52 protein-coding genes are annotated in these 56,459 nt (G+C 53.7%); 32 read left to right on the top strand and 20 right to left on the bottom strand.

The features are described 5' to 3' along the window. Window positions 1-91 (bottom strand): peptidase S24 (locus HOJ95_15365; GenBank protein ID MBT6396077.1); only part of this gene is annotated, 91 nt, incomplete at its 3' end. A 544-nt stretch (window positions 92-635) separates the two neighbouring features. Further along, window positions 636-998 (bottom strand): cupin domain-containing protein, encoded by a 363-nt coding sequence (locus HOJ95_15360; protein MBT6396076.1) that lies wholly within the window; start codon window positions 996-998, stop codon window positions 636-638. Between the two features lie 116 nt (window positions 999-1,114). On the opposite strand from HOJ95_15360, the gene HOJ95_15355 reads away from it, so the two are divergent. Beyond that, window positions 1,115-1,789: a hypothetical protein gene (locus tag HOJ95_15355; protein MBT6396075.1), complete on the top strand. Its 675-nt coding sequence runs from the start codon at window positions 1,115-1,117 to the stop codon at window positions 1,787-1,789. A 7-nt stretch (window positions 1,790-1,796) separates the two neighbouring features. On the opposite strand, the gene HOJ95_15350 is transcribed toward HOJ95_15355, so the two are convergent. Both HOJ95_15350 and HOJ95_15345 read right to left on the bottom strand, forming a co-directional pair. After that, window positions 1,797-3,599 carry a thiamine pyrophosphate-binding protein gene (locus tag HOJ95_15350; protein ID MBT6396074.1) on the bottom strand — a complete coding sequence of 601 codons (1,803 nt, stop codon included), beginning with the start codon at window positions 3,597-3,599 and terminating at the stop codon, window positions 1,797-1,799. Between the two features lie 35 nt (window positions 3,600-3,634). Beyond that, window positions 3,635-4,642 carry an LLM class flavin-dependent oxidoreductase gene (locus tag HOJ95_15345; protein ID MBT6396073.1) on the bottom strand — a complete coding sequence of 336 codons (1,008 nt, stop codon included), beginning with the start codon at window positions 4,640-4,642 and terminating at the stop codon, window positions 3,635-3,637. 310 nt (window positions 4,643-4,952) lie between these two features. Here HOJ95_15345 and HOJ95_15340 point away from each other — a divergent pair, with 310 nt between their 5' ends. From HOJ95_15340 to HOJ95_15290, 11 genes are all read left to right on the top strand, one after another. Then, entirely contained in the window at window positions 4,953-5,933 is a 981-nt protein-coding gene (locus tag HOJ95_15340; GenBank protein MBT6396072.1) for an LLM class flavin-dependent oxidoreductase, read from the top strand. An 11-nt stretch (window positions 5,934-5,944) separates the two neighbouring features. After that, on the top strand, window positions 5,945-7,108 hold the full coding sequence (locus HOJ95_15335) for an alpha/beta hydrolase (GenBank protein ID MBT6396071.1): 1,164 nt from the start codon (window positions 5,945-5,947) through the stop codon (window positions 7,106-7,108). A 60-nt stretch (window positions 7,109-7,168) separates the two neighbouring features. Then, window positions 7,169-8,164 carry a TAXI family TRAP transporter solute-binding subunit gene (locus tag HOJ95_15330; GenBank protein MBT6396070.1) on the top strand — a complete coding sequence of 332 codons (996 nt, stop codon included), beginning with the start codon at window positions 7,169-7,171 and terminating at the stop codon, window positions 8,162-8,164. A 78-nt stretch (window positions 8,165-8,242) separates the two neighbouring features. Beyond that, window positions 8,243-10,393: a TRAP transporter fused permease subunit gene (locus HOJ95_15325; protein ID MBT6396069.1), complete on the top strand. Its 2,151-nt coding sequence runs from the start codon at window positions 8,243-8,245 to the stop codon at window positions 10,391-10,393. A gap of 61 nt (window positions 10,394-10,454) precedes the next feature. Beyond that, a complete protein-coding gene (locus HOJ95_15320; GenBank protein MBT6396068.1) occupies window positions 10,455-11,177 on the top strand; it encodes a cysteine hydrolase in 723 nt (240 codons plus the stop codon). 10 nt (window positions 11,178-11,187) lie between these two features. Beyond that, window positions 11,188-11,913, top strand: coding sequence for a class II aldolase/adducin family protein (locus tag HOJ95_15315; protein ID MBT6396067.1), 726 nt, complete (start codon window positions 11,188-11,190; stop codon window positions 11,911-11,913). A gap of 106 nt (window positions 11,914-12,019) precedes the next feature. Continuing rightward, on the top strand, window positions 12,020-12,904 hold the full coding sequence (locus tag HOJ95_15310; GenBank protein ID MBT6396066.1) for an amidohydrolase family protein: 885 nt from the start codon (window positions 12,020-12,022) through the stop codon (window positions 12,902-12,904). 33 nt (window positions 12,905-12,937) lie between these two features. Continuing rightward, on the top strand, window positions 12,938-13,933 hold the full coding sequence (locus tag HOJ95_15305; protein ID MBT6396065.1) for a Gfo/Idh/MocA family oxidoreductase: 996 nt from the start codon (window positions 12,938-12,940) through the stop codon (window positions 13,931-13,933). A 26-nt stretch (window positions 13,934-13,959) separates the two neighbouring features. Beyond that, a complete protein-coding gene (locus tag HOJ95_15300; protein ID MBT6396064.1) occupies window positions 13,960-14,130 on the top strand; it encodes a fdrA domain protein in 171 nt (56 codons plus the stop codon). 26 nt (window positions 14,131-14,156) lie between these two features. After that, complete coding sequence (gene fdrA / locus HOJ95_15295) at window positions 14,157-15,671, top strand: acyl-CoA synthetase FdrA (GenBank protein MBT6396063.1); 1,515 nt, start codon at window positions 14,157-14,159, stop codon at window positions 15,669-15,671. 131 nt (window positions 15,672-15,802) lie between these two features. After that, window positions 15,803-16,675, top strand: coding sequence for a haloalkane dehalogenase (locus HOJ95_15290; protein MBT6396062.1), 873 nt, complete (start codon window positions 15,803-15,805; stop codon window positions 16,673-16,675). Window positions 16,676-16,684: 9 nt separating this feature from the next. Here HOJ95_15290 and HOJ95_15285 read toward each other — a convergent pair whose 3' ends face one another. The 6 genes from HOJ95_15285 to HOJ95_15260 form a co-directional block, all read right to left on the bottom strand. Further along, window positions 16,685-17,449 (bottom strand): SDR family oxidoreductase, encoded by a 765-nt coding sequence (locus HOJ95_15285; protein ID MBT6396061.1) that lies wholly within the window; start codon window positions 17,447-17,449, stop codon window positions 16,685-16,687. 44 nt (window positions 17,450-17,493) lie between these two features. Next, entirely contained in the window at window positions 17,494-18,519 is a 1,026-nt protein-coding gene (locus tag HOJ95_15280; GenBank protein ID MBT6396060.1) for a phosphoglycerate dehydrogenase, read from the bottom strand. A 217-nt stretch (window positions 18,520-18,736) separates the two neighbouring features. Next, window positions 18,737-19,036 (bottom strand): hypothetical protein, encoded by a 300-nt coding sequence (locus tag HOJ95_15275; GenBank protein MBT6396059.1) that lies wholly within the window; start codon window positions 19,034-19,036, stop codon window positions 18,737-18,739. A gap of 322 nt (window positions 19,037-19,358) precedes the next feature. Beyond that, window positions 19,359-20,936, bottom strand: coding sequence for a long-chain-fatty-acid--CoA ligase (locus HOJ95_15270; protein ID MBT6396058.1), 1,578 nt, complete (start codon window positions 20,934-20,936; stop codon window positions 19,359-19,361). Between the two features lie 25 nt (window positions 20,937-20,961). Then, window positions 20,962-22,602: an acetolactate synthase large subunit gene (locus HOJ95_15265; protein ID MBT6396057.1), complete on the bottom strand. Its 1,641-nt coding sequence runs from the start codon at window positions 22,600-22,602 to the stop codon at window positions 20,962-20,964. 47 nt (window positions 22,603-22,649) lie between these two features. After that, window positions 22,650-24,011, bottom strand: a complete 1,362-nt coding sequence (locus HOJ95_15260; GenBank protein ID MBT6396056.1) for a M20/M25/M40 family metallo-hydrolase — start codon at window positions 24,009-24,011, stop codon at window positions 22,650-22,652. 174 nt (window positions 24,012-24,185) lie between these two features. On the opposite strand from HOJ95_15260, the gene HOJ95_15255 reads away from it, so the two are divergent. Beyond that, window positions 24,186-25,361 (top strand): alpha/beta hydrolase, encoded by a 1,176-nt coding sequence (locus HOJ95_15255; protein ID MBT6396055.1) that lies wholly within the window; start codon window positions 24,186-24,188, stop codon window positions 25,359-25,361. A gap of 73 nt (window positions 25,362-25,434) precedes the next feature. After that, window positions 25,435-26,619, top strand: coding sequence for an alpha/beta hydrolase (locus HOJ95_15250; GenBank protein ID MBT6396054.1), 1,185 nt, complete (start codon window positions 25,435-25,437; stop codon window positions 26,617-26,619). 13 nt (window positions 26,620-26,632) lie between these two features. Here HOJ95_15250 and HOJ95_15245 read toward each other — a convergent pair whose 3' ends face one another. Together HOJ95_15245 and HOJ95_15240 are read right to left on the bottom strand one after the other, a co-directional pair. Further along, window positions 26,633-27,559 carry an ABC transporter permease gene (locus HOJ95_15245; GenBank protein MBT6396053.1) on the bottom strand — a complete coding sequence of 309 codons (927 nt, stop codon included), beginning with the start codon at window positions 27,557-27,559 and terminating at the stop codon, window positions 26,633-26,635. A gap of 21 nt (window positions 27,560-27,580) precedes the next feature. Continuing rightward, window positions 27,581-28,594: an ABC transporter permease gene (locus HOJ95_15240; protein ID MBT6396052.1), complete on the bottom strand. Its 1,014-nt coding sequence runs from the start codon at window positions 28,592-28,594 to the stop codon at window positions 27,581-27,583. Between the two features lie 268 nt (window positions 28,595-28,862). Between HOJ95_15240 and HOJ95_15235 the strand changes: the two genes are divergently transcribed. Both HOJ95_15235 and HOJ95_15230 read left to right on the top strand, forming a co-directional pair. Then, complete coding sequence (locus HOJ95_15235) at window positions 28,863-29,825, top strand: VOC family protein (protein MBT6396051.1); 963 nt, start codon at window positions 28,863-28,865, stop codon at window positions 29,823-29,825. 41 nt (window positions 29,826-29,866) lie between these two features. Further along, window positions 29,867-30,847 carry a fumarylacetoacetate hydrolase family protein gene (locus HOJ95_15230; protein MBT6396050.1) on the top strand — a complete coding sequence of 327 codons (981 nt, stop codon included), beginning with the start codon at window positions 29,867-29,869 and terminating at the stop codon, window positions 30,845-30,847. A gap of 76 nt (window positions 30,848-30,923) precedes the next feature. Here HOJ95_15230 and HOJ95_15225 read toward each other — a convergent pair whose 3' ends face one another. Genes HOJ95_15225 through HOJ95_15210 form a run of 4 tightly spaced genes read right to left on the bottom strand, consistent with a single transcriptional unit; the run spans window position 30,924 to window position 35,417 of the window. Then, window positions 30,924-31,901 (bottom strand): alpha-ketoacid dehydrogenase subunit beta, encoded by a 978-nt coding sequence (locus HOJ95_15225; protein ID MBT6396049.1) that lies wholly within the window; start codon window positions 31,899-31,901, stop codon window positions 30,924-30,926. 30 nt (window positions 31,902-31,931) lie between these two features. Next, complete coding sequence (locus tag HOJ95_15220) at window positions 31,932-32,855, bottom strand: thiamine pyrophosphate-dependent dehydrogenase E1 component subunit alpha (protein ID MBT6396048.1); 924 nt, start codon at window positions 32,853-32,855, stop codon at window positions 31,932-31,934. 60 nt (window positions 32,856-32,915) lie between these two features. Continuing rightward, window positions 32,916-34,211, bottom strand: coding sequence for a tetratricopeptide repeat protein (locus HOJ95_15215; protein MBT6396047.1), 1,296 nt, complete (start codon window positions 34,209-34,211; stop codon window positions 32,916-32,918). A gap of 24 nt (window positions 34,212-34,235) precedes the next feature. Continuing rightward, window positions 34,236-35,417, bottom strand: a complete 1,182-nt coding sequence (locus tag HOJ95_15210; protein ID MBT6396046.1) for a prolyl oligopeptidase family serine peptidase — start codon at window positions 35,415-35,417, stop codon at window positions 34,236-34,238. A 281-nt stretch (window positions 35,418-35,698) separates the two neighbouring features. Between HOJ95_15210 and HOJ95_15205 the strand changes: the two genes are divergently transcribed. Both HOJ95_15205 and HOJ95_15200 read left to right on the top strand, forming a co-directional pair. Continuing rightward, window positions 35,699-37,234 carry a hypothetical protein gene (locus tag HOJ95_15205; GenBank protein ID MBT6396045.1) on the top strand — a complete coding sequence of 512 codons (1,536 nt, stop codon included), beginning with the start codon at window positions 35,699-35,701 and terminating at the stop codon, window positions 37,232-37,234. An 88-nt stretch (window positions 37,235-37,322) separates the two neighbouring features. Further along, the gene (locus HOJ95_15200) at window positions 37,323-38,513 is read left to right on the top strand and encodes an aminopeptidase P family protein (GenBank protein MBT6396044.1); all 1,191 of its coding nucleotides are present in this window, start codon (window positions 37,323-37,325) and stop codon (window positions 38,511-38,513) included. Between the two features lie 17 nt (window positions 38,514-38,530). On the opposite strand, the gene HOJ95_15195 is transcribed toward HOJ95_15200, so the two are convergent. Further along, entirely contained in the window at window positions 38,531-39,925 is a 1,395-nt protein-coding gene (locus HOJ95_15195) for a hypothetical protein (protein MBT6396043.1), read from the bottom strand. A 221-nt stretch (window positions 39,926-40,146) separates the two neighbouring features. On the opposite strand from HOJ95_15195, the gene HOJ95_15190 reads away from it, so the two are divergent. From HOJ95_15190 to HOJ95_15150, 9 genes are read left to right on the top strand one after another with little or no spacing between them, the layout of a single operon-like run. Then, window positions 40,147-41,136 carry a hypothetical protein gene (locus tag HOJ95_15190; protein MBT6396042.1) on the top strand — a complete coding sequence of 330 codons (990 nt, stop codon included), beginning with the start codon at window positions 40,147-40,149 and terminating at the stop codon, window positions 41,134-41,136. Window positions 41,137-41,176: 40 nt separating this feature from the next. Then, entirely contained in the window at window positions 41,177-41,458 is a 282-nt protein-coding gene (locus HOJ95_15185; GenBank protein MBT6396041.1) for a hypothetical protein, read from the top strand. A 54-nt stretch (window positions 41,459-41,512) separates the two neighbouring features. Continuing rightward, on the top strand, window positions 41,513-41,707 hold the full coding sequence (locus HOJ95_15180) for a hypothetical protein (GenBank protein ID MBT6396040.1): 195 nt from the start codon (window positions 41,513-41,515) through the stop codon (window positions 41,705-41,707). Further along, window positions 41,661-43,466 carry an FAD-binding protein gene (locus HOJ95_15175; GenBank protein ID MBT6396039.1) on the top strand — a complete coding sequence of 602 codons (1,806 nt, stop codon included), beginning with the start codon at window positions 41,661-41,663 and terminating at the stop codon, window positions 43,464-43,466. Before HOJ95_15180 ends, HOJ95_15175 begins: the two co-directional genes overlap by 47 nt. 35 nt (window positions 43,467-43,501) lie before the next feature. Further along, window positions 43,502-43,846, top strand: coding sequence for a hypothetical protein (locus HOJ95_15170; GenBank protein ID MBT6396038.1), 345 nt, complete (start codon window positions 43,502-43,504; stop codon window positions 43,844-43,846). Continuing rightward, on the top strand, window positions 43,846-44,619 hold the full coding sequence (locus HOJ95_15165; protein MBT6396037.1) for a succinate dehydrogenase/fumarate reductase iron-sulfur subunit: 774 nt from the start codon (window positions 43,846-43,848) through the stop codon (window positions 44,617-44,619). Before HOJ95_15170 ends, HOJ95_15165 begins: the two co-directional genes overlap by 1 nt. A 43-nt stretch (window positions 44,620-44,662) precedes the next feature. Beyond that, on the top strand, window positions 44,663-45,607 hold the full coding sequence (locus HOJ95_15160; GenBank protein ID MBT6396036.1) for a fumarate hydratase: 945 nt from the start codon (window positions 44,663-44,665) through the stop codon (window positions 45,605-45,607). 22 nt (window positions 45,608-45,629) lie between these two features. Further along, window positions 45,630-46,310, top strand: a complete 681-nt coding sequence (locus HOJ95_15155; protein MBT6396035.1) for a fumarate hydratase — start codon at window positions 45,630-45,632, stop codon at window positions 46,308-46,310. Between the two features lie 41 nt (window positions 46,311-46,351). Continuing rightward, window positions 46,352-47,623: a Zn-dependent hydrolase gene (locus HOJ95_15150; GenBank protein MBT6396034.1), complete on the top strand. Its 1,272-nt coding sequence runs from the start codon at window positions 46,352-46,354 to the stop codon at window positions 47,621-47,623. A 15-nt stretch (window positions 47,624-47,638) separates the two neighbouring features. On the opposite strand, the gene HOJ95_15145 is transcribed toward HOJ95_15150, so the two are convergent. Continuing rightward, entirely contained in the window at window positions 47,639-48,250 is a 612-nt protein-coding gene (locus HOJ95_15145; GenBank protein ID MBT6396033.1) for an HD domain-containing protein, read from the bottom strand. Window positions 48,251-48,466: 216 nt separating this feature from the next. Between HOJ95_15145 and HOJ95_15140 the strand changes: the two genes are divergently transcribed. Further along, window positions 48,467-48,922: a tRNA (cytidine(34)-2'-O)-methyltransferase gene (locus HOJ95_15140; GenBank protein MBT6396032.1), complete on the top strand. Its 456-nt coding sequence runs from the start codon at window positions 48,467-48,469 to the stop codon at window positions 48,920-48,922. A 12-nt stretch (window positions 48,923-48,934) separates the two neighbouring features. Here the strand turns inward: HOJ95_15140 and HOJ95_15135 are convergent, their stop codons facing one another. Beyond that, window positions 48,935-49,909 carry a pyridoxal-phosphate dependent enzyme gene (locus HOJ95_15135; protein ID MBT6396031.1) on the bottom strand — a complete coding sequence of 325 codons (975 nt, stop codon included), beginning with the start codon at window positions 49,907-49,909 and terminating at the stop codon, window positions 48,935-48,937. Window positions 49,910-50,007: 98 nt separating this feature from the next. On the opposite strand from HOJ95_15135, the gene HOJ95_15130 reads away from it, so the two are divergent. Then, on the top strand, window positions 50,008-51,519 hold the full coding sequence (locus tag HOJ95_15130) for a family 20 glycosylhydrolase (GenBank protein ID MBT6396030.1): 1,512 nt from the start codon (window positions 50,008-50,010) through the stop codon (window positions 51,517-51,519). A gap of 51 nt (window positions 51,520-51,570) precedes the next feature. Here the strand turns inward: HOJ95_15130 and HOJ95_15125 are convergent, their stop codons facing one another. Then, window positions 51,571-53,238: a thiamine pyrophosphate-binding protein gene (locus HOJ95_15125; GenBank protein MBT6396029.1), complete on the bottom strand. Its 1,668-nt coding sequence runs from the start codon at window positions 53,236-53,238 to the stop codon at window positions 51,571-51,573. 415 nt (window positions 53,239-53,653) lie between these two features. On the opposite strand from HOJ95_15125, the gene HOJ95_15120 reads away from it, so the two are divergent. The 3 genes from HOJ95_15120 to HOJ95_15110 form a co-directional block, all read left to right on the top strand. After that, window positions 53,654-54,514, top strand: coding sequence for an HDOD domain-containing protein (locus tag HOJ95_15120; protein ID MBT6396028.1), 861 nt, complete (start codon window positions 53,654-53,656; stop codon window positions 54,512-54,514). A 299-nt stretch (window positions 54,515-54,813) separates the two neighbouring features. Continuing rightward, window positions 54,814-55,788, top strand: a complete 975-nt coding sequence (locus HOJ95_15115) for an NAD-dependent epimerase/dehydratase family protein (protein ID MBT6396027.1) — start codon at window positions 54,814-54,816, stop codon at window positions 55,786-55,788. 48 nt (window positions 55,789-55,836) lie between these two features. Then, window positions 55,837-56,459: NAD-dependent epimerase/dehydratase family protein (locus tag HOJ95_15110; GenBank protein ID MBT6396026.1), on the top strand; the 623-nt coding region annotated here is incomplete at its 3' end.

Here is a 56,459-nt window from a genome sequence, read left to right as displayed (position 1 = left end):
TGCCTTCGATGTAGTCGTCCGCCGGGCTGGGAAAGCCTGCGGCAACCCTCACGCCATAGAGTATGAGCCGGAGGCTGGAGGCCACTTTCATTTGGAGGATACGGGAAATCGTCATCATCTCTCCTGCATGGAGTAGCGTAAGTGGCTAAAAAAAATGAGAAATTGGTATCACCCCCGAACACCCAGGAGAGGTAGGGGGGGGCTTATCCCGCGAGGCTCCCGAAAAAATGGTGTCACCCCCGAACACCCGGGAAGAGGTCGGGTGCCTTATCTCGCGAAGCTCCCGAGAAATTGGTGTCACCCCCAAACACCTGGGAGGTAGGGGGGGGGCCTTATCCCGCGAAGCTCCCGAGGAAATGGTGTCAACCCCCTCCTGCAAGGGGAGATTGTAATTTGTATACGAAAATAAAACGAAAGTCAAATCTCGGGGTGCTCTTTGTTTGGTGTGGTATTTTATTATTTAAATATTTAATTTAGTAATTGTAACGAGGACAGATCGAGATATCCCCCCCTGGCGAACCCGCTCCGGGCGAACCCGCTCCGGGCGAACCCGTTTCCGGGCGAACCCGTTCCGGGCGAATCCGTTCCGGGCGGGGCTTTTCCGTTATGAGCGGCATGTGGCAAGTGATAGGAGCCTAGGGCCGCGCCATGTCGTCTGGAGGGGAGGCGACAACAACGAACTCGAGATCCGAGGTGCCAGGATTGTCGATGCCATGCATCACGCCCGGGGGGATGAAAATAACGGCGCCGGGCTCGCATATATGCGGCTTCCCGTCGAGCGTGACTCTCGCAGTTCCCTTGAGGATGTAGTAAATATTCTCCGCTTGTTCGTGTTTGTGGGCCTCGGCCCAGCCGCCAGGCTGGTAGATCGATATGCGGAAATCGAAATGCTGGGAGCCAGAGTTCTCGGGCGCGACGAGCATCTTGGATAGTGCGTTATAATGCGCAGGAGGGGAGAGCCATGGTTTTTCCTCTTGCCGGAATACGAGAGCGTCCATTTGAGAACTCCTGTTTTAGGTAAGGAGAGATTGGATTTTTTCCGCGTAGATACTTCTATTATGAACCTGCAGTCTTTGAGATTAAAGGGCGGCTGGTAGCTTGGGGGAGGTTGATTATGGAAGTCGTTCGAAGTGGCGATCTGGGGCTTTTCGCCCCCAATTACGATGTCGAGGAAAGCGAGGTGGCAGAATATCTCGAATGGCTTCATGGGGAGCATCTGCCCCGAACGCTTGCTGAGGGCTCGTTTTCTGCGATTTCTCATTATGAGGCGATAAAAGCACCGAAGCGATTTCAGCTTCTTGAGATAATGCCCGCCTACACGAAATTTCACAGTAAAGGGCGCCTTGAGGCAGCGAGACATCTTCCTGCCAACGTCGCCGATATGATGGCACTTAGGCTCGGGCAGGTACGTAACCATTATGCCGAGGTGTCGAGGGTGAACGGATCTTCGGATTCCTCAAGGGACCCGAGTCTTGCAATAGGGCCGGCGGTATGTCTTTTAAGGTTTGATGTCGCGCTGGATGTCCGGCCTGGTTTTAACGCATGGCTGGGCCGGGAGCATTATGGCGAGGTTGCGAAGATAGAGGGGTTGCTCTCGTTTCGGCGATACCTGGCTGTTGAAGGGGAGCCAACAAACCTTTTTCTGTATGAGTTCGAGTCACCAGAGGTCATGAGCGCTGGCGATATCGAGCAAGCATGGTCCACCTCCTGGGCCGAAGAAATCTCCCAGGAGGTGAAGCACATTAAAAACTCAAAGGTGCTCTATCGTAGGATTTGGAGTCAAGGCTAGCTTAATTTTAGCCATCAATGATGGTTCTTGTCCCGATGGCTGGTTCGCCGTGGCCTAGGCCGGGCAATTCCCATACCCCTGCACCGACTGGGTTGCCATCCCCCTGAATGTTTGCATCGATAACGCAGGGAGCATTTGCCTTAATCGCTTCCTCTACGGCTTCTCCTAGGTCCTTAGCCTTATCAACTCGAATACCGTTGATGCCAGCCGTTCGTGCCATGGCGGCGAAGTCGGGGTTGTAAGGTTCTTTTGAGTTCGGTTCCTTGAAGTCAGTGACGAGTTCTCGCCCATCGAGGTAACCGCGCTGGAGGCCACGTATTGAAGCGTAGGCATAATTGTTCCACACAACCCAAATGGCGGGGATGTTGTATTCAACCGCCGTGGCCATGACGCTAGCGTGCATTAGAAAAGCACCGTCTCCGCAGACAGAAAGGCAGGGTCTTCCAGGCGCTGCGATGGCGGCACCTAAAACACCCGCCACTCCGAAGCCCATAGCTCCAAATCCCATTGAGCCTATGAGCGAATGTGGGCCTTTGGGACGGCAATACTGAATGAGCCAATTGTGGTGGATGCCTACATCACTGACGACAATGGCATCATCAGGTAGTACTTTGTCGATCTCGTGAGCAGCGCGTTGTGGGTGAATCGGTGTCGTGTCCACCTGATAGCCGGGGGCGGTCCATTCTTCCCATTCATTACTCCAGCCGTCGATATCGCGTAGCCATGTTTCACGTGCGGCCGGAATTTCGTTGGCGGCTTTCCGCGCATCCATTTCAGCAAGCACCTGACCTAGAAAAATTTTCACGTCAGCCATGAGACCTAGAGCTACAGGGTAGTTTCGCGCTATTTCCTCAGGGTCGATGTCCACATGAATCAATTTGGTGGGCGGGATGTTGAACGAATATCCCGGCAGCCAACTGCTCGATGTACGGTCATCGAAACGGACCCCCAGGGCGAGAAGGACATCAGCCTGCCGGGCGGCATGATTCGCGGGATAGGTGCCGTTCCGGGCGATGAGCCCGAGCGATAACGGATGGGAGGTGTCGATGGCTCCTATGCCGCTTGAGGAGCAGACAACAGGAATTTTGAGCCGCTCAGCCAGCCGGAGCATCAATTCCGCCGCCCCGCCGTATTTGACGCCCTGGCCGACCATGATGACCGGCCGTTCCGCTGTCAGAAGCATATCGACCGCTTTCTTCACACCCTCAGGGTCGGCGCCGCAGCGGCACGAAATGTTGGTGTTCCAGTCTTTCGCCTGGGGCATGTCGACATCAGCCTCTTCCTTGAAAATGTCGAATGGGACGTCAAGCACGACGGGGCCCGGTCGACCGGTGACCATAGTTTTCCAAGCCTGACGAGTGAATAAGGGGACTTGTTCGGCACGTGTGGGTTGGTAAACGCGTTTGCAAAAGGGCTTGACTGCTGAGGGAAAATCCGCCTGATAGTGGCGATATGCTTCCTGAAAAGCGCCCCGGTTGAATTGATCGGTGGGGACGTTTCCGGTAATGGCGAGAAACGGGACCGAATCGAAAAAGGCGTTTGCCAGGCTGATGGGCATGTTGGCCGAGCCCGGGCCGCAAGACGTGAAGGTGGCAGCGGGTTTTCCGGCTACTCGATAGTAAACATCTGCCATGAATCCCGAGACGGACTCATGCCTAACCGAGTAGGTATTGATCTCATCGGAGCGCTCATAGAGTGCATCGATAAAACTAATATTTCCGTGTCCGCAAAGGCCGAATAGATCCGTTGTGCCTTCCTGGATGAGATAGTCAGTGATTATTTGACCGCCATTCATACGTGTCATGGCAATACTCCTTTATGTATAGAGATAAGAATTGTGATCCATTATAACACGCGCGGGAGTACTTCTCGCCCGAGCATTTCGATTATCGCAATGCGCTCGTCTAAACTAAAAGGCATTGCCACGAGAAAAGTTTCAACATTTATTTCCTTCAGCGCCTCAAAACGTTCAATGATATCGGAAACTGTACCCACAATACCAAATCGGTCGATCATGTAATCGGTTACGTATTTGGCGTTTTTTGTGGTGGGCCCCAAATCAGTTTCATCGTAATTTTCTCTGAATGTCTTAACTTCGGAAAGGTGATTTTCTGGCACGGCGTGGTAGGAAACACGGAAATTTTGATTCGCGAATGAGGTTATGCGCGGCTTGATAGCGTTACGGATTTTTTCGCGGTCATCACCGAAGCTAAGAAGCCCGTCTATCCAAACAGGAACGCAGCCTGCCGATTTTCCTGCAATGGTTTCTCCCTTGGTAACACAACTACGCACCCACTCTATAGTCTCGGGAGCTAGTCCGGCTAGTGTAATGAGGCCGTCGGCAAGTTCTCCACCCAATGCAAGAGTTTTCGGGCCGCCGGCGGCGAGATAGATGGGAAGATCAGACTTGTTCCAATTTGAGGTAAGAACCTGACTTTCGAAATCTATAGGGGTGCCCGAAAGTAGATTTTTTAACACAATTAATGACTCCCGCATCGTATTCAACCTGACCGCTTTTTTCCCGATGAGATGAACTGCGGTGTCCCCTGTGCCGATGCCGAGTAGCATTCGACCACCAGAAATGTCATCTATAGAGCCTGCTGCATTAGCCGTTACCGAGAGATGACGTGTGAGTGGGTTAGTCACACAAGTGCCAATAATTGCGGTGCTGGTCGCCTGTGCGGCGAGAGCAAGGGTAGTGTATGGGTCATGCACATGAAATCGGGAGAGGGATACGCTGTCGGCGAATAATATGGGGTCAAAGCCTAAATTTTCGGCTTTTTGTACCATTTCGAGGATTTTTCCGATTGGTGGAAAATCCTGCAAGGGACCAAAGTGCAACCCAACACGCATTGAAGTCCTCCTACGGTCAACTTAAAAGTCTCTATCTATCTGTATTTCACAAGCCTAGAACATAGCCATAGATATTGGAGGTGCGCCTGGAATTCATTTATGAAAATTAGATTAGCATATTGAATAATTGCCAGCTATTGCCAGGTCTTTTGATACTCGGAGGTTTGCAAGTTAGGATATGGAAAAGAAATTTTTAAATTTTTGTTCCGAGACATGAAGCGATACATAAGGCTCTAGATTTCCTGAATTTCTTTGTCTTGCGAAATGTATCGATAGTGTCGGTAATTTTTTGTGTATAGGAGATCTTGAAATGGGAGTTGCTTTTAGTCTTCATCTTGTTCCGGACGATATCGGTGCCCTTGCAAAACGGGCCAAACTTGCGGAGGAGAGTGGTTTTGAGCAGGTGTGGGTGGCAGAAAGTCATCTGACTTGCAGGGATCATAATGTTGCTCTAGCTGTTGCCATCCAGAATACATCGACGGTCAAAATTGGTCCCGGTGTTACTAACCCTGTGCTCCACGATGATTCCGTTGCCGCCAGCACCATTGCTACCTTAGACGAATTGTCAGGAGGGCGAGTTCTTTTCGGCATCGGTTCCGGCGACACTCCCGTATACACGTTGGGTAGAAAGATGGCTCGCCTTGCGACCATGCGCACATCGATACACAGGATTAGAAGTTTGGTCAGAGGTGAGGTGGTTGAATACGAGGAGGGTGTTAACGTCAATATCTGGAGCAAGCGCGATATTCCCATCTACACCTCAGCGGAGGGACCAAAGACACTGAAGATGTCCGGCGAAATCGCTGACGGTGTAATTGTCGGCTCCGGTGTTTATAAAGAAACTGTCGAATGGGTGTTGAGGCACCTGAATGATGGAATTGCGGAAAGACAGGATAATCTAGGTGCGATGGATATTATCTTTGGAGCTGTTGTCTCTGTGGATCGGGACGGCCATGCCGCAAGAGAAAAAGTCAGATCTCGTGTCGCTAACCGGGCACATCATAATTTCAGGATGACACTTGATTCGGTGCCCGAAGAGTATCAGCCTGAAATTCAAAATCTTCTCGATAATTTTGATGTGAGCAACTGGCGCCACCCCAAACATGTGCCGCTCATTACGGATTACATTCTAGACCGGTTCACAATTACAGGAACTCCCGAGGATTGCGTAAAGCGAATCAAGGAAATTGAAAGCTTTGGGGTAAAAAGCATCATGATTGATCCGCCGTCGCAAGATTTTGACGAGTCACTCGAACTGTTTGCCAAAGAAGTTATGCCTCATTGCATGTGATGGAGGAACTCATGTCGGATCGTAGCCGGTTAAGTCATAAATGGATCTCCGAGGAATTCTATAAGGTTCATGACGTTTATGCTTTTCGCTCAACGATGTTTGTGGAGTGGGGTTTCCGTCCCGCCGATGTGAAACGCACTACCGAGCGAATTAAGGTGCCGGGTGCTGTGGTTAAGGAGTGGGCAAGAACGGCGGCCCAAGAAGAGGGATTTGCCCGTGAAGCTGAGGAGGCTGGACACCGTGAGAGCGCGGCAGAGTTGTACTATCGTGCCGCTCTATACTATGGACCCGCATGCGGTACGATTCATACGAACAGCCCTCGCAAGCAAGAACTCTACGCCAAGATGATCGCGTGTTATGAAAAATTCATCGAGTTGTTTGAAGAGGCGCCTGTCGAGCGGGTGGAAATACCGTTTGAAAGCGGTAAAAGTATCCCTGGGATACTACAGACAGTTCCGGGGGTTGAAAATGCTCCCTGTGTTTTGGTGGTCCCTGGTATGGATACCATCAAGGAGTATATGCCTAGTCCTTATCACAATCATTTCCGCCGCCGAGGTATAGCGACTCTAAGCATCGATGGTCCTGGCCAGGGCGAGAGTAATGTGAGGGAAAATTGGGTGACGCTAGATAATTTTGAACGGGCAGGTTCTGCGGCGATCGATTATCTTGAAGGTCGCCCCGAGGTGGATGCATCTAGGGTTGGTCTCTACGGTTGGAGCATGGGAAGCTATTGGGGCCCCCGTGTTGCTGCGCATGATGATCGCCTCAAGGCATGCGTCGGTGCTATGGGTGTTTACCTTCAAAAAGATACGATTTTTAATCTCGGCAAACCAGCTTACCGGACAAACTATATGTATATGTCCGACATTCACGACGAGGATGAGTTTGACGTGATGTTGGAGCAGATGACACTAGAGCCAATCGCAGAAAAAATAGACTGTCCGATGCTCCTCGCGATGGGGGAGTTTGATGAGTTATGTCCTCTTGAAGATGCTGAGCAGCTTTTTGATTTACTCAAGTGTCCTAAAGAGCTCTGGGTGTATGAAAATGAGACGCATACACTGGGTTCCCGACTACCAGATTTTTATCTTGCTGTGGCAGATTGGCTTCTCGATGCGCTTAATGGAAAATTCGACAACGACCATACTCAAAAGCGATTTTTCAATGCTCGATGATAAAAAGCTTTTTTTGTTTCACATCTGACAGTTAAGAATTTTTCACGGGAGGAGAAGGCGATGAAAAAGAGAAGCAGGTTAACATGTCTAGTAGCTACTGCATTGTTCGTCGTGTCGGGTTTCGTTGGTTTTTCTGTGGAAACGGCTACCGCCCAGAAGCGAATTACGATGAAAGGTGGGCAAATTCGTGGTGCCTATAACAGGTGGACCAGTGCCTACGCGGTCTATTTGACGAAGGAATTGAGTGGAATTCAGGTCTCCTCGGAGTCCTCGACGGGCGCCTCCGAGAACGTTCGTTCTGTGAATTCGGGCGCGGTAGAGCTTGCGCTCACCTTTTCGAGCGAAACGTTTCTCGGCTCCCGGGGGAAGGCCCATTATAAAAAGGCCCAGAAAAACCTCCGGACCATGACCTATCTTTTCGGCTCCGTGGGCCATCTGCTCGTGCCGGCGAAAAGTTCGGTAAAGACGATTTATGATCTGAAGGGGAAAACCCTTTCGATGGGTGGGCCCGGCTCGGGTTCGGCGAAAAATCTGACCAACCTCGTCAAGCATCTGGGATTATGGGGCAAGTTCAAGGCAGTCTATCTTGGTCGTAAAAGCCCCGAAGCGATGCGGAACGGAAAAATTATCGGCTACAACTGGCACCCCGGTCTGGGCAACGCGATGATCCGCGATACGGCCACCATGATGAAGATCCGCTTTATCAACATGGACGCCCCCGCGCGGAAATCGGGATTTTATAAAAAATTCCCGTATTACGGCCCGACAGTTATTCCCGCCGGCGTTTATCCCAACGTCAAAGTCGATACCCCGACGTTTGGCACCGGCACGGTCATGATCGCCAACAAGAACGTTTCGGCGGGGCTCATCTACAAGATTATGAAAGCCATGTATTCCGACAAGGGGAGAAAATACATCCTCTCGGCCGCCGGCAAGGTCGCCAGCGAATTGTCGGTCGCCAATGGCATGAAGCTGATCAACGCGCCGCTTCACCCCGGAGCCGTCCGGTTCTGGAAAGAGAACGGAAAGAAGATTCCGGCAAACGTCATGCCGTAGCCGTTTCGGCGATGCGGCAATGGATTATCGGCCCCCGTGCGGCCTGGATTCGCGCGGGGGCCTTCTTCCGGGGGAATAATGGCGACCACCGATGAATCTTCTCAAGAGGTTTCGGCCGGCATCGGGGGGAGCCGCGCATCGCAGCTTGCCGGGGTGTGGGGCTGGCTATACCAGGGCATGGGGGTGTTCCTCGGCCTGTTCGCCATCTGGTCGGCGGGGCCGGGCATTCCCGAGCAAAACCTTCACCTCGGCCTCTACACCTTCCTGACCTGGACGCTGACTTTCCTTCTTTTTCCGGGCAGGAAAGGCACGCCCTGGCGCCCGCCCGGCGCGGAGGATCTGATCCTCGCGGCGGGGCTCACCTTCCTCATCGCCCACGCCATTTTGCGCGCGGACACCGTTGCTGAAAACGGGGCGGTCCTCATCGACTGGATCGGGTGGGGCGCGGCCGTAATGGTGGCAGGATATTCGATTCGCAGACCCTCGGCGTTAAATTTTGCCCTCAAGGGTCTTGCTTTCGTCTGTATGTATTACTACGTATCCCACTATCTCGAACTTCAGGACCGGACCGGCGCCTGGACATCCACGGATTTTTGGATGGCTCTGACGGCCATCGCTCTCTCGCTCGAGGCCGCGCGGCGCGGGCTGGGCCTCTGGATTCCGGGCATCGCCCTGTTCGCCCTCCTGTATGCCCACTTCGGCTGGATATTCCCGGGCCAGCTTTCTCACCGCGGCTCCACGGTTCATCAGATTGTGAACTACACCTTTTATTCTCAGGAAGGCATTTTCGGCGTCATGACGAGCGTCATGGCGACCTACGTTCTTATCTTTATCTATCTTGGCGCGTTCATGAACCGCTCGGGCATGGGGAAATTTTTCATCGATATGCCTCTCGCCCTCGCAGGCGGGACAGCGGGCGGACCCGCGAAGGTGGCGGTTCTGGCCTCGGCGATATTCGGCTCCATCTCGGGGAGCAGCATCGCCAATATCGTATCGACCGGTACCTTCACCATCCCGCTTATGAAAAAGGTGGGGTTCCGCCCCCAGGTGGCCGGGGCGATCGAAAACAGCGCCTCGCTCGGTGGGCAACTCTTACCGCCCGTCATGGGCTCGGGCGCGTTCGTAATGGCCGAGATTACGGGCGTCCCCTATGTCCGGATCATGGCAATCGCCGCCGTGCCCGCTCTTCTTTACCTCTTCTCCATCGGGGCCATCGTTCACTTCGAGGCGAAGAAAAATGGCATCAGAGGGATGGCGGATGATGAGCTCCAGAAGCCGGGTGAGGTGTTCCGGAACGGATGGTTCCATCTGCTTCCCATGGTTGTCCTGCTATTGTTCCTGATCGTGGGCTATTCGCCCGACTGGTGCGCGGCGGTGGCGATTCTCTCCATCGTTTTGATCAACTGGGCCCGTATAGCTCTCCATCGCTACTTTCCCGAAGCTTTTCCGAAACCCGCTGAGATCATGGACCTCCGCGGAATCATTCGCTCCCTGGTTGAGGGAACGGAAAATTCCCTGCTCGTCGGCTCCGCCGCCGCCGCAGTCGGAATCATCGTGGGCATGGTTGCCCTGACGGGCCTTGGCCTGAAGATGAGCTATTTGCTGGTCGCATTTTCGGGGGGCAGCCTTTTATTCGCCATCTTCCTGGTCGGGGTCGCCTCCCTGGTCCTGGGGATGGCGCTTCCGATTACGGCTTCTTATCTCGTTCTCGTGGTGCTAGCCGGTCCGGCGCTTGAAAATCTGGGCGTGCCGCTCATTGCCGCCCACATGATTGTCTTCTGGCTCAGCCAGGATTCGAACATCACGCCCCCCGTCTGCCTGGGCGCCTATGTCGCGGCCTCGATAGCCGGGGCCGACCCCATGAAGACGGGCTGGATGAGTTTCCGGTTCGCGAAAATGCTCTACGTCATCCCGCTACTTTTCGCGTACACGCCGATTCTGCTCACCGGCTCGGCAAGACTCGCCGTCTGGGTCATGGTATTTGCCGTGGCGGGAACATTGGGATTTTCCGCCTGGACGATGGGCTATCTCCGCAGAAAGACAAATATCATCGAATGGGCCGCCCTGGGGGTCTCGGCGGCCTTATGTTTCATCCCCGGCCAGTTGGTATTTCAGGGATGGATTTCGGGATACGCCCTGAACATCTTTGGAGCCTCCTTGCTGGGCGCCATTTATTTCTGGCAGCGGCGAACGCCCGCCGCGCCGCCCGCCGTGCCGGCCGCCGCCTGATCCGGTAGCGGACAGTATAAAAAAAGACCGGCCTTTTGCCGGATGCCCGGAGGAAAACAAAATGGGAAACGATTCCGTCGCTTTGATCGACCGATCGGCCCTGGCCAAAAAAATGAACACCGCTCTCCGCTTCGAGGCGGGAAAGACCGCCGCCGTCACCATCGACTGCCAGCGGGGGAACCTTGAGCCTACAATCGCCTCGCTTCCGGTCCCGGAAGCCGAGTGCGAACGCGTTATCGCGGGGACGAACCGTATGCTCGCCGCCGCCCGGAAGGCCGAATTGCCCATCATTCACGTCTACACGGTTTATGAAGATCCTCTCTTGGGTAAGCATCCCTTTGAGCAGGCCATGCTCGGAGCAAAGGAATCTTTCACGCCTCACCAGCAGAGTGATTTTGCCCGCCATAAATCCCCCGGCTCGCCGGAAGGAGAATTGATTTCCACCTTGGATGTTCAACAAGAAGACTATCTTATCGACAGCAAACGAACTTTCGATATGTTTTACGGGACCCAGCTTGAAGTCCTGTTGCGTGGTCTGGGCGTTGATACGCTTCTCATCGCTGGTTGCAATACGAATACTTGCGTTTTGGCCTCCGTTTTTGGGGCATACTGCCGCAATTACACTGTGGTGGTGCCCTCCGATTGTGTCGCATCGGCCTACGGAGAGGATCTTCATCAATTTGCTCTCTCGAACATTCAACGGCGTCTCGGATGGGTAATCACGTTAGATGAACTCGAGGAAAAGCTAAATTTCCGCGCTGGCGCCCAGAGCGCGGTGCATTAGGAGGATAAGGATGCCCAGCACCACAGAACCAGAATTACGATACCAAGTGGCCCTTGCAGGTAGAATTTTAGGTTTTCTTGGGCAGACGGACGCTATCTTAGGTTTTGTCGGCGCGCGGGCGGCTGACAACGCCTCATTTTGGATGAAGCAAATGCCTATGGGTCTAGACGAAGTGTATCCAGGCGATTTGCTACGTATCGACTACGATGGAAACGTGATTGAAGGGGAAGGGCGAAAACACAACGAGTGGGTGCTTTTCGCCGCCATGTTCAGAGACCATCCTGAGATGGTGGCTGCAGTCCATACACATGCCCCCTACTGCTTGGCTGTAGCCGCCCAGGGTAAGAGCATAGAGCCATTTGATCAGTTTGGCACTTATTTTTACGCGAACGGTGTTCCTCTATATGAAGACACGCCCGATCGTGTCTATACCTTCGAGCTGGCAGAAGCAATTTTGAAGAAAATGGGAAAATGTCCTGCCTCCATCATTACCTATCATGGCATCTTGACTCATGGTGTTAATGTGAGGGAGGCGTGTATGCGGGCCGTATATCTCGAAAAAGCGGCTCAGACGCAACTTCTTGCCTATCAAGGGGGAAATGCTCAGCCGCTCAACGATGAACTTGCGATAAAGCTCGGCCTGAATGCACCCTACGATCTTCTTTATGAATTTACATGGGACTACTACGAGCGCCAAATTCGAGCGCAGGTTCCAGATTTCAAGTTTAACGATTGACCCGAGGGCGGCATGTCGTAGAATGCACTTCCTCGTTTCCGAAAGACTTGTGCAATCCCTATCTGAATACGGCCATGCCCCGGTAGCCGAATTTTAAGGAGAAGTGATGACGGACGAAAAATATCCTCTTTGTCCGGGCCCAGATCCCGATACGAGAACACCGAAACTAAAGCTCCCTCCCGGTTCATGTGATACGCATGCCCACATTTTTGGTGCCGAGGAGAAATATCCACTTTCACCTCGGCGTGGCTACACACCGCCACCTTGTTCTATCGAGGATTATTTCAGGCTTCACGAAATATTGGGGGTCGAGCGTGGTGTATTGATTCAGGCTAGTGCTTACGGCACGGATAACACAATGATTATGGACACGCTTGCCGAAACCGGCGGTCGGCTTCGTGCCGTGGTGGCTGTGGATGGAACAGTAACTGACCAAGAACTTGAGAGAATGAACGAAGCGGGAGTTAGAGGTATTCGGATAAATCTAGCCGATCCCGGCGGCAATCCATTTTCGAATTTTAGCGAAATTGAAGAAATAGCCGAACGAATCAAAGGATTAGGCTGGCACCTTGAATTTCTCCTTCACGCGAATGATTTTCCCGATCTCAGAAAAACTTTCTCGGGCCTGCCAGTGGATTCGGTGTTTGGTCATCTGGGGTATGTGCCCACGTTGAAGGGAGTTGAAGACCCCGGATTTCAGGAATTTCTCGATTTAGTACGAGATGGACAGGCCTGGGTGAAGCTTACAGCACCAAATAGGATTACTGGGCTCGAGCGCCCGCCATATACAGATGTCGATCCTTTTGGTCGAGCGCTTGTTGAAGCCAATAAAGACCGAATGTTGTGGGGGTCTGATTGGCCACACGTTTTTTTCTATAAATTCACGCCTAACGATGCGGATCTTCTCGACCAACTTGCCGACTGGGCACCGGATGAGGCAGTTCGTAATAAAATTCTCGTAGACAATCCCGCTAAGCTTTATGGATTTTAGTTAGGGGGAGATGTTCGGAAAGGGAGACAAATTATGACTTCAGATAAAGTGCGTCTTGGTGTTATCGGAGTTGGGCGATGGGCTGGCATGCTTGCGGACGCTCTTGGACGTGGTGGTGAGGGTGAAATCATTTCTGGATTTTCGAGGACGGAGGAAACACGAAAAGCGTTTGAAAAGGAAGTGGGTTGCCGGTCGGCGTCTAGTCTCGATGAACTGCTTAATGACGATGAAGTGGAGGGCGTGATTATCGCAACGCCTCATACTACGCATGGCGACATGATCATCGAGGCGGCCTCGGCGGGTAAGCATGTTTTTGTTGAAAAGCCGTTTACTCTCAAAGTGGCTGACGGCAAACGGGCAATCAAGGCGGCGGAAGATGCCGATGTTATTTTGCAGGTTGGGCACCACCGCCGAAAGATGGGTGCCACACGCCGCCTTCGCGAGATGATTGACAATGGCGAATTGGGGATGCTTCATCAGCTTGAGGCAAACATCACGAACACTAATGGCCAAGTGCCGCGCCAAGGTTGGAGGAACGATAGGGAGGAGTGCCCAATCGGTGGCATGGGGGCGCTTGGTGTCCATAAATTGGACAACTTCCACTACCTTGCCGGGCCCGTGAAGCGGGTATTTGCTTTCAGTAAGAAACTTTTCGCGGGGGGGAATCTCGACGACGTTTCTGTCATCGGAATGGAGTTTGAGAGTGGTCCGCTCGGCTATCTTCAGACGTGTATCGTTACACCGACACTAATTTCAACGGCTGCATATGGCACTGAGGGTTGCGGCTGGAGCGAGGAAGACGGCTCGAAACTGTATTATCAGAAAAAAGATGAGACTTCCCGTTGCGAACTTCCTGTGGAAAAAGGCGATGCCCTGGCGGCTGAACTGGTGGAATTTAGCCGTTGTATTAGAACGGGAGACAAACCTGAAGTTGGTGGTGCCGAGGGTCTGGAGGTTGTAGCGGTATTCGAGGCTATCGTAGAGAGCGTGAATACCAGCAAGGCGGTTGATGTATCGGATTTTAGGTAGGGAAATTGGATGTAGGGGGGGGGAGTATGATTAAAAAACTGCTCGGGGAGCAACCGAAAATCATCAATATTGGTCTGGATGGTTTTTTTCGAGACTTGAAAAATAGAAGCGTACCAGTTGTGCATTTAGACTGGTCTCCTCCAGCCAGCGGTGATTCAAGGCTGGCCAATCTATTGAGTAAGCTAAAATCGATTTAACAAGTCTTGAGGTATTCTAAACACAAATGAGAGAGTCAAAAGTCATCAATTATATTCGGAGAGGATTCTATCTCGACTCGGTAGCACTCATGCGCCTGTCTCAGCAAATTTCTGCGCTTCCCGGTGTTGGTGCCGCAGCGATGATGATCGGAACGGATTCAAACAAGGGGGTCTTGGACGAAGCCGATCTGCTTGCGGATGAAGGGCGTGAGGTGGGTGCAAATGATTTGATAATTGCTTTAAAGGTAGCCGATGGAGAATCAGGAAAAAATGCACTCGAGGAGGCAGAAAATCTTCTTGATTCACCCTCTCTCCGCAGTGGAGGTGTAGGTGATTGGTTTCCCAGGACGATGGACACGGCATTAGCTGCGCTGCCTGGTGCGAATTTATCTCTTATCTCGGTTCCTGGTGAATTTGCTGCGGTTGAATCGCGTAAAGCTCTTCAAAATGGACTTCACGTGATGCTTTTCAGTGACAATGTATCGATTGTAGATGAGTTATCGCTAAAGCTAGAGGCTAAGGAGCGTGGGTTGTTGTTCATGGGACCTGATTGCGGTACTGCCATTTTGGGAGGTGTTCCCCTTGCCTTTGCCAACGAAGTGCCGCGAGGAGATGTGGGTATCATTTCCGCTGCGGGTACAGGACTTCAGGAAGTTTCGAGTCTCATCGCCAGGAATGGCGGCGGTGTGTCGCATGGAATTGGTGTTGGAGGGCGGGATTTAAGTGAAACCATCGGGGGTATTATGACTTTGATGGCAATAGATGCGCTTGACGAAGATTCTGCGACGCACCGAATAATCCTGATTTCGAAGCCGCCGTCGGAAAAAGCGGCCAGCCTGATTTTTGAACGTATTGAAAAATCGTCTAAAAAATTCACAGTTTGTTTCTTGGGGCTCGATGCCAAAGATCTTCCAGTGAACGCGCATTCCGTATCTACACTGACGGCTGCTGTGGAAGACGTTCTTGGCGATAAAATTACGCGGCCCCGGGTTGTTGAAAATACGGCCAGCGTTACTGCCCAAAGCCTTGAAAAAGGACGTACGCTAATACGTGGAATTTATTCAGGGGGTACTTTGTGTGCAGAGGCACAGGTAATTTTTCTTTCTGAAGGCGAAACGTTATTTTCAAACACCCCGGTGCCGGGTGCTAGAGGTTTGGATGAGGCAGACGATAAAACCCATTCAATTCTTGATCTTGGAGCAGACGAATATACCGTTGGGCGACCTCATCCAATGATCGATCCTACGCTAAGGAATGATCTCATGTCTCGATCTCTTGTGGAGCCCGGAGTCGCGGTGATTTTGATGGATGTGGTAATTGGCCATGGAGCCCATGCCGACCCAGCCGCTCAGATTGCCGAGACGATATGTGGGGTTTCAGAGGGAAAAGCCAGTGTGGTCGCTTCTGTTTGCGGGACAGAGGAAGACTCGCAGGTGTATTCGGAGCAGGTGAGAAAACTCGAATCTGTGGGAGTTGTTGTAGCACCCTCAAATGCGCTTGCAACTGAAGTTGCGTTGAGTATCTCTAGGCGAAAGTTTTGAAATGTCCGTGATTGAACTTATTTCAATGACATCACTGTGAGTGTTTTATTTTTTATCTCGATTAAAAATGATCGTTAGATTTCTGTTGAAGAAATAAATTTTATAATTGCCTAAAACTGCTCTGGTGAAAAATGATCAATCCGAGAATGCAATACAAAAAAAGAAAAATTGAAATCCACGGAAAGCAGATGGCCTATGTTGATGTGGGCGAGGGAGAGCCCATAGTATTTCTTCACGGCAATATCACCTCGTCGTTCATGTATCGGAATATTATTCCGTACGTCGAGCCATTTGCCCGTTGTATTGCCGTCGATAATATTGGTCAGGGGGATTCGGACAAACTTGAAGGTTCGATGTACAGACTTAAAGATCATCAGAAATTCACGGACGGGTTTATGGATGCTATGGGCCTTGGGGGAAACGTTACCATCATGGTGCATGATTGGGGGGCGCAGCTCGGCTTCACATGGGCAAACAAGAATCGGGGTGCCATGAAAGCCATTGCCCAGATGCAAGGCGTCCTCGGAGATTTCAAATGGAGTCACTGGCCCGAGCAGGTGCAGGTTCTATTTAAAAGATTTCGCTCTCCCGAGGGTGAAGAGATGGTTCTGGGTGAAAATCGATTCGTCGAGAACGTGTTGCCTGCGATGACTCTCCGGAAACTCACAGAAGATGAGATGAATGAGTACCGGCGGCCTTATCAGAATCCCGGAGAGGATAGGAGGCCAACCCTAACCTGGCCGCGAGAAATCCCCATCGAAGGATATCCGTCCGATGTGCTCCGGGTGATTGAGGAGAACAACAGGTGGCTGGCCGAATGCCCGTTGCCAAAGCTATTTATCAATTCTGAACCCGGCGCGGTCTTGATTGGTGAGCACCGCGATATGGTTCGGCGCTGGCCGAATCTAACTGAAGTGACAGTCAGTGGGCTTCATTACATTCATGAAGACTCACCCGACGATATTGGTCGTGCCTTGGCCGATTGGTATAAATCCATCAGTTGAATAATGGCGCTATAGCGCTGTCGTTCCGCCGTCGCTCGTAACAATCGCACCGTTCATGAAGTCGTTTTCCTCCGATACCATAAATACGGCAACGTTTGCCATCTCGTCGGAGGAGGCGAATCGTTTTACGGAAATATTTTCTAACTTGGACTCGGCGTATTCGGGTCTGTCTTCATGGATTTTCTGTACCCGTTCGGTCTCCGTCGTACCGGGGGCGAGGCAGTTTACCCGGATGCCATGTGGGCCCAACTCGGTGGCCAGAGCGCGAGTCATATTGTGTGTTGACGCTTTTGTCGTGCAGTAGAGAGCGTTGTTTTCTATTCCAATCATGGCATGGATCGAACCGATGACTAGTATTCTTCCGCTCTTTTGCGCTTTCATTATTTTGGCGGCTTCAATCGAGGCGCGGAATGGCGATTTTGAATTGACCTCGAAAAGGAAATCTACTTCCGCCCCCGTGAATTCAGTGAGAGGTTTGTGGTTTCTCCCTCCGGCGCAACTGACAAAAATATCCAGACCGCCGAGAAAGTCAGCTCCGTCGGTAATAACGGTGGCCGCGTTATTCGAGTTTGAAAGATCGTAGCATTTGCCACCGGCTTTTATGCCTTCGGCTGTGCAGGCATCGATAGTTTTTTTCAGCCCCTCTTCATTGGTGCCTCCGGCAGCCCAGATGGAAGCGCCTTCGGCGGCGAATCGTTTGGCAATCGCGGCGCCGATACCCGACGAAGCGCCCGTGATAATTGTTTTTTGACCTTCAACTCTTTTGCTGGACATGATTTTCCTCATCCTCTGGTAGATTCAAAAAAACTAATTAGACATTAATTGGTATCTGCAACCATTGCCTGGATATCGTATTCCGCATCCGGGACCAATCGAGGAACAGGTTCACCTTTGAGAAAGCATATGAGGTTTTCTGCAGCTTGTATCTCCATCCTCAAACGCGAGGATTTGGAACTCGCCCCCATATGGCAGGTGAGTATGCAATTTTCGATTCCAATAAGCTCACCATCGTAGGGCTCGCGCTCGAAGACATCGAGAGCGGCTCCGCCCAGTTTGCCTGATCTTAGGGTCTCGGCCAGCGCAGCCTCATCGACCAGACCGCCCCGGGCGGTGTTGATGAGGATAGCGTCAGATTTCATCGTCGCCAAAGATTCACGGCTGACCACGTATCTCGAAATCGGGGTGACGGGTACGTGTAGACAAACAACATCCGCTTCCTTGAATAGTTGCTCTTTTTCCACCCAATCTATGCCTAATTCTTCGCCGAAGGCGGTATCTGGTTCTAAATCGTTGGCGATAATCTTCGCACCGAAGGCGGAAAGATGACGCGCCACCCGCTTTCCAATTCGACCAATGCCAATGATCCCAACGGTGAGTTCCTCAAGGGAACGTCCCATTACCCGTTTCCATTTTCCATTTCGTAGAGATGAGTCCGCCTCTTTCACCCCACGTAGAAGTGTTAGCACATGGCTTACGGTCAATTCAGTTACTGCCTGGGCGTTGGCGCCGGGAACATAAGATACCGGAATATTCCTTTTGCGGGCTTCGAGCAGATCGACGCTATCAAGACCTACCGAGCAGCGCGAAATGAATCTTAATTCGGATGAGGAATCCATCACGCCTGCCGTTATCGGTTCGGCGCCTCCGATAATGGTGTCACACCCTGAGATAAGGTCCTTCATCTCTGATTCAATTAAAATACGCCCGTGGGGATTAAACACGCATTCAACGCCGGCCTCCTCGAGCATTGTCACAGGGAGCGGATCAATCTGGCCAAATCGCTCGGGAGAAATCAGTGTTCTTGCAATGGGCTGATCGGCTCCTGTTGGGGTGTTGGTGCTCATGCATACATCTCCGTTTTGGGCCTTTTCATTTTCGCAAGGCGCAATAGGTGTCAAATGTGGTGGACAGGCGACTTAAGCTAACGAAAGGAGGGGAATTTTGTCAAGAAGCGGGGGGTGGAACTGGAATTTTTTTGCGGGTCAATTCTCTCCTACCCTTGTAAAAAGAAGGAGGGGGGGCGCTGGATACGCCATTCTTCATTGCCTAAAGATCGGTTATCTAGGCAGCGATTTTGAGTCCTCTTTCTGCCTCCCTCCAGCGCTCATCAAAGTTCTTCGATTCTTGGCGATTTACTTCTTCTTCCTTGAAGTGCATGTAGGCGAAACAGAAAAATACCAGACACCAAAATGGCAGGAACCAAAGAGGTTTACTGGACTGCAGGCCACATATGAAATCCACAGCACAGGCGGCAGCCCAGCCCATCAGGCCCGAGGGGAGTGCGAGGAGTATTGTCCAAACGCCAGCATCTATAAAAACTCTAAATCGGGGTGAGATGTCTAGTTTCTCAATGATTTTCATCTTGCTTCCCATCCTTTCTTGTAAAGCCGCACCGGCTTTCTTGTTGACCTATATTTAATATCGTCCCCTCGGGAATTGTCTGTATTCAAAGCTTTCCGTTTGGTGTCTTCGGTCACCCACATGTAAACGAAATAATTGCAAAAAGAGCGAGTAATCGAATACAAAACAATGGATTAGAAATAGAAATGATTTGAATTTGGAATTTGGAAGGGGGGGAGATGGTCTTGAATCTTCTATTGGACATACATACGGTTTTAGGGAAATTTAGGGGTTAATCTATCAGTATGGGGAGATTGGCTCCTCCCCGTTAGGTGTCGGTTGCTTAATGTTTGTCCCGTAGGACGCGCCTGAGAATTTTGCCGCTCCTGGATTTCGGAATTCGATCTATGAATTCGATCTCACGGATTTGTTTGAAGCCCGCTACCTTTCCGCGTACAAATTCGATTATCGCCTCAGGTTCTGCCTTTTCTCCATCTTTTAATACGATGAAGGCTTTTGGGATTTCTCCGGCCTCATCGTCAGCCTTCGGTATCACGGCGGCGTCCGCCACTTGGGGATGTTGGTGCAGCAATGATTCTAACTCGGCTGGTGCCACTGAAAATCCCTTGTATTTAATCATCTCTTTGAGTCGATCAACGATGTAGACGTAACCGTCTTCATCGATTCGAACGATGTCGCCGGTAAGAAACCAGCCGTCTCTAAGCACTCGGGCTGTTTCCTCGGGCGCATTCCAGTACCCTTTCATGACTTGAGGGCCCTTAAGAGCGAGTTCTCCGATCTCGCCGAGAGGCATATCTCGCTCTCCAGTTTCGAGGTCAACCACTTTTTGTTCGAGATCAGAAACGGGAGGCCCGATAGAGTTCTCCTTAACCATTTCTTCATCAATCGGATTCATGTGGGTGAGAGGGGAGGTCTCGGTCAGGCCATATCCCATGAATGTGAGACAACCGGTTTTCTCTTGGGTGAGACGCCTAATTTCGGACGGCAGTGGTGCTGCGCCGCTCATAATATAGCGGAGCGAGGAAAGATCGTAGCTCTCCGTATTTGGATGGTGGACGATGTCGAGAAGTGCGGGAGGAACGGTATAGAAAAGTGTGAGCTGATGTCTCTCGACCAGTTCCAGTGATTCTTCGACATCGAAGCGACGCATAAGCACCTGTTTGCCGCCGGCGAGTATTAAGCCGCCCATGATCAGCGTTCCGTAAATATGATAAAGGGGAAGAAAGTTCAGCGCCCCGTCACGCTCGCTGATTTTGTGGTTGTCCACGAATTGATGGTAATTCCGCACCAAATTTCGGTGGGTGAGCATTACGCCCTTGGGCCGGCCCGTTGTACCGCTAGAGTAGGGTAGTGCGATTAGGTCATTGGCCTGATCAATTGTCGGCTCATCGGGCTGTGTGTCCACCTCTCCTGCAATCCATTCGTCAAACCCGATGCAATCAGGTGGTGCCTTGCCTTCGGTGACTATAATGTTCTTAAGGTTAGGCAATTTGTCGCGAACGCTTAGGATAGTGGGAAGAAGTGATTCATGGACGATCACGATTTTAGCTCCGGAGTCTTCTAGTTGGTAGCGGACCTCTTCTTCTTTATAGGCGGGATTGAGAGAGGTGAGGATCGCACCCGTCTTCGAGCCCGCGAAGAAGGCAACTTCGAACTCTATCGAGTTGGGGACGAGGAGCGCGACACGGTCTCCTTTTTGAATGCCAAGGTGTGTGAGACCCCGGGCGCAGGCATTTGAGCGGCTTTCGAGTTCTCCAAAGGTAAGTTCACGCTCACCATCCACGATCGCAATTTTATTCGAAAGATGATCGAGCGCCTGGCGCAATAGCCCATGATAAGGGTAGCCGGGATATTTTAAAGGGGCTCGAAAGTTGCGCGGTGGTTTTTCGGATTGAGGCAAGGCCGGAGAACCTCCGAGAAATGAACTAAAGACGCGCCGTCAAGGCTCTAAGTTCTTCGATTAACACTCGTTCATTCTCGGAATAATCTACTGGAACCTCAAGGATATGAACTCCCGATGAGTTGATACACTTGTTTAAAAGGCCAGGGAGCTGATTGGTCACCTCAACGCGGTGCCCGTGGGCCCCATAGCTTTCAGCGTATTTTACGAAATCAGGGTTGTCGTAGTCGAGGCCGTATTCGGGAAACCCGGCGCCCGCCTGCTTCCATTTAATCATGCCGTAGGCGTTGTCGAGGAGGATGAGCACAACGAGGTCGAGCCCGAGCCGGACGGCGGTCTCAATCTCCTGGGAGTTCATCATAAATCCGCCGTCGCCGGCGATGGCCATGACTTTTCTGCCGGGATGGACGATTTTCGCAGCCATCGCCGAGGGGAGACCCGCGCCCATCGTCGCCAGGGCGTTGTCGAGAAGGACGGTGTTGGGTCCGTGGGCCTTGTAGTTTCGGGCGAACCAAATCTTGTATACCCCATTGTCGAGCGCGATTATGCCGTCAGAGGGCATGGCCTCACGGACGGTAGCGACAAGGTACTGGGGTATCACAGGAAACGTCTCGCTCTCGCTTTTGTCCTGGACGTGAATTTCAACCTGTTCTTTCACCCGGTCAAAGTAGCTGAAGTCCCAACCCGGGTTTTTGCTGAGAAGGGCTGTCAGGCTTTCAATCGTGCTGGCAATATCACCCACGACGTCGAGCTGGGGAAAATACACTTCATCCACGTTCGAGGTGAAGTTGTTGATGTGGATGACCTGCGCTCCTCCGGGTTCCATGAAAAACGGTGGTTTTTCGATTACATCGTGACCCACATTGATAATTAGATCAGCCTGATGAATCGCCCAGTGAAGATAATCGTTATCCGACAGAGCAGCGGTGCCGAGGAATTTGTAGTGTCGCTCGTCGATCACGCCTTTGCCCATCTGGGTGTTGAAAAAGGGAATTTCCGTTTTGTCGACGAATCCGGTGAGCGCTCTCCCTGTTCTGTTGCGGTTGGCGGCGGCACCGATGAGCAGGAGCGGCATCTTGGCAGCGTTGGTCATCTCGGCCGCCTGGGCGATGATTTTGGCATCTGCACTTGGGCGGCGACCCCTGAAAACTTCGAAAGTTGTGGCGGCACTTTCCTCGGAGGCGATGTCCTCGGGCAGTTCGATGTGAACGGCACCTGGGCGCTCCTCTTGGGCGATGCGTATTGCCTCGCGGACGAGGACGGGTACGTTGTCGCCGTTTACAACTTGCTTGGTGAATTTGGTGAGCGGGCGCATCATTTCGACAATATCAATAATTTGGAAACGGCCTTGTTTGCTTTTCTTGATCGGTTTCTGGCCCGTAATCATCAAGATTGGCATAGCGCCGAGTTGGGCATAGGCCGCAGGGGTGACGAGGTTGGTGGCGCCAGGGCCGAGGGTGGCCATGCAGACGCCGACCTTGCCGGTCAGGCGACCATAGGTGGCTGCCATGAAGCCCGCTCCTTGCTCATGGCGGGTGAGAATTAGCTTGATTGAGGAGGTTCTTAGAGATTCGAGAATGTCGAGATTCTCCTCTCCCGGAATTCCAAAGATATACTCAACCCCTTCTTGCTCAAGGGCGCGCACAAAAAGATCGGATGCTTTCACTGAATGCTCTCCTCAAAATTCCATTCGTTTGTGCTGTTTTCCAATGTTTATGAGCTACCGAATGACTCGCAGATTGAGGCCATGTATTTGGCCCCGTCAATCAAGTGTTCAATCTTTAAATTTTCATTGGCGCTGTGTGTTCTGGCAGAAATGTATCCAACTCCTGTGCCTACGAGGGGAATCCCGAGCGTTCGTATGACCATCCAGGTAGGTGTACTACCGCTTCCAAATGGGTTGATCGTAGGAGCGGTATTGTAAACCCATTGCGATGCCGATTCGCATGCCTCCACGACCAGGCTTTCGGGGTCACTTTTCGCAGGAAGGGATTTGAAAAGAAGTTCGACTTCGATGTCCTCGAAGTCGTGGCGATCCAGGTGGCGACGGACGCAATCGCGGATCTTTTCGGGGTCTTGATCCACCACTAGTCGACAATCGAGTTTCGCGCGTGCTCGACCCGAAACGATGGTCTTGACCCCCTCGCCGGTGTAGCCAGCGTCCATTCCCGCAATGTTGAATGAGGGATTCGTTAGATGACGTCGGGGGAGATCTTCATCGGGCAGGTTGAGGGCGAACTGCCGGAGTTCGAATTTCTTCTTCCGCTCTTTTCCGTCGTAGGGCTTCATGCGGCGGACAAGCTCTTCTTCTTTTTCGGTGAGCGGGACGACATCGTCGTAAAATCCCTCGACGAGTACTTTTTCATCCTCTCCCTTCATGGTGGAGAGCGCCCAGTTGAGCCGCCAGGCGGCGTTCTCATAAATCTGGGCGTGGCTACTGTGGAAATCGACATTCGCCGTTCGACAGGATAGCTCAAGGTAGCAAAGTCCCTTGTTTCCCAGCGAGAGGACGGGTTCATTCTCCCGGAAGGTGTCCTCCCAGATGCACCCGTCCGCGGCGAGGGTGTTCTTGTTCTCGTTAATGAAGGGCAGGAGTGAAGTACTGCCTATCTCTTCTTCTCCTTCGATGATGTATTTAACTGAGCAGGGTAGCTCCCCCCGTATTGCTAAAAAGGCTTCGAAGGCGGCAAGTCGGCTGATGATGTTGCCTTTGTTGTCAGTTGCACCGCGCGCGATGACATGACCGTCGACCACGTTTGCATCAAAGGGGGGGCTTGCCCATTCGCTTACCGGATCGGGGGGTTGTACGTCGTAGTGATTGTAGAAAAGAAGAGTCTTTGCCCCCGAGCCAGTGATGTGTCCTGTTATGATGGGATGCCCTTCAGTTTTATGTTTTTTTGCATCGAGACCAGTTCGCCTAAGACGCTCCTCGATAAGCTGTGACATTTCCTCGATTCCGATATGGGTAGTGGAAATGCTTTTCTGGCGGCAGAGCTCTTGAAGATCTGCGACGATCTGATCGGTGTGGTCGTCAATGTATTGGAAGATAGGTTTCATGGCATCAGGTTTGTTCACGGGAAGTCTCCTGCATTGTCTGACCCAAAAAGCGAGGATAGATTGTAATTTACCATGATGTGAATATATGATGCCCTAACAGTTCAATAATTGAAATTATTACACATAGAGTCCAGCGCTGCTATATTGGATGGTGGCTCAGGCTCGTGCATTAGTTAAATAGGGGGATGTTTCATGTCGGATGCACCTGCGAGTAATACTTGGTTTACCTATTTTCCTGAAGATTATCGTTGGTCGGCTGCTTTATGCGGAATGCTTTCGGGCGCCCGATTCGGGGCCACGGAGATTGGCGAGCTCGACCAGGTGGGACGTCGGCTATCTAAAAAACTTGGGGACGATAACCACTGGTTTCGCGAATGGGTTCGGATGGCTGATCATGTCCGAGGCCTCGGCCTTGCGGCGGAGAGAAAAAAACAAAGCCTCTCGGCTTGCTCTCACTACCTTCGGGCTTGTAATTACTACCAGATGGCCGAACGTTTTAGAACGCCTAAGGATAAGCTGGCCATCGATGCATTTAAGAAGGGGGTAAATTGTTTTCATCGTTTCACGCGCCTCACGGACAGACCGAAAATTGAAATAGTCGAAGTTTCTTTTGAGGGTCGTAAAAAGCTTCCTGGATATTTTGTTCACGCTCAGAATACGAAAAAGGCGAAGCCCCCGGTTGTTGTGTTTTTCGACGGCCTCGATGTCACCAAGGAGCTTCAGTACATGCGTGGGGTGGAGGACATCACCCGCCGCGGGATGAGTGTCCTCATAATGGATGGGCCTGGAACGGGCGAGGCTATTCGGATGCGCAAAATCTACTTACGCCATGATTACGAAGCTGCCGGTTCCGCCGCTTTAGATTATCTTGAGACGCGCAAGGACGTGAACGCGAAAAAAGTGGGTGTTATGGCCATCAGCCTTGGGGGCTACTATGCACCCCGAATGGCCAGCATGGATCGGCGCTTCAAGGCTTGCCTGGCCTGGGGTGCGATTTGGGACTATCACGCCACGTGGAAAAAGCGTATTGACCAGGCCTTCAAAACAGAGCTTTCCGTGCCAGGCCATCACATTCAATGGATTCTAAATGCCAAAACCATGGATGATGCTCTCGCAAAGCTTGACGGCTTTCGTCTCGATGGCGTTGTGCAGAAAATGCGCTGTCCCTTCCTTCTCGTTCATGGAGAGGGCGACAAGCAAATCCCAATGAAGGATGCCCGTGCGCTCTATAACGCGGTTGGCTCGAAGGACAAAACCATGAAGGTGTTCACCGTGAAAGAGGGTGGCTCGCAGCATTGCCAACGAGACAATCTGTCGATAGGTACGGCCTACATGTTCGACTGGCTAAAAGAAAAACTCGGCGCCTGATATCTTTTTTAAATGCATTTAATTTCAGGAGCGGCGCCGGAGCGTCTGCTCTCCTCGATTTGGAGAATGAATAATGGCAAGAAAGCCTAAGGCATTAGCGAAAGCCACATGGTTCACTTATTTTCCCAACGACTATCGTTGGTCGGCGGGTATCAGCATTCTTTGTTCTATGGCCAACACCGGTGGAGCCACGATGGGTGAAATCGATCAGGTGGGCCGCAAGCTGTTGAAAAAAGTAGGGGATGACAATCTCTGGTTCCGCGAATGGACTGAAATGGGAGACCATCTTCGTGATTTAGGCATGGCGGCAGAGCGGAAAAAGAACAATCTAAGTGCCGCAGATTTTCATAAACGAGCGTGCATGTACTATCAGTTGGGTGAGCGCTTTCGGACGCCCAAGGATAAGAAGGCGAATGCTGTTTACCGAAAGTCCCTCGATTGTTTCGCAAGGTTTATGCGGCTCACGGATCGCGCTCGAATTGAAAAAGTTGAATTGCCCTTCGAAAAAGGTAAAAAGCTTCCGGCCTATCTGGTTCATGCCCAAAATACAAAAAAAGCAAAGCCCCCTGTCGTTGTTTTCTTTGACGGTTTCGATGTCAGCAAAGAAATACAGTATGTGATGGCGGCCGAGGACCTTATACGGCGGGGGATGAGCGTTCTACTCGTGGATGCTCCTGGTAATGGCGAGGCTATCCGTTTCCGTAATCTATATTTGCGCCACGATCACGAGGTGGCTGGTTCTGCTGCACTAAATTATCTGGAAAAGCGAAAAGATGTGAACGCCAAACAGGCAGGTGTTATGGCGATCAGCCTGGGCGGTTATTATGCTCCCCGCAATGCCAGTATGGAGAGGCGTTTCAAGGCTTGTGTCGCATGGGGTGCGCAGTGGGACTATCAAAGAATTTGGAAAGATCGCATCTCTGCGGCTTACAAAACGGCACTATCGGTTCCGGGGCATCACCTCTCCTGGATTTTCAACGTGAAAACGATGGATGAGGCTTTGGTGAAACTCGAAGGTTTCAAGTTGGGTGGGGTGGTGGAGAAAATGCGCTGCCCGTTCCTGATTGTTCATGGTGAGGATGATCAGCAAATTTCCATGAGCGTTGCCCGTAGACTCTTCAACGCAGCGGGTTCCAAGGATAAGACCCTCAAAGTGTTCACCGGAAAAGAGGGTGGCGCGCAGCATTGCCAGATGGACAATGTGCCTCTCGGAGTCTCTTATATTTCGGACTGGCTAAGGGAGAAGCTTAAAGCTTAGGACGCGATGCCATTTAGTCGGCCAGCCGCTTCATCTTCGGGTCGAGGACGTCGCGAAGCAAATCGCCTAGCACGTTCACGCTCAGAACTGTGAGCATCAGGACTATGCCGGGGAAAAGGGATATCCACCAAGCGGTGTCCAAAAAGGAGCGGCCATCGGCGAGCATGCCACCCCAAGTGGGGGTGGGGGGTGGGACACCCAGGCCAAGAAAAGAAAGAGCGGACTCGATGATGATCATTCGTCCAAGATAAAGCGTAGCAATAACTATAGTCGTGGATATGACGTTGGGGAACAGGTAGACGATCAAGATACGAAGCGTGCCGCAGCCAGCAGCTTTTGCACCAACGATAAACTCATTTTCTTTTATCGACAAAACCTCCCCTCGCACCACGCGGGCATAGACTATCCATGTCCGCAACGAGATGACGAGAATAATGTTTTGCAGGCTTGGTCCCAGTATGGCGACCAGGCTGATCGCCAAGAGAATGAAGGGCACAGCCAGGGCCGTATCTATTATTCGGCTAATGATGGTGTCGACCCAGCCTCCGAAATAGCCAGCTACAATTCCAATTGTGATTCCGATTATGCCGCTGAAAAAAACTGCGGCGATTCCAACGATGAGCGAGATTCGGGAGCCCCAGATTATTCGGCTTAGGATGTCACGACCCTGCTCGTCGGTTCCGAGGTGGTAGACGTTGCCAGCCTTATCGATGAAGCCAGGTGGTTTGATGTGTCGGTTTAAGTCCTGACTGACCGGGTCGAGTGGCGAGAACACCTGGGGAACGATGGCGAACAAAACCACGAAAAGTAGGCAGATTATTCCTAGGATGGCGGGCGGGCGTTTTTTCAACTCCCTGATGGCAAGTTGGAAGTCTGATGGTCCTCGGGCCTCGTCCTCGAACGCGGTGGCTTTAAATGTCTGGGATTGTTCGACTGCCATGTGTGCTCCCGATCCGATGAGTTAGCTGTAGGATATCCGTGGGTCGAGCCAAGCGTAGAGAAGATCCACGACCAAATTCACGAATACGAAAACGAACGCCAGAAGGGCCACTGCGGCCTGTACGATGGGGTAGTCTTGATTGCTGATGGCGTCCACCACCAGAAAGCCTACGCCGGGCCATGCGAAAACAGCTTCGGTGACGACAGTGCCACCGAGGAGAATACCGAGTTCAAGCCCCACGAGAGTTACCACTGGAATAGATGCATTTTTCAATGCATGGCGGATAATGACAATCCATTCAGTGATTCCCTTAGAGCGAGCCGTTCTCACATAGTCCATCTCAAGAACTTCTAGCATCTGGGAGCGTACAAGGCGCGTGATGCGTGCCGTAGCATAAAGTCCTGCTGTAACTGCAGGTAGGATGATGTAATACCAGGCTTCGAACCCTGAGGTGGGAAGCCAGCCGAGATAAACCGAGAAAAACATAATGAGCAAAAGACCTAGCCAGAAATTGGGCATCGATTGACCGAACATCGAACCGATAGAACTTGTGTGGTCTATCCATGTGTTTCTAAAAGTCGCAGACAGAACACCTGCCGGTATTGATATCAATATGGCGATAATGACTGCCGTAAAAGCCAAAAGAACAGTGTTTGGGAAATGCTCAAGAACGAGGCCCATAGCGGGTATCTCGTGACGATATGAGAAGCCAAAGTCCCCGCGTATGACTCCCAGGGTCTTCACTCTTTCGGCATTTCCGATGTCTACATCTGGTGTCTTGATGTTCTGAATTCTACCGATTAAGAGGCGATCAATCGTGTCTACCCCGAATATGAACTTGGCAAATTGGATGGGGAGAGGCTGATCGAAGCCCATTTCTTTGGAGAAGGCCGCAATTTCTTCTTGGGTGGACTCAAGGGGCATCAGTATTGCGGCTGGGTTGCCCGTTATCTGTAACATTGAGAAAACGATGATTAAAATAGCAGCGAAAACGATAAAGCTCTGTAAAATACGGCGAATTATATATGCTCGCATGGTTTCCCGTAAGGTTATACTTAAGAAGTGAACAATTCCCTGTGCCTATAAGAAAGATATGGATATATCGTCTCGATATTTTGTCCTGCCGTCAAGGCACATCGGGGGAAAAACATAATTTTCTGATTTAATCATATTTTTTTGGTATCGAAAAGCTCCCTCCTTGGACATGTGGTGATTGGATCTCGTAAAATAAAGTCTGTTCCGCACAAACAAATAATCTGGTTGAAATGCTAAGCCGAATTGTGAACTCAAAGGGAGATGGTTTATGTCAGTTCAGGCGAAGCTTGATCATATTGGTCTTTATACAAAAGATATTGAGCGCTCTATGCGTTGGTATTACGAAATTCTCGGGTTCCGTGTGTCGGATTATCTGCCGCCTGAAAATACTGAGGAGCCTGTAGCGCCGGATGGGATCTCGTGGATGCGCTACTCGAACCTACATCATGATTTAACGTTCGTACAGTTTCCGGCCGAAGCTCTGGCGGCCCCTCAAACGACGAGGCCGGACAATCTCCAGCAGTTTGCTTTCCATCTTGATTCTGAAGATGCTGTCGAGGCGGCGTATAAGGCGGTAGTTGATGCAGGCGTCACCATCGTAAGCTCTCTCAAGCGCGGGCCGGTGTTGGGTGTACTCCAATTTTACATGGCCGACCCCGACGGCAACAAAATCGAGATTTTCAATACGCCGGATCTTCCTCCTCGTCCAATTCGTAGCGTCGAGAGTCCGGGGCTTGTCCATGTCGAATTTCTGAGCCATATCGGTATCCATACGAAAGATACGCAGGAATCCATTGATTGGTATGAAGAGATGCTCGGATTTCGGGTGTCCGACCGGCGTGGCCAGAATCCACTAGAACCCGCTCTGATGGCCGCAGTTCCCAACGGCATCGCCTGGCTCAGCAATTCCGAGGAGCATCACAATCTTGTTCTCGTCCAATTGCCGCCTGATGAGATCGACGAGCCTTTGCCCTATGGCGGTCGCGGAACACTCCAGCAGATTGCTCTCGTTGTCGAGAGCATAGATGCGCTTCTGGCGGCACATGAATTTCTAGCTGCCAAGGGCGTTAAAATCGTTGTGCCCCCGCGTCCCCAAAATTGGAGCGGCGGTATGAAGTTTTACTTCCAGGACCCGGATGGCGTGAAAATCGAAATTTCACACGGTATGAAAACCGTTGACCTTGACTATGGATTTCAATATGAGATTGCCCAGCGAATAGCGGCGTCTTGAGATTTTTTTCTGACAATCGCAACTTAGAGGGTATTTAAAACATGAAACTTGCTACTTATCGGAACTCCGCGCCTGGCGCGACTGGAAATCGTCTTGGCGCCGTTCTCTCGAACGGTAATATGCTTGACTTAAGACTCGCCTATGCAGGATATCTCGATCGCGAGCAGGCAGAGGGTCGGCCCTATGTCATTGCAAATGCTAGAGTTCCGCGGGATATGACCGAATTCCTCACCGGCGGCGAGCGTGCTTTGGAGGCCGCCCGCGTGGTCGTAAATTATGCCGAGGAAGAATACAAATCGGGCGGCGAGCCCACCGGTCCCGCCGGCGAGCGATGCGCCCTCAAGCCCAAGAATTTTCACCTCTGCGCCGTCATCCCCAAGCCCGGCAAATTTCTCCACACCGGCCTAAATTCAAAAAAACACGTTGAAAACACCGGGAATAAAGCGCCCGAGAATGTCGCTGGCGCCCCGCGTTTCAATGCCTCGCTCATCGGCCACGAGGAGCAGGTGATCCACCCCGAGCAGACGCAAAAGCTCGACTACGAGGTGGAAGTGGGCATTGTCATCGGAAAGCGCTGCAAGGATGTGAAGCCCGAGGACGCCTTTGACGCAATCGTTGGCTACACGATTTACAACGACATCACCGCCCGCGAGGTCCAGCGGTCGGCGGCGCTTGGCGGCGTTTTTCTGGGGAAAAATTTTGACACCACCAACCCGATAGGCCCCTATCTCGTCACGGCCGACGAGGTGCCAAATCCGAATGAGCTTCTGGTGGAGTGCCGGGTGAACGGCGACGTTCGCCAGCACGAGCGACTAACCGATATGATCTTCGATATCCCGGCCCTCGTTGCCTTCTTCAGTCAGATGACGCTTGAGCCCGGCGACATCATTTCATCGGGAACCTTTGGCGGCGTTGCGCACGAGCAGGAAGACCCCGAGCCCTACTTCCTCAAACCCGGCCATGTCGTCGAGTGCGAGGTGGAGCACCTGGGGATTCTGCGCAACCCCATCGTCGCGCCATAGGTCGGGAAACCGTCCTGTGAGGCTGGTTAGGTTTAGGGTGCCCCCATCCTTTGGCGAATTCCGCCCTGTTGAGGGGCTAGGCGTCTTTTAGCGCCGCTCTCGCTGCGTCGGCAATCTTCTCGGCGTTCGGTAAAACGTAGGCCTCAAGCTTGGGCTGCACGGGAATTGGCACCTCTAGTGCCCCCACACGGCCAATGGGCGCTTTAAGCGAATGAAAAGCCACCTCCTGAACCGAGGCCGCAATCTCCGCGCCCACGCCGCCATGCTTGTGGCCCTCCTCGGCGACGACGCAGCGCCCCGTTTTCCGAACCGATGCCGCCAGCCCCTCAGTGTCGAGGGGTCTAATCGTGCGCGGGTCCATAACCTCGGCGCTGATGCCCTCGGCTGCGAGCATGTCCGCCGCAGCGAGGCACCTCGATAATTGAGAGCCGAGCCCGATAAGGGTGATGTCCGACCCCTCTCGGCACACATTCGCCACCCCGAATGGAATCGTCACATCGCCCTCGGGCACTTCACCCTTCATCTTATAAAGCTCTAAATATTCGACAAACATCACCGGGTTATTGTCCCGTATTGCCGTCTTGAGCAGCCCTTTTGCGTCCGCAGGGGAGGTGGGCACCACGATATGAAGCCCCGGCACGTTCAGGAACATGGATTCAAGGCACTGGCTGTGCGTCGGGCCGTTCTGGATGCCGCCGCCCTCGGGCGTCCTGAACACGATGGGAATCGACACCTGCCCGCCCAGCATGTAGCGCAGCTTCGAGGCCTGGTTCGTGATCGGATCGACCGCCAGCATGATGAAATCAATTCGGCGCATGTCGAGGACAGGCCGGTAGCCCGCCATGGCCGCGCCCACGCCCGCCCCGGTGAAGCCAAGCTCGCTGATCGGCGTGTTGCGCACCCGGTCTTTGCCAAACTCATCGGCCAGCCCCGCATCGGCGGGCGAGACGACGGTGTTCCGCACGTCCTCGCCCATGATGAATACTTTTTTATCCCGCGCCATCTCCTCGCGGAGGGCCGCGTTTATCGCTTCAACAAAAGTCATCTCAGGCATCTGAAATCCTCAGTTCGAAAGTAATATGGATTAGGCGTAAAGATCCTCGTAGGCGTCCTCAAGCTCGGGCTCGGGGCTCGCCTCGCCAAACGCAATTGCCTCGGCGATCTCGGCCTCAACGGCCTTGATGTGTCCCTCTTTATCCTCGGCGGTGATGCCCAGCACCCGCTCGCCCACGATAAGGGGGTCACTCTCGCGCCACTTGTTCCATTCCGCCTCGCTCCGGTAGGAGCCAAATTTCTCCGCGAGCCGCGAGTGCCCGTAGAATCGATACGTCTTCGCCTCAATCAGCGAGGGGCCCTCGCCCCGGCGCGCGCGCGCCACCGCCTCGGTCATTGCCTCGTTGACGGCGAGCACATCCATGCCGTCCACCGTTACCCCTGGCACCCCGTAGCCCTGGGCGCGGGTGCTGATGTCCTCGACCGATGTCGAATAATCCACCTGGGTGGTCGATGCGTAGTGGTTATTTTCGCAAAAATAAATAACCGGCAGCTTCCAGATCGCACACAGGTTCATCGACTCGTGGAACGCGCCCTGGTTCGAGGCCCCGTCCCCGAAAAACGAGACCGCAACCTGGCCCTTGTTCTCGAACTGAAAGGCAATACCAATGCCTGCGGCCATGGGCATGTTCGAGCCGACAATCGAATGCGCCCCGTAGTGGCCCTTTGACACATCGGCGATGTGCATCGAGCCCCCCTTGGCGTGACATAGCCCGGTCGCCTTGCCCATCAGCTCGGCCATCATCTCGGGCAGGCGCGTTCCCTTGGCTATCGAGTGGCCGTGCCCCCGGTGGGTGGTCAAAACCGCATCGTCGATGTTCAGCGCCGAGCAGGCCCCGACCGAGCAGGCCTCCTGCCCCACGCTGACATGAATGCCCCCTGCGACGCGTTTTTCGATGAAAAGCGCCTGCGCCGTTTCCTCAAAGCGCCGTATGCGGAGCATCGTGCGGTACATCTCGTTCAGTTTTTCTCTCGTGAAAGTTCCCGTGGTTTCAGGCAAATGATTACCCTCCCGTTATGATGGCGTATTTTCGCAGCCCGCTGCTTTCATTATGTTTTGGTACTTTGAAATTTTGTCCGGTATATTGACTTCTTGATATAGTTTCAGTGCCTCAGCCCAGTGGCCACACGCAGCCTCCATATTATCGCGATCATTTTCAATAATTCCGAGATTGGCGTATGTGGCGGCCATGCCATCTTTCCTGCCCAACTCTTTCTCTATCGCGAGCGATTTCAGTTGATACTCCTCGGCCTTGTCCAATTCGCCCCGTGCTCGGTGGATGAGGCCGAGGTTGCCGTAATCGTCGGCCATGCCCTCCATCCTGCCCAGCTCTTCGTCTATCGCAAGCGCTTTCAGATGATAATTCTCGGCTTTCTCTAATTCCCCCGGTGTCTGATGAATGAGACCAAGGCTGCCGTACTGAATCGCCATACCATCTTTTCGGCCAAGTTCCTTGTTGATGGTGAGTGCTTTCAGGCAAAAATCCTTGGCCTTGTCCAGGTGGCCCTGCTTTAAGTAGATGTTCCCGAGGTTGCTGTAACAGGCGGCCATACCCTCCTTTCGGCACAGTTGATCGAAAGTTGCGAGGGCTTTCAAATGATAATACTCGGCATCTTCCAACTCTTCCCGCGTCTCGTGGATGTTGCCGAGGTTACAGTAAGCAACGGCAATCAATTCTTTTTTTTCGGTCTCTTCTCCCAGGCGCATGACGGTTTGAATGGCGTTCTTCGCGTCGTCAATTTTGCCGAGCCTTAATAGAAGTGCGCCAAGCATGTTCCAGCCGTCTGGATCGTTCGGATCGAGGCGGACTACGTTTTTGTAGGCTTCGAGGGCTTTCTGGGTCTCGCTGAGGAAGGCGATTGCACCCAGGTGGCGGTAGGCCTCAGCGGCTTCCTTGTTGGCGGTTGTTCCCTCGGCTTCCTTCTTTTGAGCGGTTTCCTCGAAGAGCTGGATCGCCTGTGCCGTCTCGCCCTTTTCAAGATGGGCGAGGGCGTCAGCAACGCCGGGCATATCCTGCTGCTCTGTAAGTGCGACTATCGCTTCTTTTAAGCTTTCATTTTCCCGTTTTTGAGTTGTTAGCTCACTGGAGAGTGTTCGATTTTCTCCGGCAACGTCAATAAGTTTTGTTACAATTTTGTCAACATAAGGGTCGTCGGTTTCCGTTTTTTTAGGAGGGGAAATCCAATTCCGTATTTGTCGGAAACCGCCGAATAAAATTCCCCAAATAAAGACGCCAATACCTATAAGTGTGCCTAAGCCGGTCAAAGGATCAGCTATTTTGTTGGCCCATTCAAGAAAATCGGCGATCATGGAAGCTGGCTCCTTTCAGCTATCCTATTCCCCCGTTCCGAACCGATCCATCCACCAGTCGCCGATCCAGTCGCGGACCATGTGCAGGTTGTCGAAGACGCAGTGCTGGCTGCCGCCGTCCTCCTCGACGGTGAAAATTTTGAGTTCTTTTTCCTCGGAGCCGCAGGCCGCAAAAAGGCGGTGGGCCATCTCGACGGGAACGATGTTGTCGTCCTGGCCGTGGGTGATGCAGATGGGCATTTTGATTTTGTCGGCAACGCCCTCGAGGGTGTAGTTCGCACATTTTTCCATGGCCGAGTCCATATCGGGCTTGCCCAGCACCCAGGGAAGCTGCCAGATGGCGGACGAGGAGACGGTGCCCCCCGATTCAAGCACTTTGCGGCGCTTGACCCATACCTCGTGGTAGTCGTAGTGCGCCCCCCAGGTGAGGCAGGCGGCGTAGCGGTGCTCAAAGGCGGCGATGCGCGGGGCGTAGTAGCCGCCAAAACTCATCGCCATGACACCAATGCGCGAGGAATCGACATCGCCCCTCCCGTCGAGATAGTCGAAGGCAGCGGTGCCGGGCACTTCGTAGTCGTGGCGGCTCGGGATGTTCTTGAGGCGAAGGGCCTCGCCCTGGCCGGGGCCGTCGATGCAAAGCGTACCAATACCTCTTTCTCTTAGAGCGAGACCGCCCCAGAGGGTGGTGATTTCCTTTGAGGCATCCAGACCGTCGAAAAAGGCGACAACCGGATCGTTGCCAGTGGGATTTACGGGGGGGATCCAGTAGGCGGGAAGGGCGCCTTCCTCGTAGGGCACTTCCACACGCTCGAAGCCGGGCACGAGAAGTTTCATTCCCTTCTCGAAGTAGGGAAGGAGGGCGCTATAGGAGGCCGCCTTTTCCGGGTTGTCGGGGTGGACAAAGCGCTCGGAGTTGAATCGGTAGACGGCGCCTCTGACGTAGGCGGCGGCGGCAGTGCGGGTGTGGCCCTTTTTCTCCTCGCTTGTTGCAAGCGCAAGGGTCTTGTCGGCCATCCATCCCCAGTTCTCGCCCCAGGCCTCAGCGTCGCCTTCCTTGCCCTGGAGACGCTTTCCCACCTGGTCGATTTCATGGAAATTCGAGCCGCCCATCGGGACGATGTTGATATAAGCGCACATTACTTGAGACCAAAGGTAATGCTCGGGAAAGTATTGGAACCACGATCCTTTAAGTTTTTCGGCACTCATCTGCAATTCTCCTTGATTGAAAAAGGGCCTGAAAAAAAGACCTGAAAATAGGGATTTTTAATATTCTGTCCTTAGTTCAAAAGGGGAGGCGTCCTTCCCGAGTATGCGAATGTAATTCGAAGGGCGAACCATCCCGGTGATTATTTGTTTTGATCTTTGTATTTAAGAATGCTACCGTAATACCCAATCTTGCACACTTATGCCACCCGTTTCGGCGGGCTGGCCAATTACCCTCTTTTGGGGAACTTTGAAAGTAACATCGTTATAAGGGGAGGTAGAGCATGCGTAGATTTGCAGCAGCACTTTTGGTGATCACTCTGGGGCTCTTTGCGGTTTCGTTTGTCGAGGCTGCCGCAAAAGACACGGTGACGATCGCGCTCTCGGGCGAGCCGCCCACAATGGACCCGCATCGCACGTCGAACTTCGTTGGTACCATGGTGTGGCGCTGGCCCTACGACACCCTTCTCTCCCGGGAGACGGGCACGGGTAAAATGATTCCCTGGCTGGCGGAAAAGTATGAACTGCTGGACGGAACCAAGAAGATGAAATTCTGGCTCCGCAAGGATGCGAATTTTGAGGATGGCTCTCCGGTCACCTCGCAGTCAGTGGCCTGGTCGCTAAGCCGTGTGCTCAAGGCCGCAAGGCAGAAAAGATATTTTGCCTCCTTTGACCGCATCGAGGTTATCGACGACAAAACCTTCATTTGGCACAACAAGACGTACGACAACGGCACGCTGTCTCGGATTACCCGCTGGGCGGGCGTGATGAGCCTTAAGGCAAAGGGCAAGAAAAAGGCTCACCTCTCGCGGAACACCTATGGTTCGGGCCCTTATAAGCTCAAATCCTGGACCAAGGGCAACAAGATGGTGTTCGTTGAGAACAAGCGCTGGTGGGGAAAGAAGCTGTACCCCAATATGCCGAAGACGGTTATTCTCCGGCGCATCAAAGAGGCGGCCACTCGCGTAAAATCTCTTGAGGCCGGTGAAGTTGACGTTGCCTGGGGCGTGCTGCCGCAGTATGTGGCGGCTCTCCAGAAAAACCCGAAGACGAAGGTAAAAGCGGTTCCGGCCGTGCGCATCATGTTCCTGAGCTTCTTCAGCAAGCATGGCGGCCCGATGGCGAACCAGAAGGTGCGCCTCGCGATTAACTATGCCATCGACGATGCCCTGATTCGCAAGACGATCCTCGGCGGGCGCGCCGATCCCATCGGTGGGCTGCTCCATCCGTGGAACTTCTCGGGCTACAACCCGAAACGCAAATGGTGGGGCCATGACCTGGATAAAGCAAAAGCCCTGATGAAGGAAGCTGGCTTTGCCAGTGGCTTCAAGGCTGAGCTCATCGCGACGAACGGTCGCTATCCTGGCGATAAGCCGACGTGTGAGGCCATCGCCGGCATGCTCAAGAATATTAATATCAAGGCCACATGCAACTCACAGCGCTTCCCGCTCTTCAAGAAAATGCACCGCGCCTACCAGGCCGGAAAACGCAAGGGCGCTGCGATGTACTACATGGGATTTGGCAACGGTGGTGGCGAGCCGGGCCTGTTGTTCTCGGGCACCTCGATGTGCGGCGGCTCCTGGAGCGGACACTGCATCAAGGAACTCGATGATCAGGTCAAAAAGGCCAATGCCACACCTGAGCCGAAGGCGCAGCATGCCGAATACGACAAGGCCACCGGAATTCAGAAGAGACTGGCCACCCACAAAGTTGTGGCGAAGATTCACGACGTGCTCGGGTACAGCAACCGGATTAACTTCACCCCCCGGCACGACGAAACCCTGTATCCTTGGGAAATCAGCATGAAGGCGATGAACTAGCCTGATTTGCTTTTAGTTTCACCGCGCGGGGGGCCGGAGACGGTCCCCCGCGTTTTTTTTTGTGATCGAGACCAACAAGAGGTTTCCCATGTCGCTAGAAAAAGACCATCCCCGCTACTCGAAGGAAGAGTACCGCCGCCGTTATCGGGAGATACGCCGCCGAATGCGCGAGCGGGGGCTCGATGTCCTCATCATGTATGGCGACTCGGGCAGCCACGGCGGAAATCAGGCCAGCATCAAATACGTGTCGAACTACAAGGACCCGGTTAGCAGTTTTATCGTCTTTCCGTTGAAGGGCGAGCCGGCTCTTTATATGTCGAATCGTCTCTATTTGCCCTACGCCAAGCAGATGAGTGTCATTCGGCGAACCGAGGCCGTTGATTACGAGCCCGGGAAAAAAGTTGAGCAAAGAATTCGCGAGCTGGGTCTTGAAAAAGGCAACATCGGGGTTGTCGGCTACCGGGGCATTCTCCAGACATCGATTCCCTACAGCGTGGTGGACCACTGGCGTCAGTCGCTCAAGGGCGCCACTTTTGTCGAGGCGACCGAGCTTCTGCATGAAGTTCGATCCATCAAGAGCAAAGAGGAGCTCAAGTGGTTCCGCAAGGGCGCCGCACTGACCGACATGGCGTTCGAGGCGCTCGACTCCAAGGCCCGGGCCGGCATGACGGAGTATGAAATGGCGGCCATCATATCGAACGGCTACATGCCCCATGGCGGCGGCCAAATGCTTATCTTCGTTGGCTCGACCTCGATGGCGCGGCCGCACCTGATCTTCCCCAACCAGTTTCCCACCCACAGAAAGACCCGGAAGGGCGATGTCATCCTGACCGAGCTTTCATCCGACTATTATATGCACTCGGGACAGGCCCACCGGCCAATCTCGGTGGGAGGCAAGCCCACGGCTATTTATCAAAAGCTCTTTGATGTGGGGGTTGAGGCCTATAACCGCATCCTCGGGGCGGTCAAACCTGGCGCGACGCAAGAGGATGTGCGAAAGGCAGGAGCGATCATTCAAGATGAGGGTTTTACAACTTTCGACACAACGTTTCACGGCTGGGGCCTGCTTATTGAAAATCCGCGGGTAGATATCGACGCCACACTCATCGAGCGACCCCAAAACGAAGTTGTGTTCAAAGAGGGAATGCTCATGGTAATCCAGCCCAACCCGGTGACGGCGGACGGCAAGCGAGGTCTTCAGGTAGGAAATCTCGTTGAGGTGACGAAAACCGGTGCCCGCCCGCTCCAGAAATTCCCGATGAAGTTCATGCGAATTTAGGGCGAGGGAAGATTCGGCTACATACGCCAAGCGACGCCCACGATGCGCCACCAGAGGAGCGATGCCGTCATCGTCGTAACGAAGGCGACTATGGTCATGAATACGCCGAAGCGAAAAACCTCGCCCGCCGAAAGGTGGCCGCGCTCATAGACAGCGACGCTCCCCGGACTTTGGGCGGCATAAAAAAGAATCGAGTCGCCCATTACGAGCACCCCCAGGGCACATACCAGAGGGCTCAAGCCTGCACCCTGTCCGATCTCAACTGCAATGGGGATGGTGATGGCCAGATAACCCGTGATGTTGGGAACGAGAATTCTGATGGGCACACTTACAATCAAAATTGCGGCATAGAGAAAATAGGGGTGCTCGGCCACGGCGGGCGCCAGGTGAAGAAGCATGAGAGCCAACCACTTCGCGGCCCCGGTGTGCGACATAGTCCAGCCCAGTGATAGTGATGCCCCAATCAGAAAAAACGTTGACCATGAAAAATTCGACTCGAAATCACTCCAGCTGAGAACGCCGATGCGTGGGGCAAGGAGTATTGCCCAGGCCATCATTGCTGGCACGGCAGGGTGAAGTCCGTGAAGCGGGTCCGAGAGCCAGAGCGCCGAGGCCATGAACACGACGAGTACGGTTCGAAATTCTCCTTTTCTCGCCGCGTTGTTGCTTTCCTCGGGCAGGATGAGACGAATGTTTTCACCGCGAAGATACCAAAAATAAAGACTCATCGAACTGATTAAAAGTGTCAGGTAGTAGGGGACGCTCAACAGTAGAAACCACCGGCCCCAGCCCATGCCGCCTATCAGTGAGGCGGCAACGATGGAGGTCATTCCCCCGGTGAGAAGTGCGGTTGAGGCGAGTCGGTTCAACGAGAGAAGGGCCATCATGACAGCGCGGGTGATGGGCGCTCCCCGTTCGACCCCGGTGAGGGAGAACGTGCGGTCAAACACTTCGGCGAGTACGATCGAGCGGCTGTTCGATGAAGGCATGACCAGAGCCAGCGGGGGAAACGAGAGCACCATGCACCAGAACAGGGCCCCGCTGCGCCCTCCCGACAGACGTAGAAAGAAACGACCGATTCGCTCGGCGAGCCCGACCCGCTCGACGGCGATGGCAATTGTGAATACACCCATCAGGAAAAAAATTACGGGCTGACTGAATCCGACAAGGGCCTCGCTTATCGAGGCGGAGGCGCCTGTCAGTATCAGAAGTAAAATCACGATCCCGCCTGTTAACCCTGTAGGCAGCACCTCGCTTGTCCAGAGGACAACGGCGGCGGCGGCCACCAGAAGCGTGTGGTAAGCAGGGAGAGTTAAGCCCTCGGGTGCAGGAAGAGATAATAAATAAAGAAACGCCAAAATGAGGCCCGGGTAGTACAATAGGGACAGGGCGTAGTTGTTATATCTGTTCAAGAAGCCTCCCCGGCATGAAATCTAGATTCCTCAGTCAAGACGTTAATAATAAATGACAGTATAAAACCGTCTGATGCGATATTGTAGCTTCTTCGGGTGGCGCCATCGATACGCCTGCTTTGCCGGTTTCGTTCGGGACGGGTAACATGAGGCTGTTGGGGGCGTTCATATTCATCAAGTAGCCATGGGTTTTATTATTTTTTTGAAATTCGGGAGTAGATATGCCGTTCGAACGTGACGAGAACGATTTGGTTGAAATTTACTACGAGAAGGGTTGGACGGATGGCTTGCCTGTCGTGCCGCCCACGCGAGAGAAGATAGACGCCTTGCTCAAGGCTGGCGGGCTATCTGGGGAGGATGTTCTGGGCGATGTCGCACCCAATTATGGCGAGGCGACGGCGGAGAAAGTCGCCATCAACGCTGTGTTGGCGGGTTGCACACCTGAGCATATGCCAATTGTCGTGGCGGGGGTTCAGGCGATGGTGGACAAGGAATTTAACCTCCACGCGGTGGGCGGGATGACGGATTCCGCCACGCCACTAGTAATCGTGAACGGTCCGGCCCGCGAGTTGGGCGGAATTAACTGCGGAAACGGCGTTTTCGGTAACGGGACGCGGGGCAATGCCGTCGTCGGACGGGCGCTGATGCTGATCCTCTCGAATATCGGTGGCTCGAAGCCGGGGGGGATATCGCGGACCATGTTCGGCTCTCCCGCCCGGTATAGCTATTGCATTGGGGAAAACGAGGAGGAAAGCCCTTGGGAGCCGCTCTATGTTGATCGCCGGGTTGGTTCCGATCAGGGGGCGGTGACACTTTTTACCTGCGAGGCGCCTCATGAGATTCGAATTGAGGGCGTGACGAGGGCAGAAGAAATGGCCGACATACTGGGGCGCTCGATGAACTGCATCTGGTCGGCGGACAAACATCAGATTGGGGTGAGCGGGGTGATTCTCGCGTTGGGTCCGATGCACGCCGCTGTTTTTGGTAAGGCAGGATGGAGCAAGGTAGCGGCGCGAAATGCGATTTTCCAGGCGGCTGTTATGCCAGGTGAGGGAGATGAGCGCCGCCGTCGCAAGTTTCAGACTCCCGAGGCGCTTACGTTGATAGTGGCAGGTGGCGTTGGTGGTATCTACAGCATGGTGATGCCTGGAATTGCTGACTATATGGGTACGAACATGGTTACCAGGCCGGTAAATCCGATGGCTGGGTAGCGTCCACAAGATGAAAATTTTTTTGACAAGGGGAATGTAAATGCCCGATATTTTTGATCCGACTGTAAAACCGAAGCGGCGAATTGATGCGCTGGCGGCCCGCCCGGGGAGCCTGGAAGGCAAGGTTGTGGGTCTTCTGGATATCAGCAAGCCCAAGGGCGATATCTTTCTAGATGCCGTGGGAATCCTTCTCAAGGAAAATTACGGTGTCCGTGAGACCGTGTATTACAAAAAACCAACCCACGCAAAACCTGCGCCCGAGGAACTTGCCGAGGAAATCGCTCGTCACTGCGATGCTGTTGTCGAAGGCCTGGCTTACTGAGGAAGCTGCACAACGTGCAGTTTGCACGATGCGGCTTTTTTTGAGCGCTGGGGAGTGCCTGCGGTACCTGTAGTAACGAGTGATTTTTTAGGAGCGGGTGAATTTCAGGCCAAGGCCCTTTTCGCCGAACCTTACCCAATTATTGCCACGCCCCATCCGGTGGCCCACATGGATAAAGAGGAGCTCGAAAAGCTGGCGAGAGATGCCATCGAAGCCATTGCCGGGCGCCTCATGGCCATCTCTTTGTGACGAGGGTTTTGGTTTGAGCAAATCCGCTTATCATTCTCGGAAATGTGATCTCTTGATACTCGGCTCGGGCGGGGCGGGCCTGCTAGCTGCCCTGGCAGCCTGGGAGAATGATCCCGGTCTTGAGATTTTCATAGCCGTCAAAGGTTTGTTCGGTAAAAGCGGGTGCACCCGCATGGTGCAGGGGGGCTACAATGTCGCCCTATCTGAGAACGATTCGGTCGAAAACCATTTTATGGACACCGTCCAGGCCGGGGCCTGGCTGAACGATCAAGATCTTGCCTGGCAACTGGTGAGCCGCGCGCCCGGCTGCATACGAAAACTCGAAACCCTTTGCGGCGCTTTTTTCGACCGCACCCCCGAGGGTGAGATTCACCAAAAAGCCTTTGCTGGCCAGAGTTTCGACCGCACTGTTCACAAGGGCGATCTCACAGGCATTGAGCTTACCAACCGCGTCTCCGAGCAGATTGCCCGGCGGGATATCCCCGTTCTTGAAGAGCATCGAGCCATTGCGCTTCTTCCCGCCGCCGGAGGCGAAAATCGCGTCGCCGGGGCAATGCTTCTCGATATCCGGAGCGGGGCATTCACCGCCGTTAACGCCAAGTGTACGCTCCTGGCGACTGGAGGCGGACCAACTTTCTATAAATACTCGGCCTGCGCCCAGGAGCTTGCGACCGATGGAATGGCGATGGCGTGGGAGGCGGGCGCCGAATTTTGTGACATGGAGATGGTCCAGTTTCATCCGACTGGTATTCTCACGGGCGATGGTCTTCAGATAACAGGCACACTCCTTGAGGAGGGCTTGAGGGGCGTGGGCGGTCATCTGATTAATGGCCGCGGAGAGCGCTACATGGAGCGCTACGACTCCGAGCGTATGGAGCGCTCGACACGCGACCTCGTTTCGCGGGCTGGCTACACCGAGATTCGAGAAGGGCGCGGCACCGAAAACGACGGTGTTTTTATTGACGTGAGCCACCTTGGAGCAGATTTTGTCAGAAAAAATTTCAAGGGCATGGTTGATCGATGTGCAGATTTAGGATTTGACCTAGCGGGGGGGCCGGTGGAGGTCTCCCCCACGGCGCACTACATGATGGGTGGTATCAAAATCGACACCGAATGCCGCACGAATCTGCCCGGTCTTTTCGCGGCGGGCGAGGACGCAGGTGGAACCCACGGCGCGAATCGCCTCGGCGGAAACGGGGTGGCGAATTCGACGGTGTTCGGAGAAGTGGCTGGCGAGGAGATGGCAAAAGAGGCAACCGAACCATTGGTGAGCTTTGATCGCGCCTCTGCCGAGGAAGCTGTTGTCGATGCGCTTGCGGCTTTGGGGACGGGCGAGTCTCCCTATCCGATTCGCGCGGCGCTTAAAGAGGTGATGTGGGCGAAGGTTGGTCTGAGGCGAAACGGAGATGATATGGCCTCGGGCCTTGAGGATATTACGGCTCTAGGAGCGCAGGCGGCCGGGGCGCGTGCCGAAGGCGGATTAGCCTATAACCTCGCCTGGCAAAACGTTCTCGATGTGCGCAACCAGATAAAAATTACCGGGCTGATTGCGAGGAGCGCCATTGAGCGCGACGAGAGCCGGGGAAGTCACTTCAGGGATGATATGCCCGAGCAAAAAGAGGGCGGTTTGTATAATGTTTTTATTTCGAAGCGGGAAGAGGAGATCGACGTAATGCGCCGCGAGGTGAGCTTCACCCGCGTGAGGCCCGGCGAGGCGCTCGCACCTCCTGTCGCACCCTCGGGCTCTATATCAAATTGATTTGCAGGGCAAAGCATTTTTAGAAAGGAGATTTGATGGCATCCTCATCCGGCCCTCCCGCGAGGCCTCCTTTTTGGGAACTCTCCTCTTGGCGCGCAATGTATCCGGGCATGTGGGCCTGGGTGATACAGCGCCTCTCGGCGGTCGTGCTTTTAGTCATATTTCCGTTTCATGTTCTGAATCCGTACAACAAATGGCTGCGCTCTGCGGTCCTCGTGCTTGTCCTCCTCCACGGAATGCACGGGCTTAAGGTGATTTTAACCGACTTTGGATTTCCGGTACGGCACCAGAGGAAATTGCTCTGGGTTCTAACGGCTTTTGGCGTCGCGGCGTTTTTCTGGCTCGGCTTTATGCGCAGTGCCTGGTGGGGATTTTTCTAATGACCGGGAGCGGTGTGGAGTTTCGGATCAGGCGAGGCGGCGAGGCAGGCGATCCTGAGGAGCGCTACCAGAGCTACATAATTACGCCCCGCCCCCGAATGACGGTGCTCGACGCGCTGACCGTTATCCAGAGCGAGCATGATGAATCCCTCGGTTTTCGCTATTCGTGTCGGGTGGGAATGTGTGGAACTTGCGCCCTGCGGGTGAACGGGCGCCCGCGCTGGGCCTGCCGGACCCTTATCGAGGGGCTAGGAGATCGGGTCACGCTTGAGCCGCTTGCGAATTTTCCGCCCCTTCGTGATCTGGCGGTGGACATGGACCCGTTTTTTGCCAAGATGAACCGAGCGCGTGGCTGGGCCGAGCCGACCAAAGCCGCATCGGCCGCCCCGGCCAAGATATCGCCGGACGGGCGCGAGCGGGGCCGCATTGACCCGCACATCGAATGCATCACCTGCGGAATCTGCTATTCTGCTTGCACGATGGTGGCGCACGAGCCCATGTTCCTGGGTCCCGCTGCCCTGAACCGGGCATACACCCTGGTGTGCGACAGCCGTGATGGCGCGGTCGATGAACGGCTCGCCGAGGTGGCGAAAGAGGATGGCCTCTGGCGCTGCCACAGCCAGTTCAATTGCACCGAGGCTTGCCCAAAAGGCATTAGTCCGACGACCGCCATTCAAGGGCTTAAGCGCCGAGCGGTGGCTAGCGGAGTAAAATCCTTTGTGTCTGCTGCCTTGAAGGGCCGTGCTCCAGGAAGCCACGCTTTGGACAAATGAAATTTCACCCTCTCTCGACGGGGATTATGAGGAGGAGCAACCTATGACCACCACCACCGCCATTGGCGCTGATCTGATTCGCGAAGTAGCTTTTGAGCTCAACCGACGCGCTGCGATTCATATTCCTAACGACGTTCGAACCTCCATTCGATCGATGGCCGAGCGCGAGACCGAAAAGCTATCTAAATTCGTTCTGCTCGAAATTGTGAACAACTACGAAGTCGCCGATGAGGATTCGAGTCCGATGTGTGCCGACACGGGTCTTCCTCGTTTTTACGCCAAGATCGGAAACGAGGCGCGTATCGAGGGCGGCTTTGTTGCCTTCGAGCGAAGCATCCGCGAGGCCACAGCACGCGCCACGGCAGAGATTCCCCTTCGCCCAAATCGCGTTCATCCAATTACGAGAAACGATTACAACAACAACGTCGGTATCCATGCACCGAACGTCGATTATACATGGGAGCCAGAGGCCGATTGGGTGGAGATGACCGCTTTCCACAAGGGCGGTCTTTTCGGTGGCGACTACCGGATGCTTTTTCCCGGCGACGGCATTGATGGCATCCGTCGGTTCTATCTCGATGTGATTAGCGAATTCTTCAAGCGCGGCCTCTCGTGTCAGCCCGCCATCGTCGGCATAGGAATCGGCGGGACGAAAGACACTTGCGTGAAATTAGCGAAGGAGGCTGCCTGTCTTCGCGTGGTGGGCAATCGTAACCCTGATCCAGAAATCGCAGCGCTTGAAGAAGAACTGGTTGAACTCGGCAAGCGATCGAGCTTGAGCGTGATGGGTTTCAAGGGCGAGGGTGCGGTGATGGACGCGCACATTGAGGTCGCCTACACCCACACGGGCGGGATGCCGGTCTCAATCCATCATCAATGCTTTGCCCTTCGCCGGGCCACTGCGCGTGTCTACCCGAGTGGTGAAGTGGAATATCGGGAGGACCCACGATGGTTCACCGACTACTATCGCCGCGACACGGTGAGTTAACGGGGGTTTTTCAATGCCTAAGATGACAACATCAGATTTAGCGATGGATGAGCACCTTCTCGATACCCCCGTTTCGCGTGAGGCACTGGATAGACTAAAACTTGGCGACATTGTGCGCCTCAATGGCGTGGTTTTTACCGGGCGCATCGGGCTCTACAAAAAACTTTTTGAAGAAGGGGCCGAGCCGCCTGTAGATATTGCCTCTCTCACGAACGCTACTTTTCATTGCTCACCCGCAGTGGGCGAAAAATCCCCAGGCGAGTGGGAGGTCTCTGCCGTGACGGCGACGGCGAGCTTTCGGTTCGAAAAATATCTGCCCCTCCTCATGGAACAACACAACACCCGTGTCATCATCGGCAAGGGGGGGATGTCGTCCGAGTTTTATCAAAATCATTTTAAGCGCCTTGGCGCCGTTTTTTTGAACACGGTCGGCTATGGGATCGGTGCGCAGTACGGACGGGGAGTCAAAAAGGTTGAGGCCGTCCATTGGCTCGACGAGCTTGGTATTGCCCAGGCCATGTGGGTGCTCCGCGTGAAAAATTTTGGGCCGTTTCTTGTTGAATGTGACACTAGCGGCAATAGCCTCTACCAAATGGCCCAGAGTGAGACGAATCCGGAGCTCAAGAAGCTTTATGAGGGATTGCCTCTGCCCACCCTCAAACGACTGGGCGAGGTGCACAATCCCGAGGACGAAGTTTTCTGAGCAGATGCGCTCAGCCGATTTGTTCTGATGGAAAATCTTGTATGAAGAAATATATGCCCATCCGGGCGAACCGCGCCCGCATGAAAAAAGAGTTCGACGCCCAGTCGACTATCGGTCGCTACGGCAAGACCGGATTGGCGCGAATTGCGCTCACCCCAGAGTATAACCAGGTTCGCGACCTGGTTCGGGGTTGGATGGAGGAGGCGGGTCTTAAAACGCGGGTGGACGCGGTGGGTAATCTTTTTGGCAGGAAACAAGGCGGGGTAAAAGGCCTTCCCGTAGTGATGGCGGGCTCTCACCTTGATTCGCAAAATCCGGGCGGGCGCTTTGACGGGCCAGCCGGGGTGCTCACTGCGCTTGAGGCCGTCCGGCGCATTGCCGAGGTTGATGCCCTCCACGATCATCCGCTTGAGGTGGTGGCCTTTGTCGGCGAAGAATCTGCGTGCGGTGTCGTGACCTTTGGAAGCAGCATTCTCGCCGGACAGCTTGGCGCCGGTGAGATGAAAAGGGCAGTGCATCCCCCCACCGGAAAATCAGTTTGGGAGGCGATCCGTCTTTCGGGAGGCAGGCCCGAGCGATTTAAAAGCTGCAAGCTCTCGAAAAAAAATCTTAAAGCGTTTCTGGAGCTTCACATCGAGCAGGGGCCTATTTTAGAGACCGCAAAAGTCCCAATAGGCATTGTCGATACCGTTGTAGGGGCTCTGCGGGGGGATATTTTTTTCGAGGGGCAAACCGCCCATTCGGGCGGCCAGCCTATGCTCTATCGCCGAGACGCGGCGATGGCCGCCGCCGCGTTCATGGTGGAAATCGAGGCGGCTGTGCGGCGCGCGCCCGAGCGCCATCGAATGACCCTCACCTTCGGGATGATGAGTGCCCAGCCGGGCTGGTACTCAATCGTGCCAGGGGGTGCGAAAATTTCTTTTGATTTAAGAAGTAAAAGCGATGCGGCGTCTCGTGCAATGCTAGGGCGTATAAAAAAGACGCTTTTGCGAATAGAGAAAAAACGCGGGGTGAAAGGGCGCGTGAAGTTAAGCGTGAAGTACGCGGCCTGCCCAGCCTCTATGGGAATCCGGCGGGCGCTCAAGCGTGCCGCAGGCGAAACAGAGCATTCCTCGCTGACGCTTTCGAGCGGTGGAATACACGATGCCTGCCGCATCGCGGCGCTGTGTCCGATAGGTATGGTGTTCGTCCCCTCCGTGAAGGGGCTCTCGCACACGCCAGAAGAGTTCACGAAATTTTCCGATATCGTGGCCGGGGCCGAGGTGATGGCCTCGGCGATCCTCGGGCTGGCCGACAGGCGGGTGAGGGCCTAACTGGATATCCTTCCTTTATTTTTCTTCAATCCATCTGGGGGCGAAGGGTCTGCCGCCGCCCGTGATGATGCCTGCGTCTGAGTCTGCCCAGTCGGCGTAGAAAAGAAGTGAGGCCTCATAACTTACCGCCCGCGTGTTGCTTGCCCTGGTATGGGTGATGACGAGATGCGTGAGTTCCGTTGTTTTGGGTAGGTTCTTCTCCCAGATTTTATGTGCGCTATAGACCCCATGTTGTATCTTCTTGCCGAATTCGGTTTTTCTGGCGGGCGGTGTGCTACCCCCGGTGGGTGGGCCGCCGAGGTTGGGCTCGCATTCGAGCGGTTTGGAAACATCGTGGAGCAGGCAGGCGGCAATGAGGAGATCGAGGTCCACCGAGAGGCCGTGAAGATCTTTCGCGATATCAGCAAGGGCTATAGAAATCCGCGTGACCCCTTGAATGTGGCTGATTAAGGTTTCGTGCTTTTCGAGGTCAACATTTTTGGGTATATCCTCAAAGCGCTCCCACGTTGTCTCGGCGAAAAGGTCAAGCCATATTTCTATGACGCCCTCTCTTAATTTTTCATCTCCGATCTGATCCACCTCGGGGAAAATTTTACGGAACTTATCTGCGCTAATATCGATGGCCATGCGGGAAACTCCCCTGATGTCGTGTTGAAATTTAAATGGGTTTCTTGTTTGAATCAATCTTATGCTGTCCGGGCTGGGGAGACAACGGGGTAGAAGGTTGGGTGTCCATCTTCAGGAGGCGCCTCAACCGTCTGGCCTCAAAAGTGGTAGCATGCGATCTGATAAATTCGCCGGGGTGGCCCCGGTTTTATTCATCTTATTCAGCAGGAATCGACCATGCTTCACCTTGCGCTTTATCATCCCGCCATTCCCCAGAATACGGGCAACATCGCCCGCCTCTGCGTCGGGATGGAGGCCCATCTCCACGTTATTGGCCCCACTCCGTTTGAAATATCGGACAAGACCGTGCGCCGCGCCGGGCTCGACTACTGGGACAACCTGACGATCACGATCTATGAAAATGAGGATGATTTTCTCAGCTGGCTGGGGGAGCGGGTGCCGTGGCTCGTCACCAAGTTCGGGGATGTGCGCTTTGATGATGCCGTCTACAAAGACGAGGACATTATCATTCTCGGCAACGAGAACACCGGGCTCTCTGACGATTGGCATGATCGCTGGCCCGGTCGCCGGCTGTTTGTTCCGATGCCGGGACCCATCCGCTCGTTCAACCTCGCCAACACCGCAGCGATTGTTCTTGCGCAAGCCTCGTTGAGGGTAAATGGGGAAAAGTAAAAGCGTGTTGCTTTAGCTTTCGTTTGCCATCTCCAACATCCTCTGGGCCATTTCAACCGTGACGTTGCCGCCGGTGACGCAGGCGACGGTTTTTCGGCTTGTGTCCACATTGCCGGATAAAAACGCGGCAGCGGCGACAGCGCCTGCGGGCTCGGCCATGATTTTCGTTCTCATGAGTAGCGAGCGAAAAGCGCGGGCAATATCGGCCTCGGAAATTAAAACAATTCCGTCCAGGTACTTTTGCAGGTGGCGAAAAGGGGAAAAGCCCGGCCGCACGGCCGAGAGTCCATCTGCAATCGTGTTCCAGTAGTCAATTGCGGTGGGCACGCCTTTTTGAAGAGAAACATAGGCGGCGTTTGCCCGTTCGGGCTGGACGCCGATGACTTTCACCGAGGGGTTGGTCTCCTTGATGGCGGTCGCAACGCCGGAGGCGACCCCGCCGCTGCTCACCGGGACGAGAACCGTTTTGACATCGGGCATTTGCTCCAGAATTTCGAGGCCAATGCTGGCGTGGCCGCGCGTGCCCCTTTGATCCTCCCAGGTATCAATAGGCGTCATGCTGCGCTCTGCCGCGATTTGCTCAACAAAGGGCTGGCGCGCAAGGGCGTCATTTCCGCTGAAAACGACTTCGGCCCCGTAGGCACGAGTTGCCTCAATTTTATAAGGGCTCGTTTGGTCGAGCATGACGACGACGATGGGCACCCCCATTTGAGCGCCCGCAAAGCCAAAGGCCTGGGCGAAGTTGCCCGAGGAAGTAAGAACAACCCCCCGCTTGCGCTCGCTCGCAGTAAGACCGTTCAAGATCGTGAATGCCGCCCGAACCTTGTAGGCCCCTGTAACCTGAAGGTTCTCGGCTTTTAGATAGAGTTTTTCCTCTCCAACACTGGGCGAGTCTGCTGCGAAGGGCAGGATGGGCGTCTCCCGGATAGCGGGAGGCAACGCGGCGCGCGCATTTTTAATCTCCTCAATCGTAATGAGCCTGTCCAACGTGCGGCCTCCTTGGTAAGTTGGTTTGCTTATTCTAACAGAGAGCACATCTTGTGAGGGAGATCCCCGGGCGGGCTCCCCCCAGGCAGGAGGTTGACTTGGAATTCATTGGCTGGATGTATGACATCGCGCGCGAGCAATCGCCCTCTGAGGAATATCTTCTTGAACTGATCGAGCGCTCGGCGGCGGCAGGCTATAGCGCGATGGGGCTTTATCTTGAGCACCGCTTCGCCTATCCATCTGCGCCCTGGGCGGCGGGGCCGGGTTGCCTGACGCCTGAGGTGATGGTGCGGCTTTCCCGTGCGGCGGGCGAGCGGGGGGTCCGCCTCATTCCCTTTTTGAATACGTTGGGCCACATGGAGGGTTTTATCCGTGCCGAGGGGGGGCAGTGGCTTGCAGAGGCGCCGGGTAGAGGGGCGCTCCAGAGCTGCCCGAGTCGGCCCGAGTGTCGGGAGTTCGCCTCTAGTCTCGTGGCAGATGCGGTGGCGGCTTTTGACGATGAGTGGGTACACCTCGGAGGGGATGAGGCGCATCAGTTGGGCAAATGCCCCCTTTGCCGTGAGCGGGCCAAGGAAATCGGCGAGGTGGGTCTTTATGCCGAGTATTACGGGCGGCTCTGCCGCGAGGTGATAGCGCGAGGGCGCAGGCCCTGTCTCTGGGGGGACATGCTGGCAAAATTCCCCGAGGCCCTTGGCGAGATCCCACGCGAGACGGTGATATTCGACTGGGACTACGAGAAGGTGCCCGTCGAGACGGCGGCGATGTTCAAAGAGCGCGGCTACGAGGTTGTCCTCTCCTCGGCGGTGCGCTCGTATGATGCGAACTGGTGTTTTCTCGATGAGACGCGGAGCGTGATCGATGCCCACACCGAGGCGGTGGGTGCCGGAATGGTGGGCCAGTTGGTATGTGCATGGGAGTTCTTTGGGTTCTCCTCGTTTGCCTCGGTCCTGCCACTCATCATGGCGGCGGGGCGGCGCATATCAAGTGGCGAGGGCTGGGAGAGTGCGATTAAGGCTGAAGGCGGGGAAGACTATGCCGCAGGGGCTGAAATTCTTGGGAGCCGTATTCCCGCGCTCTCACCGTTTCTCGCGCTGGGCGGGTGGCGCTCGCTCCGAGAGCCGCTCTCGAAGCATGGCGATCCTATGAGGCTCTGGCGCGCCTGGCGCGAGGAGGCTGTAGGCCGAGGGGGCGATGCGATTTTGAAGGCGCTATTAGAGGCCGAGGAAGCTCTGGAGCCCGAGAGTCCACTTCGTTTCCAGGTGACGTTTCACCGAACTGCCATAGAGTGGGTCCGGCTAGTCGAGCGGGCGGCGGATCTCTATGCGCGGGGGGACAACGATAGGAGCGCTGATATGCTCGGGCAAGGAGAGCGGGCTCTCGCCGGGTTGCAGTCGGGGCTGGAGAAAGTTGCTGCAGGTGGAGGCTCCATGGCGGATTTAGGGAGGCTGGAAAGGGTGCTCGGGGCCGCCGAGCACGCCGCCTCAAGTGTGCGAACGGCACCGGTGTCGGGAGGCGGGCGGCCCGCGTTTGAGATCGTCACTCAGAGCGCACACACGCCGGGTGATCAGGCCAGCTGGCAGACAGAGGGACCTGCCTCAGGCCGCTTCTGATAACTGCTCCGGTTAGCTAGTGCGATTAGTCAGCCGAAGCATTTAGAAGCTTTAGGCCTTTACCGCGTCCTTGCGCCGGGGTTCGGGATAAATATCAGCATCCACAATGACGTCTACCACAGATGGTTTGTCCTGCTTGAGTGCCTCGATGTAGACATCCTCTAAATCGTTTGGATCCTCGACCCGGTAGCCAACGCCGCCGAAGACGCGCGCATAGTCGTCGAAACGCGGGTTGCCAATAGCGTCGCCGATGTAGCGGTCGTTATAGAAGTGGTGTTGGTAGGCGCGCTCTGAGCCCAGGTTGTGGTTATTGAGGATGATAGTCGTGGTGTTGAGTTTCTCCCGCATAGCGGTTTCCATCTCGGCGCCGTTGAACAGGAATGAACCATCGCCGCTGACAGTGACGACGGGCCGGTCCGGGCAGGTGAGTTTTGCCCCTAGTCCGATCGGGTAGCCGATTCCGATGGCGGCCAGATCCTGCGGGGCAAGGAGACTCCGGGGCCGCTCGAATTTTTGGTATTCATAAAGATAGCCTGCGGCGCTTCCTGCATCCATGGTGAGGATGGCGTTTTTTGGCATCACCTTGGCGAGTGCCATTTGTGCCCGGCGCGGGTCCATGGGTTTGCCGCCATAGGTAAGCGCCTTTTCGCGGTGGCTTTCCTGGGCAGTCTTTACCTGATCAATTCGCGAGCGCCAGGCCGCGTTCGGGCTCGTATCGCCAAGGAGCGCATGGATGCCCCGTAAAACGATTCCCGAGTCGCCGACCAAGCCGACCTCTGCCGGGTAGTGGCGCCCGACATTCCGTTGAACGTGGGCGGCGTGAATCAGTCTGGTGTTTTCCCCCAAAAATGTGTCTCGAAGAAAAGTGGTGCTGTGGGCCAGACGGGTTCCCACGGCAAAAACAATATCGGCTTCTTTGAAAATTTCCGCCGCCTCGGGAATCGTTCCCCGTCCGATGGAAGCCAGGTAGAGGGGATGGTCGGTCGGGGCCACATCGTCCCGGCCCGTTGAAACCATGATCGCGGCGCCAAGGGCCTCGGCCAGTGCGATAAGATCACCTGTCGCCTCGGACCAAAGAACGCCGCCTCCCGCGAGGATGAGCGGGCGCTTCGCACTTTTTAATATTTTGGCAGCCGCCGCGAGACCTTCGGGATCGGGTCCGGAGCGGGGTAGATTTTTCGGATGATGATCTCCGAGGCTAGGCACGACAACATCCTCGAGCATGATGTCGCGGGGGATGTCGAGGTGAACAGGCCCCGGAACGCCCGAGATAGCCTCGTGGTAGGCCTCGCGTACAAGGTCTGCGGCCTTGTCGGCTTTTCTTACCTGGATGGTTCGCTTAACGACGGGTGCAAAGAGCGCGCCGTGGTCAATCTCCTGGGTGGACTCATAGAACATGTCCTTGGTCATAGGGGCGCCGGTGATAACGATCACCGGGCTCTGGGCCAGTTTTGCGTGCGCGATACCGGTTATGAGATTGGTTGCGCCGGGCCCGTTGGTGGCCATACAAACGCCGGGGGTGCCCGTCAGGCGACCGTGGGCGCTTGCCATTAGAGCTCCGCTCTGCTCGTGGCGTACGGTGACGAAGCCCAAGTCCTCGCGCCCGTACATGCCGTCGAGTATCTCGACCATGCATGAGCCGGCCATACCGATGATGTTTCTAATTCCGAGTTGCGCAAGCGACTCGGCAATCGCGTATCCCGCAGACATGGTGGCCATGAAAATAATCTCCCGTAATATTAAAAAATTATTGTTGTTTGATGTGTATTCTTAATGGTTTTTTTGACGTAGAGTCGAGACTAGGCCCACCTGGGAGCGCTGTCAACAAAACGGCTTAATGGCTGAATTTTTCTGTCATGAAGAGGGTCGAAAAAGAGAAAAAAATAGACAATTCGATATTTGGGCTAGTTTCTTGAGACCGATATTAATTTTAATATACTTGCAAAGTAATTTCATTATTTGTATTTTAATTTGGGTGGTTTGATTTTAAAGTAATTTTAAATTATAAAAATGCATAATGTTTGGGTATCTAAAGACTGCAAACCATCTGGGCTTGGGGTAGAATAATCATATTCTAGTTAAGATTTACCAAGCCCGCCCAATTAGTTTGCTTAACCTCGGGAATTGGAATCTCATGGCCGATACCAAAAAATATTTTGAGACTGCGCTCGTAGAGGTGGATTCTGTTCCTCCGATTTCGAATGTGTTTCATAAAATTATGGAACTCACCGAGGGGAGCGATACGGCACGAGATGAGTTGATTCGTTGTGTGTCGCTCGATCAAGGTGTTGCCGCGAAAACGTTTCAAATAATCAACTCGGCTTACTATGGCATCCGGCAGGAGATAAGCAGCCTTGAGGTGGCCGTGGGGCTTCTGGGCGATAAGAAGGTTCGGGATATTGCGATAATGTGTGCCACCTCGGGTTTGCTTCACAGTCATATGGGGGGCTACGGAATTCCGGCCGATGCATTTTGGCTTCATTCAGTTAGAACCGCATTCGCGGCAAGACTTCTTGCGGATAAACTCAATCCTAATATTCGCGAGACGGCTTTCGCGGCGGGTCTGCTTCATGACATCGGTAAACTGGTTGTTGACCGACTGGTAGAGGAATCTCAAAAGGAAATTCTTCTAAAGCCAGAAGGTTTTATTAGCCCGGATTATCACCTCAGAGAGTCGGGCCTATATGGATTCGATCATTGCACGGTTGGATTCTTTTTGGCGAGAAAATGGAATTTTTCCGAGGAGTTGACCGCAGGGATTTCGTTTCATCATTTTCCCGATTTTGAGGTCGCCCACAGGGAGATTGTCAGGATAACCTGTGCGGCGGACCTTTTCGCCCATCTGATGGATTTCGAGGTTCTTCCACCGGGCCTGGTGGCCTCTCTTGAGGAGGAAGGGCGGATTCCGGTAGAACTCTCACATGTCGAGGTCGAGGAAATCTTTACTGAACTCAAGGTAGAAATTGATGCATCCCAGGCTTTTTTAGGCGTATAGCGTTTATTTTGAAGAAAGCCCTGAAAAATTTCCCAGATGTGACCACTTGTATCTAACATTGAATTTTCGTGTGGGCCCTATTTTTTCTGGATTTGTGCCTCCCTGTCTTGATTCAGAGCATAACATCGTGTAAATGACAAAGAACTTATGTCCGCCCTTGGTGTTGCCTGACTGAAGGATTTTCATTGGGCTGACAAGCTGATTTATCCCCGGAAAGATAAAAATTGGATTAGGCAGATTGGTCTATCACTCTTTTGCCTTCTAGGCACTAGAGTTTAACTGGCAGTGAATGGAGCATTATGAAGATACTACTTACCGGCGGCGCTGGCTTTATCGGCTCCCATCTCGCGACAGAGCTTCTTGGGCGAGGGCACGAAGTTTTTGTTGTGGATAATCTTTCAACCGGGAGGCTGGAGAATCTTCGGCATATCCAATCCAATGCCGGTCTTCATCTGAAGGAAGGAAATGTCCTCGATTTAGAGATCCTTGAACCCTTGGTTGAAGAATGCGACGAGGTATACCACTTGGCTGCAGCCGTAGGTGTACGGCTGATAATGGAAAAACCAGTTGATACGATTATGACGAATGTTCGGGGAGCAGAGAACATTCTTGAACTCTGCCGGAAGCATTCAAAAAAAATATTTATCGCCTCCACTTCTGAAATATACGGGAAGAACAAAAATGGGCCGCTCAGCGAGGATGATGATCGCATCCTGGGCTCGACCAAAAAACAGCGATGGGCGTATGCCAACACGAAGACCCTTGATGAGTTTCTGGCATTCGCATATCACCAGACATATGATCTACCTGTTGTTATTGCCCGGCTTTTCAATACGGTGGGCCCTCGGCAGACGGGGCGCTATGGGATGGTGATACCGAACTTTGTCCGCTCGGCTCTGGACGGCATGCCGATCAACGTATACGGCACAGGCGAGCAAACTCGTTGTTTTGCGCATGTTGGTGATGTGATTCAAGGACTTATTGGTTTGATGGAGCACCCAGAGGCTGTCGGGGACGTTTTCAACGTTGGCAACAATGAGGAAACCTCTATTGCCGAGGTAGCCATACGAGTGAAAGAGATGACCGGTTCGTCCTCGGAAATTAAATATATTTCTTATGAAGAGGCGTATGGCGAGGGATTCGAGGATATGGAGCGTCGCGTTCCGAATCTCGCGAAAATAGGGAATCTTATCGGATATAAACCCAAGTCGAAACTAGATGATATTTTGGCTTCGGTAATTGAATATTTCAAGGAAAACTCAAGCGACAGGTAGCTGGCGTCATGAGGTCGTCTACATAATTCTCAAGGGGAATTTAGCAGGATGGAAAGCGTATTGGTGACAGGAGGCGGTGGATTTATCGGCTCCCATCTCGTCCGTGAGCTCCTTGAGCAGGGGTACGCGGTTCGGCTGCTTGATAATTTCTTCTCTGGTCGCCGGGAGAACATCGAGGATATCTTGGGCGACATCGAACTTATCGATGATCCGGAAGGGCTTCTCTCGGTTGATGTTTGTGAGCGCGCCGTGCGCGATGTGGATTTTATCCTGCATCAAGGGGCAGTGCCCTCGGTTCCCCGCTCGCTGGCTGAACCCGTCTACACAGATCGCGTGAACGTCGGGGGTACAGTGTCGCTTCTTGAGGCCGCGCGTAAGGCGGGCGTCTCAAGGTTTGTCTATGCCTCATCCTCGTCGGTCTATGGCGACGCGCCAGGAGAAATCAGGTGTGAGGACGGTGGGCTTCAACCGCTTTCCCCATACGCAGTATCGAAGTTGGCCATGGAAATGTATGCCGTCATGTATCACCGTCTTCATGGTCTTGAGACGGTGGGCCTCCGGTATTTTAACGTGTTTGGTCCGCGTCAGGACCCCGAATCACAATATGCGGCGGTGGTGCCGATATTCACGCGCGAGTTGTTGAAGGGAAAATCACCAAAGATATTTGGAGA

This window comes from Nitrospinaceae bacterium, from assembly GCA_018669005.1.
GTDB lineage: Bacteria > UBA8248 > UBA8248 > UBA8248 > UBA8248 > UBA8248.
The sequence above is the reverse complement of the archived record's forward strand: the minus strand, read 5'-3'. Positions and strand labels throughout refer to the sequence as shown.

What these genes read in the sequence shown, in the direction of transcription:
- HOJ95_15360 (MBT6396076.1), bottom strand. Translation starts at nt 998, where the DNA reads ATGGACGCTCTCGTATTCCGGCAAGAGGAAAAACCATGGCTCTCCCCT.
- HOJ95_15355 (MBT6396075.1), top strand. Translation starts at nt 1,115, where the DNA reads ATGGAAGTCGTTCGAAGTGGCGATCTGGGGCTTTTCGCCCCCAATTAC.
- HOJ95_15345 (MBT6396073.1), bottom strand. Translation starts at nt 4,642, where the DNA reads ATGCGTGTTGGGTTGCACTTTGGTCCCTTGCAGGATTTTCCACCAATC.
- HOJ95_15340 (MBT6396072.1), top strand. Translation starts at nt 4,953, where the DNA reads ATGGGAGTTGCTTTTAGTCTTCATCTTGTTCCGGACGATATCGGTGCC.
- HOJ95_15335 (MBT6396071.1), top strand. Translation starts at nt 5,945, where the DNA reads ATGTCGGATCGTAGCCGGTTAAGTCATAAATGGATCTCCGAGGAATTC.
- HOJ95_15330 (MBT6396070.1), top strand. Translation starts at nt 7,169, where the DNA reads ATGAAAAAGAGAAGCAGGTTAACATGTCTAGTAGCTACTGCATTGTTC.
- HOJ95_15325 (MBT6396069.1), top strand. Translation starts at nt 8,243, where the DNA reads ATGGCGACCACCGATGAATCTTCTCAAGAGGTTTCGGCCGGCATCGGG.
- HOJ95_15320 (MBT6396068.1), top strand. Translation starts at nt 10,455, where the DNA reads ATGGGAAACGATTCCGTCGCTTTGATCGACCGATCGGCCCTGGCCAAA.
- HOJ95_15315 (MBT6396067.1), top strand. Translation starts at nt 11,188, where the DNA reads ATGCCCAGCACCACAGAACCAGAATTACGATACCAAGTGGCCCTTGCA.
- HOJ95_15310 (MBT6396066.1), top strand. Translation starts at nt 12,020, where the DNA reads ATGACGGACGAAAAATATCCTCTTTGTCCGGGCCCAGATCCCGATACG.
- HOJ95_15305 (MBT6396065.1), top strand. Translation starts at nt 12,938, where the DNA reads ATGACTTCAGATAAAGTGCGTCTTGGTGTTATCGGAGTTGGGCGATGG.
- HOJ95_15300 (MBT6396064.1), top strand. Translation starts at nt 13,960, where the DNA reads ATGATTAAAAAACTGCTCGGGGAGCAACCGAAAATCATCAATATTGGT.
- fdrA (MBT6396063.1), top strand. Translation starts at nt 14,157, where the DNA reads ATGAGAGAGTCAAAAGTCATCAATTATATTCGGAGAGGATTCTATCTC.
- HOJ95_15290 (MBT6396062.1), top strand. Translation starts at nt 15,803, where the DNA reads ATGATCAATCCGAGAATGCAATACAAAAAAAGAAAAATTGAAATCCAC.
- HOJ95_15285 (MBT6396061.1), bottom strand. Translation starts at nt 17,449, where the DNA reads ATGTCCAGCAAAAGAGTTGAAGGTCAAAAAACAATTATCACGGGCGCT.
- HOJ95_15280 (MBT6396060.1), bottom strand. Translation starts at nt 18,519, where the DNA reads ATGAGCACCAACACCCCAACAGGAGCCGATCAGCCCATTGCAAGAACA.
- HOJ95_15275 (MBT6396059.1), bottom strand. Translation starts at nt 19,036, where the DNA reads ATGAAAATCATTGAGAAACTAGACATCTCACCCCGATTTAGAGTTTTT.
- HOJ95_15255 (MBT6396055.1), top strand. Translation starts at nt 24,186, where the DNA reads ATGTCGGATGCACCTGCGAGTAATACTTGGTTTACCTATTTTCCTGAA.
- HOJ95_15250 (MBT6396054.1), top strand. Translation starts at nt 25,435, where the DNA reads ATGGCAAGAAAGCCTAAGGCATTAGCGAAAGCCACATGGTTCACTTAT.
- HOJ95_15245 (MBT6396053.1), bottom strand. Translation starts at nt 27,559, where the DNA reads ATGGCAGTCGAACAATCCCAGACATTTAAAGCCACCGCGTTCGAGGAC.
- HOJ95_15240 (MBT6396052.1), bottom strand. Translation starts at nt 28,594, where the DNA reads ATGCGAGCATATATAATTCGCCGTATTTTACAGAGCTTTATCGTTTTC.
- HOJ95_15235 (MBT6396051.1), top strand. Translation starts at nt 28,863, where the DNA reads ATGTCAGTTCAGGCGAAGCTTGATCATATTGGTCTTTATACAAAAGAT.
- HOJ95_15230 (MBT6396050.1), top strand. Translation starts at nt 29,867, where the DNA reads ATGAAACTTGCTACTTATCGGAACTCCGCGCCTGGCGCGACTGGAAAT.
- HOJ95_15225 (MBT6396049.1), bottom strand. Translation starts at nt 31,901, where the DNA reads ATGCCTGAGATGACTTTTGTTGAAGCGATAAACGCGGCCCTCCGCGAG.
- HOJ95_15220 (MBT6396048.1), bottom strand. Translation starts at nt 32,855, where the DNA reads ATGTACCGCACGATGCTCCGCATACGGCGCTTTGAGGAAACGGCGCAG.
- HOJ95_15215 (MBT6396047.1), bottom strand. Translation starts at nt 34,211, where the DNA reads ATGATCGCCGATTTTCTTGAATGGGCCAACAAAATAGCTGATCCTTTG.
- HOJ95_15210 (MBT6396046.1), bottom strand. Translation starts at nt 35,417, where the DNA reads ATGAGTGCCGAAAAACTTAAAGGATCGTGGTTCCAATACTTTCCCGAG.
- HOJ95_15205 (MBT6396045.1), top strand. Translation starts at nt 35,699, where the DNA reads ATGCGTAGATTTGCAGCAGCACTTTTGGTGATCACTCTGGGGCTCTTT.
- HOJ95_15200 (MBT6396044.1), top strand. Translation starts at nt 37,323, where the DNA reads ATGTCGCTAGAAAAAGACCATCCCCGCTACTCGAAGGAAGAGTACCGC.
- HOJ95_15190 (MBT6396042.1), top strand. Translation starts at nt 40,147, where the DNA reads ATGCCGTTCGAACGTGACGAGAACGATTTGGTTGAAATTTACTACGAG.
- HOJ95_15185 (MBT6396041.1), top strand. Translation starts at nt 41,177, where the DNA reads ATGCCCGATATTTTTGATCCGACTGTAAAACCGAAGCGGCGAATTGAT.
- HOJ95_15175 (MBT6396039.1), top strand. Translation starts at nt 41,661, where the DNA reads ATGCCATCGAAGCCATTGCCGGGCGCCTCATGGCCATCTCTTTGTGAC.
- HOJ95_15170 (MBT6396038.1), top strand. Translation starts at nt 43,502, where the DNA reads ATGGCATCCTCATCCGGCCCTCCCGCGAGGCCTCCTTTTTGGGAACTC.
- HOJ95_15165 (MBT6396037.1), top strand. Translation starts at nt 43,846, where the DNA reads ATGACCGGGAGCGGTGTGGAGTTTCGGATCAGGCGAGGCGGCGAGGCA.
- HOJ95_15160 (MBT6396036.1), top strand. Translation starts at nt 44,663, where the DNA reads ATGACCACCACCACCGCCATTGGCGCTGATCTGATTCGCGAAGTAGCT.
- HOJ95_15155 (MBT6396035.1), top strand. Translation starts at nt 45,630, where the DNA reads ATGACAACATCAGATTTAGCGATGGATGAGCACCTTCTCGATACCCCC.
- HOJ95_15150 (MBT6396034.1), top strand. Translation starts at nt 46,352, where the DNA reads ATGAAGAAATATATGCCCATCCGGGCGAACCGCGCCCGCATGAAAAAA.
- HOJ95_15145 (MBT6396033.1), bottom strand. Translation starts at nt 48,250, where the DNA reads ATGGCCATCGATATTAGCGCAGATAAGTTCCGTAAAATTTTCCCCGAG.
- HOJ95_15140 (MBT6396032.1), top strand. Translation starts at nt 48,467, where the DNA reads ATGCTTCACCTTGCGCTTTATCATCCCGCCATTCCCCAGAATACGGGC.
- HOJ95_15125 (MBT6396029.1), bottom strand. Translation starts at nt 53,238, where the DNA reads ATGGCCACCATGTCTGCGGGATACGCGATTGCCGAGTCGCTTGCGCAA.
- HOJ95_15120 (MBT6396028.1), top strand. Translation starts at nt 53,654, where the DNA reads ATGGCCGATACCAAAAAATATTTTGAGACTGCGCTCGTAGAGGTGGAT.
- HOJ95_15115 (MBT6396027.1), top strand. Translation starts at nt 54,814, where the DNA reads ATGAAGATACTACTTACCGGCGGCGCTGGCTTTATCGGCTCCCATCTC.